This window comes from Streptomyces sp. BI87 (assembly GCF_025957665.1).
Taxonomy (GTDB): domain Bacteria; phylum Actinomycetota; class Actinomycetes; order Streptomycetales; family Streptomycetaceae; genus Streptomyces; species Streptomyces albidoflavus.
This window is the reverse complement of record NZ_CP110079.1, coordinates 114,609-170,125: the sequence shown is the minus strand read 5'-3', so window position 1 is coordinate 170,125 and position 55,517 is coordinate 114,609. Positions and strand designations below refer to the sequence as shown.

The following is a 55,517-nucleotide window of genomic DNA, read 5'->3' as shown; positions in this document are numbered from 1 at the left end:
ACGAGATCAGGCACAGCACACTCACGTACCAGGGGAACAGCCCCGGGTGGCCGAGATCCTTGAAGAGCGTCCCCATGTACGGGGCCGTGCCGCCGAACAGGGCGACGGTCAGCGAGTAGGGGAAGCCGATCCCGGCCGCCCGCACCCGCGCCGGGAACACCTCGGCGTTGACCGCGGCCGAGATCGAGGTGAACCCGGTCAGCAGCACCATGCCCGCCAGCTGCACCAGCAGCAGCGACAGCACCGAGCCGGTCAGCGCCCGCAGCAGCGCCACCGACAGCAGGGCGAACCCCAGCCCGAAGAAGAGCAGCAGCGGCTTGCGCCCGTACCGGTCGGAGAGCATCCCGCCCACCGGCTGGAGCAGCGCGAAGACCGCCAGCGAGACGGTGCCGACGAGCAGGGCGTCGGCCTTGTCCATGCCGACGTTCAGCTCGGCGTAGGTCGGCAGGTAGGAGGTCCAGGTGTAGTAGGCGAGCGTCCCGCCGGCCGTGATCCCGCAGATCAGCAGGGACTGGCGAGGGTGGTGGCGCAGGGCGTCGAACAGCCGGGGCTTGGGGGCGCGTTGCTGCTCCTCGCTACGGGTCTCGTGCGCGCCTTGCCTGATCCAGAAGCCCACCAGGCTCAGCACGGCACCGAGGACGAAGGGAACCCGCCACCCCCAGCCCTCCATCTGCCCCGCCGACAACGAGGAGACGAGCAGCGCGGCCACCCCGGAGGCCGCCAACTGGCCGATGGTGGTCGACACGTACTGGAAACTGGAGAAGAGGCCGCGCCTGCCGGGTCCGGCCGACTCCACCAGGAACGTGGTCGAGGCGGCGAACTCGCCTCCCACGGACAGCCCTTGCAGCAGCCGCGCGACCACCAGCACCACCGGCGCCAGCAACCCCGCCGAGGCGTAGCTGGGCGTGAGCCCCACCAGCAGACTGCTCCCGCCCATCGGCAGAATCGTCACCGTCAACGCCGCCCGCCGCCCGTGCCGGTCGGCGACGGCCCCCATCAACAGCCCACCCACCGGCCGCATGAAGAACCCCACCGCGAAGACGGCGAACGTGGAGAGCAACGGCACCAGCGAGTCGTCGGCGTCCGCGGGAAAGACCTGGGCGGCGATGTAGGTCGCCAGAAAGGTGTAGGCGTACCAGTCGTACCACTCGACAGCATTGCCGACGGAGGCGGCGAGGAGCTGGCGGACGGGTTGTGCGGGGCGGTCCGGAACCGTGACGGTGTCTGTCATGGTCCTGACCTTTCCCCCGCGTCCCCCCTGCTCACCCGCGCTTAGACGGAGTCGGCACACTCCCGTCACCCGAGCCCGCCTTCCGTCGCCGATCGGCTCTGCCCTTCGGTGCGGCCGGTGATCGACAGCGGACTCACGGGCGCTGAGGCAGCAAGAAGTCAGCAAGAGCCCGAGGACAGTACCTTGCTGCCGCCCCCTCGCACCGCTGGTACCGCCCGTGTGTCAGCAGGAGTGGGCCACGTGGATGTCGACGGGCCCGGACTCGCCGGGCCGCATCGACGCCTCCACGATCCTCGTGTCCGGCCTCATCCCCGACGCGGACGCCGGGGCGATCGGCCGCGCGCCGCGCAGGTCTACGGCGCTCCGCCGCCGTCGGTCCGGGGCGTCCCACCGCTTTCGGGCTCCGCCAGCGGCGCGGCGATGTCCTCCAGGCCGCGCCCGGCCGCCAGCAAGGGGGCGTGGACGTCGCGGTCCAGGTCGGGGAGGTAGCCGAGGAGCACGTCGGCCGGTCCGGTGATCTCGACCTCGCCGAGGACGGCGGGCAGCAGCAGGGTCTCGGCCCGGCCGAGCTCCCCGCTCCAGGCCCCGCTGCGCACCCGCACCGGGGCGCCGACGTTGGTGAGGATCTGCGCGGTGGTGAAGGCGTGCCGCAACGGCTCGGCCGTTCCGGCCGTCCAGCGTTCGAGGGCGAAGTAGCGGCTCGCGGTCAGGAAGACCCGCTCGACCCCGTCCCCGGCGGCGATCCGCAGACCGGGGGTGAACTCCGGCCGTGACGCCAGGTCAACCTGGCGCATCAGCATGTCGAGGTTGGCCGCGAACTCCTCGTCTCCGACCGGCGAGCCGTCCTCCATGTTCCAGCGCATGGCGTGCTGCTGGATGTCGGAGGTCTGCTCGATCTCGTAGACGAGGGTCGCGGGGCCGAAGCTGTGCAGGGTTCCGCCGGGCACGTACACGGTCTCTCCTGCCCGGACCGGCAGCCGGCGGAGCACCCGGTCGAACTCCTGGGCCTCCAGCGCGGCCCGCAACTGGCCCGCCGTCACCTCCTCCCGGACGCCGCACAGGGCGGTCGCCCCCGGGGCGGCGTCGAGGATGTGCCATGCCTCGGTCTTCCCGTTGGGCTGACCCTCCAGGCGTCGGGCGGCCTCGTCGTCCGCGTGCAGGTGGACCGGCAGGACACCGGAGGCGTCGATGAACTTGGTCAGCACCGGAAAGTACGTCCCCGACCAGCCGGGGCCCATCAGTTCCTCGGGCCGGTCGGCGACCATCTCGCGCAGCGACCGGCCGGCCAGCGGCCCCTCCCGGACGGTGGCGACGGCTCCCGTGACGTCGCTGCACTCCCACGTCTCGGCGATGCTCCACTCCGGCAGCCCGGCCTTTCCCAGGCGCCGGGCGATGGCCTGGCCGCCGAAGACGAGCGGTTTGGCGAGGGCCGTCAGCCGCAGCGGGTACAGGCCGGGGTGGCGTCCGCTCACAGGATCGGCTGTCCGCCGGTGACCGCGATTCGCGCCCCGGAGACGTAACTGGCCTCGTCCGAGGCGAGCATCACGTAGACGGCCGCCAGTTCGGCCGGCTGGCCCGGCCGTCCGAGCGGCACCTCGGCCCCGAAGCTCTCCACCTGGTCCGCCGGCATGGTCGCCGGGATGAGCGGGGTCCAGATGGGTCCCGGGGCGACGCTGTTGACCCGGATGCCCTTCGGCCCGAGCAGTTGCGACAGCGAGCCGACCATGTTGGCGATGCCCGCCTTGGTCACGTTGTACGGGAGCAGCTGCGGCGGCGGGGCGTCGGAGTTCACCGAGGTGGTGCCGATGATCGTCGCTCCGGGCCGCAGGTGCGGGACGGCGGCCTTGGTGAGGTGGAAGAAGGCACTGACGTTGGTCGCCAGGGTCCGGTCCCACTCCTCGTCGGGGATGTCCTCGACCGCGTTCCGCGTCATCTGGAAAGCGGCGTTGCTGACCAGGATGTCGAGCCGCTCGAATTCCCGGAGCGCGGTGTCGATGACGGCCCGGCAGTGGGCCGGGTCGGCGAGGTCCCCGGGGACCAGCACGCACCGGCGGCCGGCTTCCTCGACCCAGTGCCGGGTCTGTTCGGCGTCCTCGTGCTCGTCGAGGTAGGAAACGAGCACGTCGGCGCCCTCGCGGGCGAAGGCGATGGCCACGGCGCGGCCGATGCCGCTGTCACCGCCGGTGATCACCGCCGTCTTGCCGGCGAGCCGTCCGGAGCCGCGGTAGCTCTCCTCGCCGTGGTCGGGCTCGGGGCGCATCTCGGTGGTGGAACCGGGCGGGGTCTGCTGCTGGGATTCGGGCATGAAGGCTCCCAAAGAATGCCGACATGGAGAAGGGAAACGAGGAGGGTTCCCTGCGGACGGGCGCTGAGCGGGCCCACACCTCCGCATTGCTCCATGCTCCCTCGGTGTCCGGCGGGGCGCCATTCGCGGAGCAGCCCGGTCCCGCGCCCTCGGCCGCCAGGCCCGGTCAGGCCGCCCGGCTCCGTTCTCGCTCGTGCGGCCCACGAATCCGCCCCGATCCGGGTGAGGTGTCCTCATGCTCGCCCGGCTGAGCACGGGCCCCGGATTCCGGAGGTCCAAGGGAGGGCTGCATCTCGTCGACGCGCGCCAAGGTCCCGCCTTGGTGCGCTGCCCCCAGTGGTACAGGTCGGTGAACCGGCGGTCGGCCACAGGATGTACGCGAGCGCGTGCGCGGCTTCCTTGACCTGGTCCGGTGCCTCCACGGTGGGACCGGGCAGGAACAGCTCCCTCTTTCGGCTCTTCCGTTACCGCATCACGATTACGGGCGCGATGACGCGAAGGAGGCCGGTGCGCCGGGTCGCCGGCCCTCCGTCCGCGCAGGCTTCGCGGAACGCCTTTCACTCGCACGGCCCGTCATACGCACCCGCGCCACGGGGAAAGCGAGGTATGCCGTCGGTCGGCTCTTCTGCGCCCGTCGGCTCAGCTCCGAACCTCCCGGAACCCGCACGCCTTCGGGGACGGGGAAGTCCAGCCGTCGATCCGCCCAGGGGCAGAAAAGAGAACCGCCGTGACGAAGGACTCCGCCGACCTGCTGACGATCTACCTCAACGACCACCTCGCGGGGGCGGCCGGCGGTGTGGAGCTTCTACGGCGTGCCGCTCAGGCAGGCCGGGACCAGGCCGCCTCCCGGCAACTGCACGACCTGGCCGACGAGGTTGCGGAGGACCGGGCCTCGCTGATGGAGATCATGCGAGAGCTGGACATCCCGGTCCGCCGGAGCCGCATCGTGCTGGGCCGGCTCGGGGAGAAGGCCGGCCGCCTCAAGACCAACGGGCATCTTCTCTCCCGCTCCCCGTTGAGCGACCTCCTGGAACTGGAGGCCATGCGCCTGGGCGTCGAGGGCAAGGCGTGCTGCTGGCGAACTCTGCGCGAGCTGGCCGACACGGACCCCCGACTCGACCCGCAGCGCCTGGACCGCCTCCTTCGGCGGGCCGACACGCAGATCGCGCGTCTGGAGAGGCTGCGCGGACAGGCCGCCGTCGCCACGTTCCGCGCCGCCGAGCCGAAGGCCCGGTGAGACCGGAGGCAGAACGAGGTCGTTGGGGGTCGGCAGCGCGGTGGGCGTGGATGCTCCCTCTGCCGCGTGGCCGGACTGACCGGCGCCTGCCGACCCGTACGGCCGAACGGGCCGCGAGATCTGTACGTGCCACCCTCGCCGACGTCGTCGGGCGTGCGCGCTCGACCGACGGGACGCCAGAAGATGCAGGACCGCCGGAGGCCGACAGGATGGGGGGAGACGCGGCGGTTCCTGGCCTTCGGTGCGAGAGCTGACGGTCGGCCGGGCGGGCGCGTCGGCACCGCCCCCTCCGCGTTCTCGTGACCGGCACACCGGAGCCCATCGATGAAGACCACCGCCCCGCAGCGCTTCCCCGACGAGCCGGACCCCCCGCGCACCACGGAGTTGTTCCGGCGGCTGCGCGCGACGCCCGGCGGCGAGGAGAAACAGCGGCTGCGCGGCGCCCTTCTGGAAGAGTGGCTGCCGATGGCCCGTCGGCTGGCCGCCCGTTACCAGGACTGCGGCGAGCAGTACGAGGACCTCTGCCAGGTGGCCGCGCTGGGACTGCTGAAGGCTGTCGACCGCTACGATCCCGATCGTGGGGTGTCCTTCGCCGCATTCGCCGTCCCCACGGTGCTCGGGGAGCTCAGACGCCACTTCCGGGACAACACGTGGGGGCTGCACGTGCCGCGCCGTGTCCAGGAGCTGCGCAGCGCGGTCCGGGCCGCGCTCCAGGTCCTCGGCCCCCTCACCGCCCCTCGTGCTCCCACCGTCGAAGAACTGGCCGCCCACACCTCGCTCTCCGATGAGGAGGTCCGGCGGGGCCTGGAAGCCCTCCACAGCTACCGGCCCGCCTCCCTGGAGGAGCTGCTGAACGCCGAGACACGGCTCACGCTGGGGGACCGCCGAGGTGTCACCGAACCGGGGTACGTACTCGCGGAGAACCGGGAATCCGTGCGGCGGGCCCTCGCCGGACTCCCCGCACGGGAACGGCTCATCCTCTACCTGCGCTTCTTCCTCTCCAGGACGCAGCGGTCCATCGCGGCGGAACTGGGCCTTTCCCAGATGCATGTCTCCCGGCTGATCACACAGGCGTGCTCCCGGGTCCGCAGGGACGTGGAGGGCGGCCCCGTCGCCTCCGGGGCGCCGGACGCCCCCGGCGCCGAGGAGCGCGGCTCACCCGACGTAACGCCGTGACCCACCCGCTTCCTGGGCCTTCTCCAGGGTCCGCAGACGTGCCTCCAGCGGGGCGGAGACCGGGACGCGCGCCCGCAGCACCCAGGGCAGCCCGGCGAGCGCCCGGCCGAAGGCGGTGACGGAGGCGCGGTCCCGCGGCACGGTCCGGGCCAGATGGAGGGTGCGGCGCACGGCGGCCCACGCAGGCCGACGCAGCCAGGTGAACCACAGGGTGTTGCGCAGGCCGACGACCCGCCGGGCCGTGGGGTCCCGGAGCGCCGACGGGGCGTGGCGGATCGTCAGTTCGGGAGCGTAACTCAGCCACCACCCGGCCCGCTGGAGATCGGTTGCCAGCAGCTCCTCCTCGCCGCCGAGCCACAGCCCCGGGTGGAAGCCACCGGCCTGTCGGAAGGCGTCGGCGCGCAGGACGGTGGCGGCGGCCAGGAACGAACCGATCGCGGGGCCGGGCAGCCACGGGGGACCGGCCAGGGGCGAGTCGCGCAGCTCGGCCACGACCGGGTCCTCCTCGCCGCCGGGCTCCACCAGGATCCGCGCGGTGACGGCGGCCAAGCGCGGCCGGGCGTCCAGCAGGTCGGCGGCGTGGCGCAGGGACCCCGGCTCCCACCAGGAGTCGTCGTCGCAGAAGGCCACGTACGGCGTGCGGACGCGGGCCACGGCGAGGTTGCGGCCCACCGCGCCGAGATTGCTCTCCGCCCGCAGCACCGTCATCTCCGGGAAACGGGCGGCCGCCTCCTCGGCCGTGCCGTCCGAGGAGGCGTTGTCCACGACCAGGACGGGTGGCCGCTCCGGCAACTCCCGCAGGAGCCGCAGGGTGCGCAGCAGTTCCTCCCGGCGGTTCCGGGTGATCACGACGACACTGACCCGGTGGTCGGGGCGGGCCGTCTCGGCGTGCTCGTGTCGCTCGGTCATGGCGGTCCCAGGGGTTCGGAGGGCGGCGGGGTGGCACGTACGGTGCGGACGGCTTCCTCGACCACCCGGGGGAGGGGCCTGCGGTGCCGGACCGCCCGGGGGAGCCGCAGCAGGGCGCCGCCCAGCGCGTGGCGAGCGTCGGCGTCCCCCGCGAGCGCGTCGACGGCCAGCCGTCCGGTGCTCCCCAGCGCCACCGGTAGCGGCCTGCGCAGCCAGGCGGTGAGCAGTTCGTTGCGTCGTACCAGCGGGGCGCGGCCGGGCCGGGTCCCGGTGTCCGGGCGGTGCCGTGCGACGACGGACGGTTCGTGGACGACGCCCCAGCCCAGTGCGGTGAGGTCGTAGGCGAGCAGGGTCTCCTCGGCACCGAAGAACAGCACCGGGTGGTAGCCACCGGCGGCGAGGAAGGCGGGGCGGCGGGCCACGGCGGCACAGCCGAGGAAGCCCAGCACGGGGACGCCGGGAAGGTCCGGGGCGCGGGGCAGGGGAGAGGCGGCGAGCACGGCGTTGAGCGGGTCCTCGTGCCCTTCGTCGCCGACCAGGGTGCGCGCGGAGAGCAGCCCCAGCCTCGGGTGGCGGTCGAAGAGGTCGGCCGCCCGGCGCAGCGCCCCGGGCTCCCACCAGGAGTCGTCGTCGCTGAAGGCCACGTAGGGCGCCGACGTCGCTCGTACCGCCCAGTTGCGGCCGAGGGCTCCGGTGTTGCGCGCGGGGCGCAGCACGCGGGCGGCGACGGGGTGACTCCGCAGCAGCGTGGTGGTGGCCGGGTCCGAGCCGTTGTCGACGACGACCACCTGGGGTCGCTCGGGCAGCGCGGCCAGCCGGTCCAGCGTGTGGAGAGCGCTGTCGGGCCGGTTGCGGGTGATGACGGCGACGGCGATCCGGCCGTCGGGCCGGGCGCCGCGGGATTCAGCGGACACGGCGGCCTGGCGCACCGGGCGCGGCTGAGCCCGCGCTCGCGGCACCGGGTGGCGGAAGCCGGTTCGCAGCCGCGGTCAGTACCTCGTCCACGGTGATGCGCAGCAACTGCGGATCGGGGACGGTTCCGTGCGGGTCCCCCGGCGGCCCGGTGTGCCACAGCGCCGCGTGACGGGGCAGCGGGGGCGGCCCCCACGCGCTGGGCGGGACCGGACCGAAGAGAGTGACCGAGGGGACGGCGTGCGCGGCGGCCAGATGTGCCGGGCCGGTGTCACCGCTGATCAGCAGGCGGGCCGACGCGATCAGCGCCGACAGCCGGGGGAAGGGCAACCCGCCGGCGAACACGTCCCGGGGCGCGATGCCGGCGGCGTCCGCCACGGCGCCGACCAGGGCGTCCTCACCGGGGCCCCCGGTGACCACCATCCGGTGGCCGCGGCGGGCCAGCGTGGCGGCCACCTCGGCGTACCGTTCGGCGGGCCAGCGGCGGGCGGCCGCGTCGGCACCGGGGTGCACCACGACCGCGTCCGGCGCGAGGGAGGCCAGGCGCGGTGGGGCCAGGAGCAGATCCCCACTGTCCGCCGGCACCCCGTGGGCCCGCAGCAGCCGGCACCAGCGTTCCCGCTCGTGTTCGGGTCGGCGTGGCCGGAGGACCGCCGGCCGGCCCGGCGGCGGCGCGTAGGCCAGCAGCCGTTCCGGCGCCAGCACGGCCAGCGCTTCGCGGCTGAGAAAGCCCGTGCCGTGCAGGTCCACGGCGATCTGCGGGGGCGGGCCCGGCCAGTGGCGCAGGTCCGGCACACCGCGGCCGGGAGCGTACGCCGGGAACAGGGCGTCGACGGCGCCGGTCGCCTCCGCCGCCTCGCGCAGGTTCTCCGGAGCGGCCAGGACCAGGTGGTGGTCCGGGAAGGCCCGGCGCAGGGCGCGCAGCGCGGGGACCCCGGCGAGCAGATCGCCGAGGCCGAGGGCGCGCAGGACGAGGAGGGCCGGACGTCCGGCGCGACGGGCGCTCACGCCGAGCCCTCCGGGGCGGGCGCGGGCGGACGGGCCGCGCGTTCGGCGAGGCTGGTGGTGGAGCGCCCGTCCAGGTAGGGCAGGAGGAGCACCTGGCCGCCCCAGCTCTCCACCAGCCGGGTCTCGGGGAGCGAGGACCGGGCGTAGTCCCCGCCCTTGGCCCAGATGTGCGGCCGGAGCTCACCCAGCAGCCGTTCCGGGGTGTCCTCGTCGAAGACCGCGACAGCGTCCACGCACTCCAGGGCGTTGAGGACGCGCATGCGGTCGGCCGCCTCGACGAGCGGCCTGCCGGGCCCCTTGCGGCGGCGGACGGAGGCGTCCGAGTTGAGGCAGACGATGAGGCAGTCGCCGGTGCGGCGGGCTGCCTCCAGCAGGGCGACGTGCCCGGCGTGCAGCAGGTCGAAACAGCCCCCCGCAGCGGCCACCGTGCCCCCACGGGCACGCACCCGTTCGGCCAGTTCGCGCGCGCCGGGCGGAGCCGGCTCCGCGCCGGGCCTGCCGTGGGCGACGACCGCCGCGCCGCCCTCCGCCACGTACCGGGTGGCCGCCGCCACCGCGGCCCGGACCGCCTCCTCCGGCAGCGCCTCGTCGGCGAGGAGACCGGCGGCCGTCGCCGCGAACCGGTCGCCCGCTCCGCAGGCGTCGCCGTGCGCGGACACCGCCGCCGGGACGAAGAGGGGGGTCTCGCCGTGGGTCAGCAGCGCCCCCCGTTCGCCGAGGGTCACGGCGACCGACGCGACGCCCCAGGCCCTGAGCAGGACGGCGGCGTCCCGGGCGGCTTGCTCCAGCACCCCGGAGCCCGGCGAGGCGGCGCGGTGCGCCGGGCCCGGAGCGAGGCGGCGGGCGAACCCGGCTGCCTCGGCCGCCGAGGGGGTCACCAGCCGGGTGCCGGGAACGGGTGCCTCGCCCCGGGGGTGGGGGTCCCAGACGAGCGGGACCCGGGCCGCCGCCCGCTCCAGCTCGGCCCGCAGCACCTCGGTGGCGCCCCTGCCGTAGTCCGCGACGAGCAGCCCACGGGCGGCGCGTACCGTCGCGCGGGCCTCCTCGGTGGCCTCGCGGGCCCGGCCCTCGCCCTCGTCGAGGCGTAGCAGCGGACGATCCGCGCCCAGCACCCGGGTCTTGTGCGGAAGGGCACCGTGGAGCGGGAGTTCGACCAGCCGCACCGATCCGGCGAGCAGTTCCCGGACCGCCCGTGAGGACGCGTCGGCGCCCAGGGCCGTGACAAGGGTGACTTCCCGGCCGTCCCGCGCCGCGAGCCAGGCGGCGAGCGCCGCGCCGCCCGGCCGCCGTGCCGAGCGGGCGCCGCTCACCACCGGGACCGGAGCGTCGGGCGCCAGCCGGTCCACGTCCCCGCGCACGTCCTCGTCGAGCAGCGCGTCCCCGACCACCACCAGCGGCGCGCGGGCCGTCACTGCCCGGCCTCCGTTCCCGTCAGCCCGGTGCCCGCCGGAGGGGCCTTCACCACGGGGGCCGGCGCCGCCGCGAGCCCGACCGCCCGGTCGAAGGACTCGCAGAGCATGTGGACCGCGACCAGATGCAGTTCCTGCACGGTGGCCGAGACGGGCGCGTTCACGCAGAGCGCCTCGTCGCAGGCGGCCTCCAGCGGGTTGGGGGCCGGGCCGGTCAGCGCCCACACCGCCATCCCGGCGCCGCGCGCCTGCTCCGCGGCGGCCAGCAGGTTGGCGCTGGCCCCGCTGGTCGACAGGAGCATCAGCACGTCCCCGGCCCGGCCGTGCGCCCTGACCTGCCGGGCGAAGACCTCCTGCACGCCGTAGTCGTTGGCGATGGCCGTCGTCGAGGAGGTGTCGGCGTGCAGGGCCAGCGCCGAGTAGGCCGGCCGGTCGTCGCGGTAGCGGCCGACCAGTTCGGCCGTGAGGTGCTGGGCCTGCGCCGCGCTGCCGCCGTTCCCCGCCACGAGCAGGCGCGCCCCGCCGCCGAGGGCTTGGGCGAGCGTCCCTCCCCACCGGTGGATCTGCGGAGCCGAACGGCGGAACACCCTCAGAGCCGCGAGGAGTTCGTCGCAGTGCCGGTCGTCGGCCCCGGCGGGCCGCGGGGAGTGGGGATGTGCGTCGATACCCGGTTTCATCGAGCTGCCTCCGAGAGCGGGGGAGCCGTCACGGCTCCTTCGTACACCCGGGCGACACCGTCGGCCACCCGGTCCCAGGTGTAGTGGTCCAGGGCGCGGCGCCGGCCGGCCGCGCCGTACCGGGCCCTGCGGGCGGGGTCCTCCAGCAGGTCACGGACGACGCGGACGAGGACGGGATCGTCCTTTGGTCCGGAGCCTTCCGGCCGGGCCGGCACGTGGGCTCCGGTGACCTGGTCGAGGACCGTGTCGAGCTGGCCGCCGACGGCCGTCGCCACCACCGGCGCGCCGCAGGACATCGCCTCGATCGGCACGATGCCGAACGGCTCGTACCGCGGCAGCGACAGCACCAGGTCGGCCCGTGAGAGCAGCGCCGGCATGTCGGCGTGCGGTACTGCCCCGAGCAGCGTCACCCGGTCGGCCACCTCGCACTCCGCGGCGATCTTCCGGAGCCGCTCCGCCTCGGGGTCGGCGAAGAGCCGCGAGGCGTCCGGGCCGCCCGCGATGAGCAGCCGGGCGTCAGGGAGGTGACGCAAGGCGCGGACCGCCCGGTCGAAGCCCTTGCGCGGCACCAGCCGACCGACCGCCAGCAGGGTGTGCGGCGAGCCCGGGCCACGCTCGCGCGTGCCGGCGTCCGGCGAGAAGTGGTCGGTGTCCACTCCGCAGGGCACCACGGCCACCCGGTGGGGCGGTACGCCCATCGCCAGCAGTTCGCGGGCCTCGTCGGCGCAGGTGGCCAGGACCGTCCGGCACAGCCGCCCCAGCTCGGCCTCGACGGCGATCCGTTCGGGCGGGCTGGTGTCGGCCGGCCCCTGGTGGCGCCGCTTGACGGTGCCCAGCGCGTGGAACGTCTGGACGACGGGCACGCCCAGGCCCCGTGCTCCCGCCAGCGCCGCCGTGCCGGACATCCAGAAGTGGGCGTGCACGACGTCCGGCGGACAGGCCGTCCAGTCGCGGGCCAGGCGTTCCCCGAACGCCCCCATGAACGGCAGCAGCGCGTCCTTGGGGACCTGGGTGGGCGGGCCCGCCCGCACGTGCTCGACGGTGAAGCCGCCGGCACTCACCCGGGGCGGCAGACTCTCGTCGTCGCACCGGGTGTAGACGGTCACCTCGTGCCCCTGTCCGGCCAGTTCCCGGGCGAGCCGCGCCACGTAGACGTTCTGCCCGCCGGCGTCCGCCCCGCCGAGGGCCGCCAGCGGACTCGCGTGTTCGGAGACCATGGCGATACGCCGGGGAGTTCTTCGGGGAGACCTCATCGCGTGACCTCTTTCATGAGCCGGTCCCAGTCGTCGAGGAACCTCCGGAGCCCGTACCTGTCGAGTGCCGCCGCCCGTGCCGCTCGGCCCGCCGACCGCGCGAGGCCGGGGTCGGCGAGCAGGGCGCGGACCGCGTCGCGCAGGACCTCCGGGCGGTTGGAGACCGCACCGGCCTCCTGGGGCACCGCCTCCCGGACCTCGGTGGTGTCCAGGGCGACCACCGGCATGCCCAGGAACATGGCCTCCAGCAGCGAGAGCCCGAGGGAGGTCCAGCGGACGGGATGCAGGTACAGCCGTCGGCGGGCCATCGCGGCGTGCAGCGCGTCCTGCGGAAGATCCTCGGTACGGAGGCGGTCGGCGGCCAGCCCCAGGTGACCGGCCAGCCCGTCGGTGCCCATGCCGAAGACGTCCAGCGGAACCGTCTCCGCGAATGACGGCAGCAGGTCCGTGCCGGTGGTGCGACCGCGGCGCACGGGCTCGTTCACCACCACGGCGGCCCGTTCGATCTCGCCGCTCCACAGTGGTCCGGGATCGACGAGGCCGTGCTCCACCACCGTGGTCGGCGCTCGGCCGCAGTCCCACATCAGGCGGTTGAAGTGCGTGACGTGCACGACCGGGATGTCCGCCCGACCGGCCAGGTGGTGCCGGGTGCGCTCCGCGGAGCCGTCCGGAGCGTTGTGTTCCACGTAGACCGCGGGTACGTCACGGCCGGGCATCCGGCCGGTCCATCTCTCGGCCAGTTCCGTCTCGTGCGGGCGCTGGAGCACCATCAGGTCGATCTGCGCCTCGCGCAGCCCTTCCGGAGGGATCTCACGGACTGTGGTGGGCCACTCCCAGGTCCGCGCCCGGCCCCGGCCGTCGGGGCCCCGGCCGGGAAGGACCGGAACGAGGTAGTGGTGCGACCCCTGCACGAACGAGGTCGTCCAGGAGCCGTGCACGTGCCAGATCAAGATGTTCATTCCGTCTCCTTCAGCAGCTTCTGCACGGACCGCACGACGTCGGCCGCCGTGACCTGCTCCAGACAGGGATGGCCGGGAACCGGGCAGTCGCGTGCCCGGGTCCCGGCGCACGGGGCCCGCTGGTCGCCCAGCAGCACGGCGGGCACCCGGTAGGGCCCCCAGCGCTCCGCCGGGACGACGGGGGCGAACAGGGAGACGACCGGGGTGCCCACGGCCGCCGCCAGGTGGGCGGGGCCGGTGTTGCCGCAGACCACGGCCCCGGCGCCGCGCAGCACCCCGGCGAGCACGCGCGGAGCCGTACGTCCGCCCAGGTCGACGGCGACGTCCCCGCTGACGTACCGGGTCAGCCGCCGCTCGTCCTCGCCACCGGTCACGACCACCCGGTGCCCGGCGTCGGCCAGCAGCGTCACCGCCTCCGCGCACCGTGCCGGGCTCCAGGCCCGCGCGGGCACGCTGGCGCCCGGGTGCACCACGACGTACGGCCCGTTGCCGGTGAGCGGAACGGTGTCCGGCGGCGGGTTCACCCGCAGGGCGCCGTCGTCGCTCGGGGGCAGGGCGAAGCCCATCGCCCCGGCGGTGTCCAGCGCGGCCTCGGCCTCGTGCCGCCCGGGCAGCCTGCGGTGCCGGACGTCCAGCAGACTGCCGGGATGGTCGGTGCTCTCCGCGCCGATGCGGCCGACCCCGGCCAGCCGCAGCAGCAGCGCGGCCGGCAGCGGGCTCTGGTGGAAAGAGGTCAGGACCAACGCCGTGTCGAACTCGCCCGCGCGCAGACGCTCCGTCATCGCGTGCACGGCCGGCGGGTCGACCGCCGGCGGACGTACGCCTTCCCACGGCGCCTCCCACACCAGGACGTCGTCGATGCCCGGCAGGAGCCGGGCGGCCGGCTCGCCCCGGGGGCCGCACCAGAAGGTCACCTGGTCGGCCGCCGTCGCCACCGCCCGTACGGCGGGGCCCGCGAGCAGGACGTCACCGAAGCTGTCGAGCCGAGCCACCAGCGCCTTCACCGGCCCTCCCCTCCCGGCCGCCCAGGACGGGCCGGGACCCGCTCCCGTACCCCGGCCAGCAGGCCCCGGACGGCGGTCAGCAGGTCGGGTGCCGTGTGCGGGGCGGCTGCGACCTCCTCGGCCAGCGTTCGCGCGGTCGGCACCAGCACGCCGTACGCCCCCGCCGCCCGCGCGGCCGACACATCCGCCCCGATGTCCCCCACCACGGCGCACCGCTCCGGGGCCACGCCGAGGCGCCGGGCCGCGCGCAGCACGAGCCCCGGGGCGGGTTTGCGGCAGAGGCACCCTTCGGAGGGGGCGTGCGGGCAGAAGACCCAGACGTCGAGTCCTCCGAGGAGCGCGTCGGCGCGACGGTTGACCCGGAGCACGTCGGCCGGGGTGAGCAGACCACGCCCGACCCCGGACTGGTTGCTGACCACGCCGGTCGGCACGCCGTGCTCCCGCAGCAGCCGCACCGACTCCCGCGCACCGGGCATGAGCCGGACCTCGGCGGGGTCGGCGTTGTAGGGGACATCCACCACCAGGGTGCCGTCCCGGTCGAAGAGCACGGCGTCCGGCACCGGCGCCGGCCCGGCCGGCCCGGCCGGGGTCCCGGCGGGGCGCCTCACGCGGCACCCTGCCAGGGCCGGGCGCCGCGGTGGCGGACCAGACCGGCGAACCGGTGGCCGACGGCCAGCGGCGGGATCAGCACGCTGGTGGCCGCCATGGTCGCGACCTCCTCGGCCGTCCCCGGTCCGCCCCGCAGCCGGGCGGCGGCGAATTCGGCCGTCCCCAGCGCCCACAGCGCGGCGGCGAGCGCGGCGGCGCGCCGGTGTCCCGCGAGCAGGCAGAGGGGGACGGCGCCCGCGGCGGCGGTGACCAGGAGGTGCCCGGGGAACCTGCCCTTCGGGGCGCGGGCCCGCGTCCACCAGTCCCGGCCGTGCAGCCGTGTCATCAGTACGTCGTCGGCGTTGCCGCGCTGTGCCCTCACCGAGACCCACCGGTCGGCCGGCCGGACCGGATGGCGGGTGGTACGCCCGCCGCGGCGGAGGTCCCAGCCCGCGCCCAGCACCCGGAGCGCCAGGTCGGCGTCCTCCCGGAAGGCCCGGCGGAATCGCTCGTCGAACCCGCCCACGGCACGCAGCGCCTCGGTCCGGTAGGCCATGTCGGCGGTGGCCCATGAGGCGTCGGCGAGGCCGGCCGTCCCCCGCTCCCAGTCGGTGGGCCGCCGGTCGGCGGGCAGCGGCACGACCAGCCGCCCCTGAACCCCGCCGGTCTCCGGTGAGGCCGCCGCGAGGTCGGCCCCGAGCCGTCGCCGCCAGTCGGCATCCACCCGTACGTCGTCGTCGAGGAAGACCACCCAGGGCGCGCCGGCCTCACGCAGCCCGGCGTTGCGGGCCGCGGCGGGCCCCCTGCCGTAGGTCGCCAGTACGCGCAGCCGCTCGCGGAGCGTTCCGGCGGCGGTGAGCGGGAGTTCGCCCGGATCTGGCCGGTCGTCCACGACGAGGACCTCCACGGGCGGCGGGCCGTCGGCGGTCGCCAGCGCGGCCAGGCAGTCGGCCAGGCATTCCCGGCCGATGGTCGGCACGACGACGGCGTACGCCGGGGCGTCCGGCGCCCAGCCGTCGTCGCGCCGCACGTCCTGCGGATCGGTCACGCTCATCGGAAGAACCTCCCCCGGCGGACCGCGAAGGGGCCCAACGCCAGCAGGTCGACCGGCGCCGAACCGAAGCACTCCAGGGCGTCGCGGGGATCGTCGACCATGGGGCGGCCCGCGGTGTTGAGGCTGGTGTTCACCACCACCGGCAGCCCGGTGCGCTCCTCGAACGCGGTGAGCATCCGCGCCACCAGCGGCTCCTCGCGGGCGTCCACGGTCTGTACGCGCGCCGTGCCGTCGACGTGCACCACCGCCGGTACGCGCTCCCGCCACTCCTCGGCCACGTCGTGCACGAAGAGCATGTACGGGCTGGGCAGCGGGCCGCCGGAGAAGATCTCCCCCGCCCGTTCGGCCAGCACCATGGGGGCCACCGGCCGGAACTCCTCCCGCCCCTTCACCGCGTTGAGCCGCTCCAGATTGGCGGCGCGCCCGGGGTGGGCGAGGAGCGAACGGTGGCCGAGCGCCCGGGGGCCGAACTCCGAACGGCCCTGGAACCAGGCCACCACCCCGTCCCGGGCCAGTTCGTCGGCGACCGTCGCCGCGATGTCCTCGGGCTCCTCGTAGGGGACGGCCGCGGTCTCCAGCCACCGCCGCAGCTCCTCGTCGCTCCACCCGCGTCCGAGGGCCGGCGTCCGCATCGGTGCCACCGGCTCCTTCTCCCGGGCCACGTGCAGGGCCGCCCCCACGGCGGTCCCCGCGTCCCCGGCCGCCGGCTGCACCCACACGTCGCGGAACGGCGACTCGCGGTACAGCCGGGTGTTGGCCACGCAGTTGAGCGCCACGCCCCCGGCGAAGGTCAGCGCCTCCTCCCCGGTCTCCTCGTGCAGCCACCCGGCCAGCCCCAGCACCGTCTCCTCCAGGCACTGCTGGGCACTGGCGGCCAGATCGGCGTGGTCCTGGGTCCACGGCTCGCCCGGCTCCCGGCGCGGGGTGAACTCCCGCCAGGGCACGGGGCGGGCCCGGAACCGGCCGCCCCTCTCCGGGTGCGCGTACGCGCGGACGCGATCGGCGAAGCGCGGCGTGCCGTACGAGGCGAGGGCCATCACCTTGAACTCGTCGCTGCTGCGCAGGAAGCCGAGGTGCTCGGTGAGGTCCTCGTAGAAGAGGCCGACCGAGTCGGGCAGGTCCTGGGTCGCGAGGACGGTCAGCTCCCGGTCCCGGTAGTGCCCGGCGAGGTACGCCCCGCACTCGCCCCGCCCGTCGAGCACGAGCACCGCGCTGTCCCGGTGCGGGCCCGCCATCCCGGCCGACGCGGCGTGCGCCATGTGGTGCGGGACGAAGCGGACCTTGGCGGGGGCCAGCCCCGGCAGTGCCTCGGCGAGGAAACCGGGGGCCTGCCGGGCGTAGTCCTGCCTCAGCCAGTCCCAGGGGTCGTCCAGGCCCAGCTCGTCCGCCGGCGCGGAGAGCCCGGGGTCGTAGGAGTAGGCCACGGCGTCCAGGTCCGCCGGGGCCAGCCCGGCCTGCTGCAGGCACCAGCGGGCTGACAGTTCGGGCAGCTCCCAGGCGGAGAAGGGGAGCGGGCGCTTGCCGTGCTTGCGCCGGCTGAACCGTTCCTCCTCGGCCGCGGCCACCACCCGGCCGTCGATGACCAGGGCGCAGGCGGGATCATGGAACAGGGCGTTGACTCCGAGAACGCGCATGGCGGGCTCCAGCGTGACGAGGTGGACGGGGGCTGCGGGCGCGGTCAGTCGCCCCGCCGGCCGGCGAAGGGGGCGGGGGCGCCGCCCGGAGGTCCGGCGTAGTGCGCGATGGTGCGTTTGAGCCCTTCCTCCCAGCCGACCACCGGCTCCCAGCCGAGCAGCTCCCGTGCGAGGGTGGTGTCGGGCTTCCTGCGTTCCGGGTCGTCCACCGGGCGGTCGACGAAGACGAGCGTGGAACGGGACCCGGTCAGCTCGACGACCTTCTCCGCGATCTTCCGGACGGTCACCTCGTCGCTCCCGCCGATGTTGACCGGGCGCACCGAGCGGCTCGCGGCCACCAGCAGGACGCCGTCCACGGTGTCGTCCACGAAGCACAGCGACCGGGTCTGGCTGCCGTCCCCGGCGACGGTGACCGGCTGGCCCGTCAGGGCCTGCCGGACGAAGGTCGGTACGGCACGGCCGTCGTGCGTGCGCATCCGGGGACCGTAGGTGTTGAAGATGCGGACGATCCCCGCGTCGGTGCCGCGCACACTCGCGTGCGCCGTCACCAGGGCCTCGGCGAAACGCTTCGACTCGTCGTACACGCTGCGGGGGCCGACCGGATTGACGTTGCCCCAGTAGTCCTCGCGCTGCGGGTGCACCAAGGGGTCGCCGTACACCTCGGAGGTCGACGCGAGCAGGAAGCGGGCGCCGTCCCGCGCGGTGAGCGCCAGTGCCTGGCGGGTGCCGCTGCTGCCGGCGTCCAGCGTCTCCAGCGGGTGGCGCAGGTAGTCGACCGGGGAGGCCGGACAGGCGAAGTGCAGGACCAGGTCGTACGGGCCGCGCAGCTCCCCGGCGCAGTCCGGGGAGGCGATGTCGCACTCGGCGAAGCGGAACCCGGGGCGTTCCCTCAGGTGGGCGATGTTGCGGAGGTCGCCGGAGATCAGGTTGTCCGCGCAGTCGACCTCCGTACCCGCGTCCAGCAGCCGTTCGCACAGGTGGGAACCGAGGAATCCGGCGCCGCCGGTCACCAGGGCGCGACGCCAGTCGCTGCGCGTGAGCTTCGGTGACATGTGACCGTCCTTCTTTCGCGGGAGAGAGGGCGAGGGCGAGAGGGGTAGGCAGAGAGGGCGGGGCCCGGGGACCGGGCGGGCGACACCACTGGGTGCCCCCTCCGCGCCGGTCCACACGTGGCCCGGCCCGTTCCCGACTCCGCCGGGCGACGGTCCGTACCTCCAAGTGAGCACCGCTCACCCCTCCTGAGCTGGAGTGATGCAGTGAACGATCCGATGGACCAGGTGATCGCCACGCTCCGTGATCACCCGGACGGGCCTCAGCGGTTGCTGGTCACCGGGTGGTTCAGCTTCGAGGACGGGGAGGTGACCGCCGGCGACGTGCTGGCCCTGCGTGCGGCGGAGACGGCGCTCGACCGGGCGGGGCTCGCCCACGACACCGCGTGGAGCGCGGGTTTCCGCCCCGGCGCCCTGCACCTGGAGGGCGCCCGCCCGGAGGACTACGACTCCCTGCTCTTCGTCTGCGGCCCCCTGCACGGAGCCCAGATCAGGGCACTCCACCGCCGCTACGCACGCTGCCGCCGCCTGGCGGTGGACGTCAGCGTCGTCGACCCGGACGCCTGTGAGGTGACCGGTTTCGAGCTGGTCGTCGCCCGGGACGGTACGGGTTCTCCCCGGGCGGACCTCTCGGCCCGGGCCCGGGTGGGGCCGCTGCCACCCGTCGTCGGCGTCGTCCTGACGGCGGGGCAGGGGGAGTACGGGGCAGCCAGGCGCCACGAGACCGTGAGCGCCCTGCTGGAGAAGTGGGTGGCGGGGCGGGACTGCGCACGGGTGCCCGCCGAGACCAGGCTCGACAGCCGCGACTGGCGCCTGTGCGCCACCCCGGAACAGTTCCTCGCCCTCGCCGGAAGCTGGAGCCTGATCCTCACCACCCGCCTGCACGGACTGGTGCTCGGGCTGCGCGCCGGGGTGCCCGTGCTGGCGGTCGACCCGGTGGCAGGGGGAGCCAAGGTCAGTGCCCAGGCCCGTGCCCTGCGCTGGCCCGCCGCCTTGTCCGCGGACGCGGTCGACGAGCGGTCGCTCGACCGGTGGTGGGACTGGTGTCTCTCTCCGGCGGGCCGGAACGCGGCGCGTCGCAGGGCCCGGCAGGCCGGCCCCCGGGGCTGAGGGGCCGGCCTGCCGCCGCCGTCCCTCTCAGCCCGCCGGGTACGGGGTGGCGGAGAGGAGGCGCGCCAGGTGCGCGGCGTTGGCGGCCAGGGCACGGGTGGTGCCGGCGACCGCTTCCGGCGTCTCCTCCAGGTCCTGGTAGTCGGTGCCGTGCATGGCCTCGCCCACCCAGTAGGTGGCGGCACCGGCCGCCAGGGTGAACCCCACGTCGTTGAGGCCCTGGAAGGCGTCGGCACTCACCTTGTGGGCGCCGTCCTCGTTGCCGACCACGGCCACGACCGCGACCTTGCCGTACATCAGGGGAAGCCCGTCGTCGCCGGTCTCCGAGGTGTCGGCGTTCAGCCGTTCCAGGACCCGCTGGCAGACGCTGGAAGGGTGACCCAGCCAGATGGGTGTCGCCAGTACGAGGATGTCCGAGGCCAGCACCTTCTCCCGCAGCGCCGGCCAGTCGTCACCCTCCCCCATGTCCTGGGCGACCCCGGGCAGGACGGAGTGGTCGGCGACCCGCACCGCCTCCCCGGTGACGCCGTGGGAGGCCAGCTCGGCCATCACCTGCTCGGCCAGGCGGTGGCTGCTGGAGGGGGTGGGGGAGGCGTTGAGACTGCAGACCAGAGCCAGTGCGCGCATGGAATTCCGTTCTCTCGGTGGGTGTGCCGGGTCGTCCCCGCCCCCACCCGGCCGGGCGGGGACGGGGGGGCGAGGGTCAGAGCGTCGTCGGGAATCGCTCCCAGACACGGTGGGCGCCGAGCAGCCCGGTCACCTCGTCCAGTACCTGGGTGGCGCCGTCTCCGGTGACGACGCCCGGGGCGGTCAGCGGGCAGCCGGCCGCGGTGAGGACCTGCTCACCGCCGTTCCACGCGCCGATCGCCTTGCCGTGCCGGTATGCCTCCGAGACCAGCAGGAGCAGCCGCGGGTCGGTGGCGGCGGACGACTGGGCGTCACCGGCCTTGGCGTCCCGCGAGCCGAGTGCGTCCGCGCCCCGGGCGGGGGCACCCGCCAGCACCACGGCGTCGAACTCGACGGAGCGGGCGGTGGCGAAGGTCCGCTGCACCGTGACGGCGTCCGCCCCGGTGCCCAGCTTTCCGCCCGCGGGCGCGATGACCAGCGGCACCATGCCGCTCTCCAGCAGGGACTCACGCAGCGACCGCACCCCCGCGAGGTCGGCCTCCGCGTCGGCGACGATGCCGACGATCCGGCCGTCCGGCGGCCAGGTCTGCCCGACCTGCGACAGGGCGGGGCTGGGGGAGGGGTCGGCGAGCGGTTCCCCGGCGGCCGGGGCGGGCAGCCCGAGGCCCGTGGCCACCTGCTCGCACAGCTCGGTGTCGATCCGGGCCAGCACCTTCAGCGCGCGCTCCTTGATCGCCTGCTCGTAGCACTTGCCCAGCTCGAAGGTGTAGGCGGCGACGATGTGCTCACGCTCGACCGGCGTCATGCTGAGCCAGAACAGCCGGGGCTGCGTGAAGTGGTCGTCGAAGGAGGCGGGGGCCTCGCGGACCTTGCGCCCCGCCGCGACCTCGGCCGGCACCTCGACGTACGCCCCGTCGCCGGCGCCCGCCAGGAAGGGGCAGCCGCCGTCCAGCGAGTTGGGCCGGTAGGGGGCGACGCCGCGGTGCACGGCGGTCTGGTGCATGCCGTCGCGCAGCATGTCGTTGACCGGGGCGTGGGTGCGGTTGATGGGCAGCTGGGCGAAGTTCGGGCCGCCCAGCCGGGTCAGCTGGGTGTCGAGGTAGGAGAACATCCGGCCCTGGAGCAGCGGGTCGTTGGTGACGTCGATGCCGGGGACGAGATGGCCGGTGTGGAAGGCGACCTGCTCGGTCTCGGCGAAGTAGTTGGACGGGTTGGCGTTGAGCGTGAGCAGGCCGACCGGCTGGACGGGTGCCAGCTCCTCGGGGACGATCTTCGTCGGGTCGAGGAGGTCGATGCCCTCGAAGGTCTGCTCGGGGTTGTCGGGGAAGGTCTGGACCCCCAGCTCCCACTGCGGGAAGGCGCCGGCCTCGATGGCGTCGGCCAGGTCCCGGCGGTGGAAGTCGGGGTCCACCCCGCCGGTGATCTGCGCCTCCTCCCACACCTGGGAGTGCACGCCGAGCTTGGGCTTCCAGTGGAACTTCACCAGCGTGGTGCCGCCCTCGGCGTCGACCAGCCGGAAGGTGTGGACGCCGAAGCCCTCCATCATCCGGTAGGAGCGGGGGATGCCACGGTCCGACATGTTCCACAGGGTGTGGTGGGTGGCCTCGGTGTGCAGGGTGACGAAGTCCCAGAAGGTGTCGTGGGCGCTCTGGGCCTGCGGGATCTCGCGGTCCGGGTGCGGTTTGCCGGCGTGGATGACGTCGGGGAACTTGATGGCGTCCTGGATGAAGAAGACCGGGATGTTGTTGCCGACCAGGTCGAAGACGCCCTCGGAGGTGTAGAACTTCGTCGCGAAGCCCCGGGTGTCGCGCACCGTGTCGGCCGAGCCCCGCGAGCCCAGCACGGTCGAGAAGCGGACGAAGACGGGCGTCTCGACGTCCTTGCCGAGGAAGGCCGCCTTGCAGATCTGCGCGGCGGACCCGTAGCCGCGGAAGACGCCGTGCGCCGCCGCGCCCCGGGCGTGGACGACCCGCTCGGGGATGCGCTCGTGGTCGAAGTGGGTGATCTTCTCCCGCAGGTGGTGGTCCTGGAGGAGGACCGGGCCGCGCGGGCCCGCTTTCAGCGAGTGGTCGGTGTCGTGGAGCCGGGTGCCCTGCGCGTCGGTCAGGTAGGCCCCGCCCTGCGCGATGTCGCTCTGGCTCGCTCCTGTGGGCTGGCCGGTCGGGCTGACCGTCGCGGGGCCCGTCTGGTCGGGCTTGGGCGGCAGCGGGTCGCGCGGCGTGGTGGGTTCCGCCACCGGGGGAGTGGCGCTCGCGGGCTTGCCGGGGACGCCCTCCTCGGGCCCCTCAGGGCCGAGAACCGCCTCGGCGGCCTTCTCTGCCACGGCCTTCAGCGGGTTCTTGCTGTCACTCATGCGCTTCTCCCGATGTGTTTCAGGGGTGGTCGTCATATCCGTGCCCGCTCCTTGCGGCTCCGCGGTGGGCCACCCGGGGGACGTGCGGCCGTCCCGCCGTCCCTGTGTGCCCGCCGCCTGCCCGGCGATCGTGCGACTACGCGGACGCGGGTCCTCGTCAGTCGCCGTCCTGGCCGGCCCCGTTCGCCCGATCGGCCCGGCGTCGCCGCACCGCGGGCACCACGGCCAGCGCGGCCGCCACCCCCAGCACGACGGCCGTACGCAGCCACACCTCCGCCTCGACCTGCGTGGCGAGCAGGACGCAGGAGGCCACTCCCAGGACCGGCAGCACGGCGGGTACGCGGAAGTGCCCGGGGGTTCCGTCCTCCCGACGCAGCACGAGGACGGCGGTGTTGACGATGAGGAAGACGACGAGGAGCAGCAGCACCAGGGTGGACGCCAGGGTGGCGACGCTGCCGGTGAGGGCCAGCAACAGGGCGGGCGCCGTGGTGGCGGCGATCGCCGCCCAGGGGGTGCGGCGGCGGGGCAGGAGCCGGGTCAGCGCGGCGGGCAGGAGCCCGTCCCGGGCCATGCCGTAGGCGAGGCGGGAGGCCATGATGCCGGTGAGCAGGGCCCCGTTGGCCACCGCGACCAGCGCGATGGCGCTGAACAGGCGTGGCGGGACGCCGCCGGCCGCGTGCACCACCTCCAGCAGCGGCCCGCTGGAACGCGCCAGCACCTCGGTCGGCACTGCCGCCGAGGCGGCGAGGCCGACCAGGACGTAGACGGCGCCGGCGGTGGCGAGGGCGCCGAAGAGGGCACGCGGGTATGCGCGCCTGGGATCACGGGTCTCCTCGGCGACGTTGACCGAGGTCTCGAAGCCGACGAAGGAGTAGTAGGCCAGGACGGAACCGCCGAGTACGGCGGCGGCCGCGCCCTTCTCGGGCGTGCCGAGCTGCGTGAGCCGTCCCAGGTCGCCGTCGCCGCGCAGCAGCAGCCACGCCCCCAGCACCACGATGACCGCGAGGCCGCCGACCTCGATCAGCGTCGCGACGACGTTGGCGCGGGTCGACTCCTTGACGCCGCGGGCGTTGACCAGCGCGAGCACGACGAGGAAGACCACCGCCACCAGGGCGACCGGCAGCGTGACGAAGGCCGACAGGTAGTCCCCCGCGAAGCCCCGGGCCAGTGCGGCCACCGAGACGATCCCGGCGGCGAGCATGCAGAAGCCGGCGACGAATCCGGCGGCCGGGCCGAACGCCAGGGTCGCGTAGTGGGAAGCGCCGCCCGCCCGCGGATACTTGGTCGCCAGTTCCGCGTAGGACGCCGCCGTCAGCAGGGCGAGCAGCAGGGCGGTGAGCAGCGGGACCCAGACGGCTCCGCCGGAGGCGGCCGCGACCTGGCCCACCAGGACGTAGACCCCCGCTCCGAGGACGTCGCCGAGGATGAAGAAGTAGAGCAGTCGGGTGGACAGGACGCGTCGCAGCCTCGGCTGCGACGCGTCGTTCGAGGTGTTCGTTTCGGCATGCGGCACCTTGCCACGAGTTCCCCTGGCCGCGGTTCCCACGCGCGGCGATCGGGCGTGTTCCCGCGAACAGCCCCCTGCTGGAGCTGGACGAACGAGAACCGAGCCGGGCCGCAGTCGGCGCGACGGCGACGCCGACAACATCTTCCGCACCTGAACGACCACGGACTCAGAGGCGAGAAGCCGCCCCGCAGCAGGCACCCGTAGCCGGCAGGCCCCGGTCGATGAACCGCCGCACCAGGGCTCCGTCACGATCGCCCCGGCGGCCAGTGTGCTGCGACAGCGATCTGAGCGCGCGCCATCGAACACGGGGTGACTCGCGGGGCGGTGTGAGCGTCATTCGTCGTGGAGTTCTGCTCGCACGCGGCGGGAGGGGCTGAAGGTGTAGAGGTCGAGGATGCCGGGTGGATCGGTGAGGCCGGGCCCGCCCTCCTTGACCCACGCGGTGATGCAGGTGGTGGCCTCGGGGTCGTTGACGAGGCCGAGCCAGACAGGGCGTCCCCCGTGCCTGCGACCTTCGGCGGAGGGCTGGACGACGATGGTGTTGGCGCGTTCACAGACATCGAGGCAGTCGGTGACGCGTACGGTCGCGGTGCCGTCGAGGGCTTGACGGAGTTCGCGGAGTTGGGCGGTGTGGTCGAGGCCGGGGACCTTGGGGGTGCCGCAGGAGCAGCCACGGCAGACGGTGACGGTAGGTCGAGTCGCCCCCGGTCCGGGGGCGGCACGACGGCTACGTCTACTCACGCGGCCTCCTTGATCAGGCGGGGCCAGGCCGCCTCTCGTAGCAGGCGCAGGCCGTTGAGGCCGACGATGACGGTGGAGCCCTCGTGCCCCGCGACGCCGAGGGGCAGGGGCAAGTCGCCGAGCAGGTCCCAGGCGACGAGGACGGTGATGAACGTCCCGGCGATGGCCAGGTTCTGGATGACGAGGCGGCGTGCGGTGCGGGAGAGCTGGACGATGGAGGGGATGGTGGCGAGTTCGTCGCGCACCACGACAGCGTCGGCGGTCTCCAGGGCGAGATCGGAGCCCGCCTTGCCCATCGCGATTCCGGAGTGCGCGGCGGCCAGCGCGGGGGCGTCGTTGACGCCGTCGCCGACCACCAGCACGCGGCGTCCCTCTGTCTCCCACGCCCTCACCGCCGCGACCTTGTCCTCGGGGAGCAGCCCGGCGCGGACGTCGGTGATGCCGACTTCGGCGGCCAGGCGCCGGGCTGCGCGTTCGTTGTCACCGGTGAGCAGGACGGGGGTGCGGCCGGTCAGCTCGGTGAGCGCGGTCACGGTAGCCGCGGCGTCGGGCCGCAGCCGGTCGGCGATGCCGAGAACACCTACCGGGGTGCCGTCCCGTAGCACGGCCACCGCGGTGCGCCCGGTGATCTCCAGCTCGGTCACGGCCTTGTCGGGCGGAGCGGTGCCGGTCAGCAGCCGGGAAGGGGAGCCGACCTGGACGGTGTGGCCGGCGACGGTGGCGGTGACACCCTCGCCGGGGAGGGAGGAGAAGTCGGTGGCGTGGGGCAGGGGGAGGCGGCGTTCGCGGGCGGCCTCGACCACGGCGCGGGCGAGGGGGTGTTCGCTGGGGTGCTCGGCCGCTGCCGCCAGGGTGAGCAGGTCGTCCTCGTCCAGGCCGGTGCCGGGGAGTGGATGGATGCTGGTGACGCGTGGGGTGCCTTCGGTGAGGGTGCCGGTCTTGTCCAGGGCCACGAGGTCGATCTGGCCCAGGCGTTCCATGACGACGGCGGACTTGGCCAGCACACCGCGCCGTCCGGCGTTGGCGATGGCGGAGAGCAGTGGAGGCATGGTGGAGAGCACCACCGCGCAGGGGGAAGCGACGATCATGAACGTCATCGCGCGCAGCAGCGCCGACTGGAGGGTGTCGCCCCACGCGAGCGGTACACCGAAGACGGCCAGGGTGGCGACGACCATGCCGATCGAGTACCGCTGCTCGATCTTCTCGATGAACAACTGGGTGGGGGCCTTGGTCCCGGACGCCTCCTCGACCATCTTCACGATCCGGGCGATCACCGAGTCCGACGGGTCCCGCTCCACTCGCACGCGCAGGGCACCGGTGCCGTTGACCGTGCCGGCGAACACCTCGTCCCCGGCCCGCTTGGCCACCGGCAGCGGCTCGCCGGTGATGGTGGCCTGATCCACGTCGCTCGTCCCGTCGATGACCAGGCCGTCGGCGCCGACCCGCTCACCGGGGCGCACCAGGACGGTGTCACCGACGGCGAGTGACTGAGCGTCGACGTTCTCCTCGCTCCCGTCGGGCAGCAGACGGGTCGCGGTGGCGGGCGCGAGATCCAGCAGACCGCGTACGGAGTCCGCGGTCCTGGCCGTGGCGACGGCCTCCAGGGCGCCGGACGTGGCGAAGATGACGATCAGGAGCGCGCCGTCGAGGACCTGCCCGATCGCTGCCGCCCCGAGGGCGGCGACGACCATCAGCAGGTCCACGTCCAGCGTCTTGTCCTTCAGCGCCTTCAAGCCCTCCCAGCCCGGTCCCCATCCTCCGGTGGCGTAGGTCGCGGCGAACAACGTGCCCCACAGCCACACGGGGCCGCCCAGCAGTTGGAGGGGCAGGGCGAGGAGAAACAGCACCAGCGCTGCCAGCGCCCAGCGCGCCTCGGGCAGCGCGAGCAGCCGGGTGCGGCGCGGCGGCGGAGCGGGGCGCGCGGCTGCGGCGGGCGGCGCGGACTGCTGATCCAGGACAGAAGACATGCCGAAGCAACCCTTCACCGGCGGGGCGAGGACAACGGTCCCACCGTACAGGAATATCTGAACAGGTCTTCAAGTGTCATCGGTATGATGGGGTCATGGGCCACGGACGCGACACCACCAGCAGCGCCAGCACCCGAGAGCGCCTCGACACGGTCGGCACCGCCGACGTCGCCGCCACCCTCCAGGCCCTGGCGACCCCCTCCCGGCTCTACATCCTCGCCCGCCTCCAGGAGGGCCCCTGTGCGGTCGGTGACCTCGCCGAGGCCGTCGGCATGGAGAACTCGGCCTGCTCCCACCAGCTCCGACTGCTGCGCAACCTCGGCCTGGTGACCGGCGAACGCCAAGGCCGCAGCATTGTCTACTCCCTCTACGACGACCACGTCGCCGAACTCCTCGACCAGGCCCTCTACCACGTAGAGCACCTGCGCCTCGGGCTGCGCGACACCTCCGCCCGCGAACCTGCCGCCACCAGGACCGGCGGCTGACGCGAGCCCCCGCTCCATCGACGCCCGATCCACCCGCGCGCCGAACCTCCGCTGTACGCCGGTATGGGCGCCACCGGGGCCGGGAGGCCGTCGCCCTCGCGCCGGCGGCGGCGCCCGCGCGCCGCCCTCCGGGAGTGCCGCCGGTGGCCCCGCGCCGCCGTGCGGGCGGCGAATCCCGGGGCAATGATGAGTGTGCGGCGCCGGCAGGGGCCGAGGCCGGGGCCGGCATCGCAGCTCTGTGAGGTATGCCCCAGGATGCAATGTGAACATCGCTAACATTCGGGTGTACGGTTGTTGTGCGGGTGCCCGTTCGAGCGCTTTCGGGCGGCAAGCAGACACGAGAGAGTGATACGTCCCATGCACACGGTTCTGGGCGCCAACGGGCCGATCGGTGAAGAACTCGCCCGCGAGCTGTTCCGCGGCTTCACGCACGACATCCGGCTCGTCAGCCGCAGTCCCCGGAAGATCCACGACACGGACCAGCTCGTCACCGCCGACCTGACGGACCCCGAAGCCACCGACCGGGCCGTCGAAGGCAGTGAGGTCGCCTACCTCACCGTGGGCCTGCCCATGGACTCCGGGTTGTGGGAGCGGCAGTTCCCCGCCATGATGCGCAACGTCATCGACGCCTGTGCGAAGTACGGCACCAAGCTCGTGTTCTTCGACAACACCTACATGTACCCGGGCACGACCACGCCGCAGACCGAGTCGACGGGCTTCGCGCCGAACGGCCGCAAGGGCAGGGTGCGCGCCGATATCGCGACGATGCTGCTGGACGCGATGAGCGCCGGGAGGGTCGAGGCCGTCGTCTGCCGGGCGCCGGAGTTCTACGGCCCGGGAAAGACCAAGAGCCTGACCAACTCGCTGGTCTTCGACCGGATCAAGGCGGGCAGGCGGCCGCTCGTCCCCGTCAGCGCGCAGACCCTCCGGTCCCTGATCTGGACGCCGGACGCCAGCCGCGCCATGGCCCTGATCGGCAACACGCCGGACGCCTACGGCCAGACCTGGCACCTCCCCATCGACCAGCACCGCCTCACCTACGCCGGGCTGGTCCAGGTGGCCGAGGAGGTCACCGGACGCCGCATCCGGTACACCGTGCTGCCCCTCGCCTTCTTCCCTCTCGGCGGACGCTTCGTCGGGACGCTCGGAGAGGTTCAGGAGCTGTTGCCGCGCTACCGCGGGGACAACATCTTCGACACCGCGAAGTTCGCGACGCGTTTCCCCGACTTCACCGTCACCTCCTACCGCGAGGGCATCACCGAGATCCTCCGGTGAGTCGCTCAGCCGGGGGTGCCGGGTTCAGCAACTCCTCCGCGAGCCGCTGGAGCTGGACCCCGCGGCTCGCCTTCACCAGGACCACGTCCCCGGGCCGGAGCGCCGAGTGGAGCAGGCCGAGAGCGGCTTCCTGGTCCGGCACCCAGGTGGCCCTGCCGCCGGCGTCCCGCACACCGTCGCGCATCCAGCCGGCCTCGTCGCCGCCCACCAGGATGATCATGTCGATTCCTCGCGCGGCGGCGTGCCGCCCGATCGCCTCGTGCGCGGTACGGGCGTCGTCACCCAGCTCGTTCATCTGTCCGAGCACCGCTACGGACCGCTGCTCGGCCCCGCCGGCCATCGAGGCCAGCGCCTCCAGGGCGTGCCGCACGGAGGTGGGGTTGGCGTTGTAGGCGTCGTTGACGACGGTGACGCCGTCGGCGCGGGTGACGGTCTCCATCCGCCAGCGCGAGCGCGGCATCGCCCGGGAGAGTCGGGCGGCGATCTCCTCGGGGGAGAGGCCGACGCCGCGGCCGACGGCCGCCGCGGCCAGGCTGTTGTGCACCTGGACGCCGCCGACGAACCGGAGCCGTACCGGGGCGCTGCCCTCCGGCGTGACGAGGGTGAAGGAGGCGCGGCCGTGCGCGTCCGCGGTGAGGTCCGTGGCGCGGACGTCGGCGTCCTCGCCCAGCCCGAAGGTCACCACGGACCCTCCGGCGCGCTCACGCATCGGCTGCGCGTAGTCGTCGTCGGCGTTCAGGACGGCCAGGCCGCCCGGCGCGAGGGCTTCGACGATCTCACCCTTGGCCTCGGCGATGTTGTCGCGGCCGCCGAACTCGCCGATGTGGGCCGTGCCGACGTTGGTGACGATGCTGATGTCGGGCGGGGCCACGAGGGTGAGGGCGCGGATGTCCCCGATGTGGCGGGCGCCCATCTCCAGGACGAGGTGGTCGGTGGTGGTGTCGGCCATGGTGACGGTCAGGGGCAGGCCGATCTCGTTGTTGAAGGACTGCGGGGTGGCGACCACGGACCCGGGCAGCACCTGCGAGACGAAGTCCTTGGTGCTGGTCTTGCCCGCCGAGCCGGTGATGGCGACGACGCGAGTGGCGGCCAGCGGACCGGTCAGCAGGGTGTGCGCCAGCGCGCCGAACGCCTGGAGTACGTCGTCCACGACGATCGCCGGTACGCCGACGGGCCGGTTGACCAGTGCGACGACGGCGCCCTTGTTGTGGGCGGACTCCGCGAAGGCGTGACCGTCCGCGCGCTCGCCCGCCAGCGCGACGAAGAGAGAGCCGGGCACGGCCTCGCGGGAGTCGAAGACGGCGGGCTCGGTGACCTGGACGCCGGGGTCGAGGACGTCTGCGAGACGGCCGCCGACGGCTTTGGCGACGGCGGTCAGGGACATGGGGTGCAAGTGTGTTCTCCCTGGTCAGGCCGGTCGGCCGAGCGGCAGAGCGAGGTCCAGTGCCACGCCGCGACCGGCGAAGAAGGCCCCGAACCGGTCCACGGGCAGAGCTGCCTCCCGCGCCCCGGGGGTGTGTCCTGACGGGTTGCGGAAGTGGATGCGGCCCGCGCGGTGGCCGACGGCCAGGACGAGGTGGCCCCCGCGGCTCGGGGGGTCGGCTTCGGGTCGGCGGATCTCCTTGGACACGGAGACCATGACCATCCGCCCCGCGTCCAGCAGTTCCACGAGCCGCCGCGTCGACAGCTCGGGCGCGACCTCGGCGCCGAGTCCGTGCGCGGCTGCGGCGTACCGGGCGAAGGGCGCGTAGATCAGCCCCTTGACCGAGCCGTCGTCCTGGCGGACGTAGGCGCCGTGGCGACGGGCGCCGTCGAGGAGCCGGAACAGCGACGGAGCCGTCCCGTCCCGGTGGAGCAGCGCCATGCGCAGGCAGGCGATCCCGCACATGTGGCCGCACCAGCGCCCGTACGCCGCACGGTTCGGCGCCCCGCTGGCCGCCCAGGCGGGGTCCGCCGCCGGATCGTGCCCCTCGTACACGATGGGGCCGATCAGCGCCGCGCTGGCGTACTGCGTGATCACCGGCACCGGGCTGTGGAGCGGGCGCGGGGCACCGCCGCCGGTCTCCCCGGCGCAGCACGGCGGCGGCTGGAGCGACATGCTGGTTCCGCCCTTCCCGCTCGCCGACGACATCCAGCAGATTGCGGTACGAGGGCCGGTCCGCGGCGTCTCTCGGCGTGGCCACGCCGAGGGGGCCATCCGGAAGGCGGTGTCCGGGTGCTCAGTTCTCGTCGAGGGTGCGGACCCACTGGAGGATCTCGGGGGTGACCGGGTCGGCGAGGTCCGCGTACTCCTCGTGCTTGGTGAGGAACTTCTTGACGTAGGGGCAGACCGGCACGATGCGGCCGCCGTTGTCGCGGACCTCGGCCAGGGCGTGGGTCACGAGTTGTCCCGCCAGGCCCTGACCGGCGTAGGCGTCCTCGACGACCGTGTGGTAGAAGACGCGGCGGCCGTCGTGGTCGCGGTAGGCGGTGAAGCCGGCGACCTCGCCGGCGACCAGGATCTCGTAGCGGTGACGGGCGTCGTCGCGCCGGACGACGGGGGCGGCGGACTCGGTCATGGCGGGCCTCTCGCTGGTGGGTACCGGATCGGGCTGGGAGGTGCGGGGGTTGCGGCGCGGGGCGAGGCGGGCGTTCGGCAGGCCGGGGGCGGGGAGGCGGAAACCGCCGTGGCCGTCGACGGCGCCGAACCTCTCGGAGGCGTCCTCCCACTCCTGCCGGGCGAGGACGATCTCCTCGTGACTTCCGGCGAGGAAATTCCACCACATCACGATCTCCTCCTCGAAGGGCTCGCCGCCCAGGAGGATCAACCGGGCAGGATCGGGGCCGGGGTTGTGGAGCTCCAGCGTGGCGGCGCCCGGCGGGAGGTAGCCCAGTTCGGCCAGGCCCAGCGGTACGCCGTCGAGGCGGGCCTCGCCCTGGTCGACGAGGACGCCGTGTTCGAAGGCGGTGTCGGCCGGAAGGCTCAGGCGTGCGCCGGGGGAGAGGGTCAGTTCGGCGCCGAGCAGGGGAGTGAAGGTGGGGACGGGGGACGTCTCGCCGGCGAGCGAGCCGAGGAAGACGCGGAGTTCGCCGCCGTCGAGGGGGACGGGGGCGGGGACGTGGTGGTGGAAGTCGCGGGGCGCGTGGCGGTGGGCGGCGGGCAGGGCCACCCAGAGCTGGACACCGTGCAGGATCTGCGTGCCGGGGGTGGACACCTCCGAGTGGCTGATGCCGTGACCGCCCGTCATCAGGTTCAGCTCGCCGGGGCGGACCATCGCGTGGACGCCGAGGCTGTCCCGGTGCTCGATCTCCCCGGTGAAGAGCCAGCTGACGGTCTGGAGGCCGGTGTGCGGGTGCGGGGGCACGTCCATGCCGCCGGTCCGCGCCACGTCGTCGGGGCCGTAGTGGTCGGCGAAGCACCAGGCGCCGATGAGGGTCCGCGCCCGCTGGGGCAGGGTGCGGCGCACGGTCATCGCGCGCGGTCCGCCGAGGGGCACTTCCCGGGGCGTGAGGACCTCGACGCGGCCGCCGGCCGGCTGGGGTCCGGGGGCCCGGACCTGGTCGCTGTTCACCTGGTGACAACCTCCGTAGGTCCCACGAAATAGTTTCGATTTCAATTACCTAGGCTACAGTAAGGCACCCCGGCGCCACGCGACAGCGGGCGCCGCAGCGACACCGACCGAGGCAGGGAGTCATGGAGGAGAGCACGGCAGTGACCGGCGGGAGTGCCGCGCGGGCCGGCGGCGGTACAGGGCGGGTCTTCGTCGACAAGCGGAGCCCCCAGGCGTACCGCGCCCTGGTGAAGACCTCCGGCGCGGTGGGGGTCGAGGCGGCGGAGGCCGGTCTCGACCGGACCCTGATCGAGCTGGTCAACCTGCGCGTCTCGCAGATCAACGGCTGCGCCTACTGCCTCAAGGTCCACACCGAGGCGGCCCTGCGCGGCGGCGAGAGCACCCTGCGGCTGGGCGTCCTCGCGGCCTGGCGCGACACCGAGGTGTTCACCGCCCGGGAACGGGCCGCCCTGGCACTCGCCGAGGCCACCACCTTCCCGGCCGACACCCGCGCCCGCGAGGAGGCACACGCCGCGGCGGCCGGCGTCTTCACGGAGGCCGAGACCTCGGCGGTGATCTGGGTCGCGATCACCATCAACGCGTTCAACCGGGTCTCGGTCATGAGCGGGCACCCGGTCAAGAACGCCTGACCGGGCGCCCCTTTCACCGGTTCACCCGCACTGCGGAGCGCGGGGGCGGGCGGTCCTGGCCGGCCGATCGCCCCCGTTCGCCTCAGCCCTTGCGGCCCGACACCGGCTCCGGGGCCTCCGAGCCCGGGCGGAGGCTGTCCATGAAGGAGCTGACCGAGAAGACCGCGCGGCCCGCGCCGGCCGGGCCGTAGCCGGGAGGGGAGGAGAGGCCGAACTCCTCCATCGTCGCGCGGTAGGAGTCGAGCAGCCGGATGTGGTACTCCAGCGGCGCGCCCAAGGGCTGCGCCTTGCCCAGCGGGGTGGTGGGCTCGGGGCACCAGGTGGTGAAGCGCGGGGTGATGCCGCGCGACATGAAGTACCGCAGCCCCTCGGTGGTCGAGTCGATCGCCTCGGAGACGTCGGTGAAGCCGAACGGCTCGGCCATCTCCACGCCCGCCACGAAGTTGGGGATGACGTTGCGCGCGCCGAAGACCTCCGCCGACTCCAGGATGCGCCGGTGCCACTCGTCCCGGCCGACGTAGCGCTCCTTGCCCGGGCAGTACAGCTCGAAGAGCCTGCGGTCCCACACCTCGTAGTTGGGGTGGTAGATCCGCACGCCGTAGTCGTAGAAGCGCTGCACGTCCTCGCGGGGCAGCGCCTGGGCGACGACCTTGCCGATCCAGCGGCCGGGGAAACGGTCCTCGATCGCCTTGGCGTACTGGCCGTAGAAGTCCGCCTCGTCCTTCCCCTGGACCTGCGAGGTGATCGAACCGCCGGTCAGTGTGTAGGCGGTCGAGGCGCGCGCCGTGTCGTACTTGTCGATGATCTCCAGCGCCTCCAGCACCTCCTCGACCGGCTTGACCCCGGTGTAGGGGCGGCCGGCCGCCTTGTGCTGGCGCCAGTTGTGGTTGATGTCGCAGTACTGGCACTCCTCCTTGGCGCCGAAGTACTGGCAGACGCGGAAGACCGTCAGGTAGACCAGGTAGCCCCACTGGATGGTGGGCGCCACCTCCATCACCGACTTGCCGTTGGCCAGCGTGTGCCGGTAGTAGTCCGGCATCGGCGGCAGGCCCACGTCGGCGATCCGCCGCCCGTCCAGGTACAGGCCCAGCACGCCGTCCGCGTCGGCCGCCACCCGGTAGGGGGACGACGGGTTGACGCGGACCGAGACGACGGTGCGCCGCAGGTCGTACGGGCCGCCGGTCAGGACGATCTCCTCCGGCGGGCGGCGCAGCGCGGCCTCGCCCAGCTCCGGGAGGGTGCCGTGGTCGAAGGAGAAGATGAAGTACGACTTCGGCTTGACCTCGCCGCCCTCGTTGTCGCTGAGGGCGGACGGGTCGAAGGCCATGCCGCCGCGCAGCAGGTCCTCCTTGATGACCGCTTCCCGTGGTACGTGGGGGTACCGCTCCATGAGCTGCTCGACCAGCTCGGTGCGTCGGGTCTCGGTCGGGCTCGTCATACGGGTACTCCTCGGGTCGGACGGTCCGGGCGGCGGCAGGACGCTGCCCGGACCCACGGTAATGCGGACGTATCGCCTCTCGGCCGGCCGGGGTCAGGGTTCGATGAGGCCGGCTCTGATCGCGTACCGGGTCAGCTCCAGCCGGTCGCGCAGGCCGAGCTTGTGCAGCAGGTTGGCCCGGTGGCGTTCGACCGTCTTCACGCTGATCACCAGCATGTCGGCGATCTCCTTCGACGAGTGGCCCTCGGCGACGAGTTTCAGGATCTCCTCCTCGCGGTCGGTGATGGCCTTCGGCGGCAGTTCCCCGCCGTCCTTGGCCCGCTCCAGGTAGTTGCGGATCAGCGCGGTGATCGCCCCGGGGTAGAGGAAGGGCTCGTCGCGCATGGCCGCGCGGCAGGCCTCCACCAGGTCCCGGTCGGCCACCGACTTCAGCACGTACCCCGCCGCGCCCGCCTTCAGCGCCTCGAAGAAGTACTGCTCGTTGTCGTACATGGTGAGGATGAGGATGCGGAGCTGCGGCTGGAGGCGGGTCAGTTCGCGGGCCGCCTGGAGACCGGTCAGCCGGGGCATGGCGATGTCCAGGATGGCGAGGTCCGGTTGTTCGGCGCGGGCCAGCTCGATGGCCTCGGCGCCGTCGCCCGCCTCGCCCACCACGGTCAGGTCGGGCTCGCTGTCGAGGATCAGCCGCACGCCGCGGCGGACCAGCGCGTGGTCGTCGGCGAGCAGGATGCGGGTCTTGGGTGACTCGGACATGATCAGGGGCTTCCGTCGCTGGTGTCGGGGAGTGCGGGGCTGGTCGGGCCGGCGGGCGTGGGAGCGGTCGCGAGGGCCGGCTCGGCGGGCGCCGGAAGGCAGGTGGGGACGGTCAGCCGGATCTCGGTCCCGCCGCCCGGCGGACGTCCGACCGCCAGCCCGGCGCCGATCAGCAGGGCGCGCTCCCGCATCCCGCGGAGCCCGGCGCCCTCGGGGCTGTCACCCACGCCCCGGCCGTCGTCCCGGATACGCAGCTCCACCCCGCGCCGCGACCGGGCGAGCCGCAGTTCCAGCCGGGCGGCTCCGGCGTGCCGGACGGTGTTGGTGAACGCCTCCTGGGCGACCCGGTAGACCACCAGCTCGGCCTCCCTCCCGAGCTCGGGCAGGTCGGGCTCCAAGTGGTGCCGGATGACCAGCCCGTCCGGCGTGGGCGTCTCGGTCGTCAGCGACTTCAGGGCGCTGACCAGCCCCAGCTCCTCCAGGACACCGGGCCGCAGCCGGCGGGCGATGCGCCGGATCTCGTCCAGGCTGCCCCGGGTGATCTCCTGCACGGTGCGCAGCTCGTCGCGGACCGGCTCCGGCGCCTGGTCGGCGACGCGCTTCAGCTCCAGCAGGACGGCGGTCAGCGTCTGGCCCACCTCGTCGTGCAGCTCCTGGGCGATCCGGCGCCGCTCGTCCTCCTGGGCGGAGAGGGCGCGGGCGCTGGAGGCGGCGCGTTCCGCCTCCAGCCGGTCGAGCATGGTGTTGAAGGTGCGGATCAGGTCGGCGATCTCGCCGTGCCCCACCACCTCGGTGCGGGGGACGGGCCGCAGCAGGTCGATCGTGGTCATCGCCCGGGTCACCCGCTGGAGCGGCGCCAGGCCGATCCGCAGCATCGCCGCGTTGGCGGTGAGCATGAAGGCGATCCCGCCGGTGAGGATCAGTGCCTCGGTCAGCAGCACCGGGGTGGAGATGGTGATCGGGCCCAGCAGCAGCAGCGCGGCCGCCGCCACCAGTACCGCCGCGTTCAGCAGGAAGATCCGCCAGAACAACGACACGGCCGGCCGGCGCCCCTCGTTCCTGTCATGCGTCACGTCGCTCGCACCTTTCCGGTTCGTGCCCCCCACTATCGCCCGTCCGCGCCCCGGCCGGGCCACGGGCCCCCGCGCGCGCCCGGAAGAGCGCCCCGTCCCGCCGGTGATGGGTGGCGCCCCCCACGTGCCGCAGGTACCGCCCGCACCACCTGCACGTTGGGGACCTGCGGATATGGGTGCCAGGCCCGATGGCCCACAGGATCAGCCCGGACGATCATGGAATCCGGACCAGCTCCCGGTCGACCGGGAGCGGTCCGGCCAGCATCCGGCCGCCGGCAGGGCGGTGCGGGGTTCGGCCGGCGGCGGCCCGGAGGTGCGAGTGACGGCGCACGGGCCGGGGGGACGGCGGCCGGGCGGAGCCGGGCGGCGCGGGCAGGCGCCCCCGGCGGCGGGACCGGCCCGGGACGAGGCGGGGAGGAGTACCGATGGCACACGACATGGCCCACGACGCACAACTGCGCGCACTGGAGGCCGGCCTGCGCGCCCAGGACCCCCGCTTCAGCGAGGCGATGGACGCCGGGCAGCCGTGCACGCCCCGTGAGTACCGCCGGGGCCCGGCGTGGCTGCTGCTCCTGGCGGGTCTGACCGCCCTGGGTGTCGGCGTCGGGATCGGGCACGGCCTGCTGCTCGCCACCGGGCTCGTCGTCGCCGGGCTCGCGGTGCACCTCTTCGACCCCGACCGGCCGCGGCCCCGGGGTCTGTTCAGCCCCCGCTGACCCGGGCGGAATGCCCTCTTCCGGCGGACGTACGCGGGCCGGGCGAGGCCCGAAGCCGGCGGCCGGGCGGCGAGGTGACGGGGCGTCCGGCCGCGGCCGGACGGCTGCCCCGCTCGCGGCATTTCCCCGCTGCTTTTCTCCCGCTTCCTCCCTGTTTATCTCCTTTGTGCATTTTTCCCTGCGCTACAATCCTTTACCGAGTCGTTGCGCCCGGTTGAGTGGGTGATTGCTCGTTTCGCAAGGGCCTGATTCCCCGGGAATTCACGGTCCTGTTCCACGGCACGGTGAGGGGGGACCATGGGGGGCGCCAGTCACCGCCTTTCTCCGCCCCCCGCCGCAGGCGCCCCCCGCTCCACGTGTCCTCCCAGGTCGCACCGGGTGGACAACGCGCCGCGCGACAGCGTCCCGGAATCCTGCGGCGTCCCGGCGCCCCGTTCCGGTTATTGACGCAGCGTCGCCTCTGACCGCGTGCACCGTCCGGTGCGCCAGGCCCCCCGAATGCGGACACCGTCCGAGGAATTCGGGGCTGACGTGTTCTGACCGCCGCGGGTGATACACAATCCCCTTCGGAAACGCCGTCGTGCCCTCCTGCCCGGACACGCCGGCGGCTTCCGCGATCCGTCACCCGCGCCTCATCTGGAGCCCGCCATGGAGCCCACCGCCCACACCCGCCGCACCGCCCTGCCCGGCGTCGGTACCCGCTACGACCTGGAGACGGAGGCGGGCCGTCACCTCTCCGTCGTCGTCCACCACGACGGCCGCCGCATCCTCGCCTTCCACGACCCCGAGGACGACGACAACTGCCGCGACGCCGCCCCGCTCGAACCCCACGAGGCGGCCGCGCTGGTCCCGCTGCTCACCCCCGACCCGGTCGCGCATCTCCAGCACCGGGAGATCGACCTGGTCACCGAGCACATCCCCGTCACCAAGCGCTCTCCGTACGCCGGCCGCACCCTCGGCGACACCCAGGCCCGCACCCGGACCGGGGCCTCCATCGTCGCCGTGCTGCGCCGGACCGCCGCCGTGCCCTCGCCGACCCCCGACTTCCGCTTCGCGATCGGCGACAGCCTCGTCGTCGTCGGGACCCGCGAAGGCGTGGACGCCGTCGCCGAACTGATCACCGGAGGATAGAAGCCCGTGCACAACACCACAGCCATGCTCATCGAACTCGGGGCGATCATCCTCGCCCTCGGGATTCTCGGACGCCTCGCGGGGCGGGTGGGCTTCTCTCCGATCCCCCTCTACCTCCTGGCCGGACTCGCCTTCGGTCACGGGGGAATCCTGCCCCTCCAGGCCAGTGAGGAGTTCGTCGCCACCGGGGCGGAGATCGGGGTGATCCTGCTCCTGCTCCTGCTGGGCCTGGAGTACAGCGCCTCGGAGCTGGTCACCAACCTCAAGACGCAGTACCCCTCCGGCGCGGTCGACTTCGCCCTCAACGCGCTGCCCGGCGCGGCCGCCGCGCTGCTGCTCGGCTGGGGGCCGGTCGCCGCCGTCGCCCTGGCCGGCGTCACCTGGATCTCCTCCTCCGGTGTCATCGCCAAGGTCCTCGGCGACCTCGGCAGGCTCGGCAACCGGGAGACCCCGGTCATCCTCGGCGTCCTGGTCATCGAGGACCTGGCGATGGCGGTCTACCTGCCGATCCTCACCGCCCTGCTGGCCGGCGTCAGCTTCGCGGGCGGCAGCGTCACCCTGCTCATCTCGCTCGGCACGGTCGGCGCCGTCCTCTACGTCGCCCTGCGGCACGGCCGCCTGATCAGCCGCGCGGTCTCCTCGGACAACGCCGAGATGCTGCTCCTCGTCGTGCTCGGCCTGACCCTGCTGGTCGCCGGCATCGCCCAGGAACTCCAGGTCTCCGCCGCCGTCGGCGCCTTCCTCGTCGGCATCGCCCTCTCCGGTGAGGTCGCCGAGGGCGCGAGCAGCCTTCTCACCCCGCTGCGCGACCTGTTCGCCGCCGTCTTCTTCGTCTTCTTCGGCCTGAGCACCGACCCGGCCGCGATCCCGCCGGTCATCGTGCCCGCGCTGATTCTCGCCGTCGTCACCACCCTCACCAAGATCGGCACCGGCTACTACGCCGCCCGCCGGGCCGGGATCAAGCCCGCCGGCCGCTGGCGCGCCGGGGGCACGCTGGTCGCCCGCGGCGAGTTCTCCATCGTCATCGCCGGCCTCGCCGTCGGCGTCGAGCCGCGCATCGGCCCGCTCGCCACCGCGTACGTGCTGATCCTGGTCATCGTCGGCCCGCTGGCCGCCCGCTGGACCGAGCCGGTCGCGCGCCGCTTCTCGCCCGCCCGCAAGCCCGCCGCCCCGCTCGCGGCCCCGGCGGCGCCCGCCGGGACGGCCGCGCAGGACGTGCCCGGCGAGCCGGCGGCCGGCCCGGCTACCGCGGTCTCCAATGCCGCGGACCAGGCCCCGGCCGCCCAGGACACCGCCCGCACCGGCGGCTGACCCTCCGGCGCACCGCCGCCGCATCCCGGGCCCGGCCTGCAGCGCGCAGGCCGGGCCCGCGGCGTCCGCTGGGTGGGCCCGCGATGGGTCCACCGGTGGGCCCGGAGCGCGTTGACGGATCGCCCGGGCGCCGTCACGCTCGTGCCAACTGTCGCCCCAGCCACGGGAGGAACCTGGTGTCGCGCATCCTCAAGACCTTGCTCAGATGTGTCATGGTCATGGCATTCATGGCCGGTACGGCCGTCGTCACCGCCGGTCCGGCGCAGGCCGACGGCTGCTACACCTGGCCCCGGACGCTCCGTGAGGGGACGAGCGGGGCGGACGTCACCCAGCTCCAGATCCGGCTCTCCGGCTACCCGGGCCAGGGCGCCGTCCTCGCCGTCGACGGCTCCTTCGGCCCGGCCACCAAGGCCGCCCTCAAGCGGTTCCAGTCCGCCTACGGCCTCGCCTCGGACGGCGTCGCCGGACCCGCGACGTACAGCAAGATCTACGCGCTCCAGGACAACGACTGCACCCCGGTCCACTTCAGCTACGCCGAGCTGAACAAGTGCAACAGCACCTGGTCGGGCGGGGCGGTCAGCGCGGCCACCGCCAAGTCCAACGCGCTGCGCACCATGTGGAAGCTGGAGGCGCTGCGCCACGCCCTCGGTGACAAGCCGATCCGGGTCACCAGCGGCTTCCGCTCCAAGTCGTGCAACGCCGCCGTCGGCGGGGCGAGCAACAGCCGCCACCTCTACGGCGACTCCGCCGACCTCGGCGCCGGCTCGCACTCGCTGTGCACCCTCGCCAAGCAGGCCCGCAACCACGGCTTCCGGGGCATCCTCGGCCCGGGCTACCCCGGCCACAACGACCACACGCACGTCGACCACCGCGCCTCGCGCCTCTGGTCCGCCCCCACCTGCGGCATCTGACGCACGGCCCCGCCGGGCCCGCTCCCTCGCCCGCCCTTCCCGGGCGGCGGGGGAGCGGGCCCTTCGCGTTCGGGCACGCACGGGGCGGCCGGGCCGGGGAGAGCCGTGGATTCCGCATCGCTCTTGACGCGTACGTGACGGCCTGTATGGTCTAGTCCAAGTAAGAATTCCCGTACAGCGCGGGCCAGTTGACGCCTGCGCGTGAAATGCGGAATTCGAGCCGGCCTTGCACTTCCAGGTCCCCACACCCGTCGCCGGAGAAGCGCGCCAGGGATTCCCCCACGAATCAGGTGCGCGGAACCGGACGAAGTGAAGGAGTTTCTCCATGCGTGGTCTCAAGAAGCGCGCCGCATTCGTCGGTGCGATCGTCGCCCCCGCCCTCGCGCTCAGCCTCCCGGCCGGTACGGCCAGCGCCCACGGCTACATCTCCGACCCGCCGAGCCGCCAGGCCCAGTGCGCCGCCGGAACGGTCAGCTGCGGCGACATCTCGTACGAGCCGCAGTCGGTGGAAGGCCCCAAGGGGCTCAGCTCGTGCAGCGGCGGCAACTCCCGCTTCTCGGAGCTGGACGACGACTCCAAGGGCTGGGCGGTGACCCCGGTCTCCTCCAGCACCTCCTTCCAGTGGAAGCTGACGGCGCAGCACGCCACCAGCACCTGGGAGTACTACGCGGGCGGCCAGAAGATCGCCGAGTTCGACGACGGTGGCGCCAAGCCCGGCGCCACCGTCACCCACCAGGTGGACTTCGGCGGGCTGAAGGGCCAGCAGAAGGTCCTCGCGGTGTGGAACGTCGCCGACACCAGCAACGCCTTCTACGCCTGCATCGACGTCAACGTCAGCTGACGCGCCGGACCCCGGGCCCGTGCCGTACGGCATGAACCCGGGCCTCCCCAGGGCGGGGACCCCATGGGCGTACGCGGCGGCCGGAGACGAGCCGGCCGCCGCGGTGGGGGACCCGCACCGCCCGCACCGGCCCCTGTGCGCCGCCGCGGGCTCTCCTTCCCCCCACGTGATCCCCCGGGCCGCCGCCGATGGCGCGGTGGCGGCCGGACCAAGGAGTGACCCATGCGTACCCGTCTGATCGGGCTGCTGACCGCGGCCGCGTCCGCGCTGACGCTCTCCGTGCTGGCCCTCGGGCCGACCGCGCAGGCCGACCCCCGCGCCGCCGACGACTTCATCGTCAGCGAGGGCCAGTTCGAGTCGATGTTCCCGAACCGGAACTCCTTCTACACCTACTCGGGCCTCACCGACGCGCTCAGCGCCTACCCGGGCTTCACCGGCACCGGCAGCGACACCACGCGCAAGCAGGAGGCCGCGGCCTTCCTCGCCAACGTCAGCCACGAGACGGGCGGCCTCGTCCACATCGTCGAGCAGAACGAGGCGAACTACCCGCACTACTGCGACAGCACCCAGCCCTTCGGCTGCCCCGCCGGAAACGACAAGTACTACGGGCGCGGGCCGGTCCAGCTCAGCTGGAACTACAACTACAAGGCCGCGGGCGACGCCCTCGGAATCGATCTGCTGAACAATCCCGATCTCGTGCAGAACGACGCCTCGGTCGCCTGGAAAACCGGCCTCTGGTTCTGGAACACCCAGTCCGGGGCGGGCAGCATGACCCCGCACGACGCGATCGTGAACGGCGCCGGATTCGGCGAGACCATTCGCGCGATCAACGGCAGCATCGAATGCGACGGCGGAAATCCCGGCCAGGTCCAGAGCCGTATCGACCTCTACGAGAGGTTCACCGGCGTCCTCGGTGTCGAGCCGGGCGACAACCTCAGCTGCTGAGCTGGGTGACGACGCTCCGTGACGGCCCGCCCGGTGCCCCCACGCACCGGGCGGGCCGCCGCGCGTCGGGCCCGGTGAACCGCTGACGGGCGGCGTACGGTGCAGGGTCCTCGACCGTTCGCCGGCCGACGCGCCCGAGGCCGGGCCCGGACGGCGCCCGCCGGACGAGAGGCACACGGTGAGCACCGATCCCGCTCCCGCCCAGGACCCGCCGCCCACCCCCGACGCATACCGGATGAGGGCCGGCGGGGGGCCCGCACGCCGACAACGCCGCGCTCCTCGCCCGGGGGCCGGTCGTGCGGGTGGTGCTGCCGGGGGAGATCGCGGGCATGGCCGTCCTCGGCCACGAGGAGCTGCGAGAGTTCCTCGCCCACCCCGATGTCGCCAAGGACCCCCGCCACTTCACCGCGCTGCGCGAGGGCCGGGCCCCGACGGCTGGCCGCTGCGCACCTTCGCCACCGTGCCCGGCACGACCACCGCGGACGGCGCCGACCACCGCGGACGGCGCCGACCACCGCCGGCTGCGCGGCCCGGTCGCCGCCGCCTTCACCCCGCCCCGCGTCGAGGTGCTGCGCCCCCGGATCACCACGCTGGTGGACAGCCTGCTCGACGAGGTCGAGGAGGCGGCGCGGGCCGACGGCACCGCCGACCTGCGCCGCCTCCTCCTCGTCGCCAACCGTGCCCTGATCGCCGCCCGCGACGAGGGCGGGGGCCGGCCCGACGACGCCGAAGTGATCGGCACCCTGCTGCTCATGGTGGTCGCCGGCCACGAGACCACCCTCAACCTCGTCACCACGCCGTCCGCGCCCTGTGCGCCCACCGCGACCAGCTCGGCCTCGTCCTCGACGGCCTGGGCCCAGGCCGTCGAGGAGACCCTGCGCTGGGACAGCCCGGTCAGCGCCTTCCCCTTTCGCTACGCCACCCGCGACCTCACCCTCCGGTCGACGGTCATCCCCGCCGGTCTCCCGGTGCTCGCCGCCTACTCGGCGGCGGGCCGCGACCGGGCCGCGCACGGACCCGACGCCGACCGCTTCGACGTCACCCGTGCCGGACCCCGCCCTCTCTCGCTGGGCCACGGCCCGTACTACTGCCTCGGCGCGCCCCTGGCCCGGCTGGAGGCGACCGTCGCGCCGGAGCGCCTCTTCGGCCGGTTCCCGGAGCTGACCCTGGCCGAGCCGGAGGAGACCCTGCCGCCGGCCGCCGGGTTCGTCGGCAACAGCGTCGGGCGCCTGCCCGTCCGCCTGCGCTGAGTGGACGGCCCCTCAGGACCCGGCGCGCGCGGTGTGGTCCTCGATCGCGCGGGCCAGCGGGAGCCAGACGGCCGGGGGCAGCGCGTGGCCCATGCCGGGGATCTCCTCCAGCCGGGCGGCTCCCACCACCTGGCTCAGGTGCGTGGCGTGGTCCGGCGGGTAGACCGGGTCGGCCGGGGCGGACAGGACGAGGAACGGGACCTCGTTGCGGGCCAGTTCCGCCGTACGCACCAGACCGGACTGGTCGGCCAGGGCGTGGGCCTGACTGGCGGCGTGGTGGCCCGTGTGGCGGATGATCCGCTGCTCCTGGTCGCGGAAGAAGGCCTCGTCGAAGGGGATCTGGTCGCCGCCCAGCAGCTTCCAGTGGCGCAGCCGGTGTTCGATCTCGGCCGCCTCGTCCCGCTCCTGGACGGGCCGGGACCACTCCTCGATCAGCCGCGGGTCGACGGGCGGCAGGTCGGCCGGGGTGGCCTCGGTCCCGTCGGCCCTGGTCCACCCCGCCTCGCTGGCCGCGCAGGTGCCGAAGACGGTGGCGCTCAGCAGGCGTCCGGGGTGGTCCGCGGCCAGCAGCTGGACCAGGATGCCGCCCAGCGACATCCCGGCCACGTGGGCGCGCTCCACGCCGAGGGCGTCGAGGACCGCCACCGCGTCCCGCGCCAGATCGGCGATGGCGTACGGCTGCCCGGCGTAGGACCAGGTCGACCGGCCGGTGTCGCGGTGGTCGTAGCGGATCACCCGGTGGCGCTGGGCCAGGCCGTGGACGAGTGGGTCGGGCCAGGCGAGACCGGAACTGGCGGCGCCCATGATCAGCAGGAGGGCGGGGGCCTGGGGGTCGCCGTGCTCCTCGGCCCAGAGGCGGACGCCGGGGGCGGACTCGACCCAGTGGGTGCGGGGGACGGTCGGTGCCGGGGTCATGCGTACTCCCTGGATCGGTCGGACGGAGGATGCGCCCGCACTCCCGAGCGCAACGAGACGTATCGTCTCGTTCGGTGTCCGGGGTGTCAAGCCTCCTCGGCGGAAGGGGTCTTCAGGCGGGCAGCCCGGCACCTTCCTTGCGGGCCAGGAAGCTGGCGAATCTCCAGGTTGGCTCCGCGTCGGGCTCCTGGCGAGCTGGGCGGTGACGGTGAAACCGGCCTCGCGCAGCAGGACCGCCGGGTGGTCCGGGGGTAGCCGGTGGGAGGTGTACGACACGGGGTGGCCACCGTAGGCGTGCGTCGGGCGGCGGTGGGTGCCGGCGCCCACGTGACCGGCGAGGAGCAGATGGCCTCCGGGCGCCGAGGTGCGGTGGAACTCGGCGGAGACCGTGGGGAGGAGTTCCGGCGGCGTGTGGTGGGTCGCGTGGTGGGCCAGGACGCCGCCGAGGGTGCCGTCGCCGATTCCCGGCGCCGTCATGGTGCCCACGGAGAAGAGGAGATCGGGATGGGTCGCGCGAGCGAGTTCCGTCATGGCCGGCGACACGCCGACGCCGAACACGGACACCCCGAGCGAGGCCGGCCGCGCCGTGAGGCGGCCCGGCCCGCACCCGAGGTCCGCGACGGGTCCGAGGCCGGAGTCCCGGACTACCCCGGCGAAGGCGTCCAGCGTCGCGCGCGACAAGGGGTCCAGAGCCGCGGGGTCCGAGACGAGGTCGGCGTAGGCGGAGGCGACGGTGTCGTACGACGCACGGACGGCCGCGAGGTGGGAAGGCTCGGTCATGCGGTGAATCCAGACCGTTGCCGCCGACCGGTGGCCGGGGGCGCCGGGAAGGGCGGGAGCCCGCCCCCTGGGGGGGGGCGGGCTCTCACCTGTGCGGCGGGGGAGTGGCGGTCAGTCGCGCAGGGCCGCCCGGGCCGTGTCCAGCACCGCGGGTGTCGGGCGGTTGAAGGGCAGCTTGCCCAGCAGGGCCGCCATGCCGCAGGTGTTGCTCAGGCCGGAGTAGACCAGGCCGGCCGCCACGCCGGCGGAGAGCAGCCGGGCGCGCGGGGCGCGGCGGCCGAGAGCCAGTCCGGCCAGGACCAGCGAGCCGGCGGCGAAGCGGACCTGCCGGTCCATCGCCCATGTCGCGCGGGCCGGGGCGGGGCCCTGCTCGACCGGCAGCCCGGCGGCGGTCCAGCCGTCGGTGCCGCCCTCGACGCCGGTGGCCGCGATGCCGGCGGCGGCCAGCCGCTCGCGGGCATCGGCGGAGCGGCGGCCCGTGGCGCACACCACGAACAGCTCACGCCGCCCGGCGGCGTCCGCCAGTTCGGGCAGGAGCGCCGCGAGGCTGTCGAGCGGCAGGTTCACGGCGCCGGGCAGATGCCCGGCGGCGAACTCGCCCGGCGCCCGGACGTCGAGCACGAGCGTCTTCGACGCCTCGCGGGCGTGGAGGTCGGCGGGGGAGATGGTCACGGAAGCGTCCTCCTGGAGCGGGTGGGGAAGGTGGGCTGCGCGGTGGGACCCGCGCCCTCCTGGCCGGGGGTGCCCTGTGGGGCGCGGGTGGTGCCCGCCCCGCGCGGGGCGGGGCGCCCACGGGTGGAGGCGGCCGGTCGAACGGCCTCCTCCTATACCCCCCACCGTATCAAGGGTGCGCGGATTCCCTTGCGGCCCCGCCTGTCCCCGGCGGGGTGGCCACGCCCCCTTCCGGGTGTCGGGCGGCCGCCGCTCTCCGTGCCGCGCCGGTCCCGGGGAGTTGGGCCACTAGCCTCGCGCCATGAGCGAGATGAGCGAGAACCCCCGCTGGTACACCGTCGTCCTCAAGCCGCAGCTCGCCGACGCCGAGGGGCACCCGGAGCACGGCTCCCCGCTCCGCGAGACCCGCGTCGAGGCCACCGGCGACCTCGGCGCCAGCGGCTACCCGCGCTACGCCGGCTCGGGCGTCCAGGCCGACATCGACCCGGCCACCGGCGCCGTCGAGGCCGTCACCGTCGACGGCGACGAACTCCCGATCGGCTACGTGGCCCAGGCCCGCGAGGGCGACACGGCGGGCGGCGACTCCATGGTGCCCGGGGAGTACGAGTTCGAGGCCCCGCGCGCCCCCGAGGACGGTAAGGGTGAGGGTGCTCACCCCGCGTAGGCCGTGACCGCTGCCACTTCCTTCTGCAACTAGTTGCAGAACCGGGCGGCCCTCCTTTAGAACTGTCCGTACGACATCGCCGTACGGAGGGCCGCCATGAGCAGCGCCAGTGACTATCCGCACCTGCTGAACCCGCTCGACCTCGGGTTCACCACCCTGCGCAACCGCGTGCTCATGGGCTCCATGCACACCGGCCTGGAGGAGGCCCCCGGCGGCATCGACCGGATGGCCGCGTTCTACGCCGCGCGCGCCCGGGGCGGCGTCGGCCTCATGGTCACCGGCGGGATCGCCCCCAACGACCGGGGCCGCTCCGCCGAGGGTGGCGCCCGGCTCACCACCGAGGCCGAGGCGGCCGAGCACCGGGTGATCACCGACGCCGTCCACCGCGAGGGCGGGAAGATAGCCCTCCAGATCCTCCACTTCGGCCGCTACGCCTACCACCAGGACCTCGTCGCCCCCAGCGCGATCCAGGCCCCCATCAACCCCTTCGTGCCGCACGCCCTCACCGGCGACGAGGTCGAGGAGACCATCGAGGACTTCGTCCGGGCCGCCGCCCTCGCCCGCTCCGCCGGGTACGACGGCGTCGAGATCATGGGCTCCGAGGGCTACCTCATCAACGAGTTCATCGCCGCCCGCACCAACCACCGCGAGGACCGCTGGGGCGGCTCCTACGAGAACCGCGTCCGCTTCCCCCTGGAGATCGTCCGCCGGGTCCGCGAGCGCGTCGGCGAGGACTTCATCCTCATCTACCGCCTCTCCATGCTCGACCTGGTCCCCGGCGGCTCCTCGCTGGAGGAGGTCGTCACCCTCGCCAAGCTGGTCGAGGAGGCCGGCGCCACCCTCATCAACACCGGCATCGGCTGGCACGAGGCCCGCGTCCCCACCATCGCCACCCAGGTCCCGCGCGCCGCCTTCACCTGGGTCACCCGCGAACTGATGGGCGCGGTGAGCATCCCGCTCGTCACCGGAAACCGCGTCAACACCCCCGAGACCGCCGAGCAGATCCTCGCCGAGGGCCGCGCCGACATGGTCTCCATGGCCCGGCCCTTCCTCGCCGACCCCGACTTCGTCGCCAAGGCCGCCCGCGGCCGCGCCGACACCATCAACACCTGCATCGGCTGCAACCAGGCCTGCCTGGACCACACCTTCAGCGGCCGCATCAGCAGCTGCCTGGTCAACCCGCGCGCCTGCCATGAGACCGAACTGGTCCTCGCCCCGACCCGGCTGCGCAAACGGATCGCCGTCGTCGGCGCCGGGCCCGCGGGTCTCGCCTGCGCCGTCTCCGCCGCCGAGCGCGGCCACGCGGTCACCCTCTTCGACGCCGCCGAGGAGACCGGCGGCCAGCTCAACGTCGCCCGCCGCGTCCCCGGCAAGGAGGAGTTCGACGAGACCGTCCGCTACTTCCGCGTCCAGCTCGCCGAACACGGCGTCGACGTCCGCCTCGGCAAGCCCGTCACCGCCGCCGACCTCCCCGAGGACGCCTACGACGAGGTGGTCCTCGCCACCGGCGTCACCCCGCGCGTCCCCGCCATCCCCGGCGTGGACCACCCCAGCGTCGTCGGCTACCTCGACGTGCTGCGCGACCAGGCCCCGGTCGGCCGCCGCGTCGCCGTCATCGGGGCCGGCGGCATCGGCTTCGACGTCGCCGCCCACCTCACCGACAGCGGGGACGGCGCCTCCCTGGACGCCGACACCTACTTCCGCCACTGGGGCGTCGACACCACGTACGCCACCCCCGGCGGCCTGCGCGAGGCGGAACTCCCCGCCACTCCGCGCACCGTCCACCTGATCCAGCGCAAGACCGGCAAGGTCGGCGCCGGCCTCGGCAAGACCACCGGCTGGATCCACCGCACCGAGCTGCGCCACCGGGGCGTCACCACCGTCGCCGGCGCCACCTACGACCGCATCGACGACGAGGGGCTGCACCTCACCGTCGACGGCGAGCAGCGCGTCCTCGCCGTCGACACCGTGGTCCTGTGCGCGGGCCAGGAACCCCGCCGCGACCTGTACGAGGAGCTGCTGGCGGCGGGCCGCACCCCGCACCTGATCGGCGGCGCCGACGTCGCCGCCGAACTGGACGCCAAGCGCGCCATCAAGCAGGGCACCGAACTCGCGGCCACGCTCTGACCCGTGAACCGGTGCCGGCTCGCGGGACGCGGGCGGGCACCGGTCCACGCACTCCCTAGGATTGGCCCATGTCCCTGCCGCACGCGATCCTCACGGCCCTGCTGGAGAAGCCCTCCTCGGGGCTGGAGCTGACCCGCCGTTTCGACAGGTCGATCGGCTACTTCTGGTCTGCCACCCACCAGCAGATCTACCGGGAGCTGGGCCGCCTGGAGGGCGAGGGACTCATCCGCACCCTCCCCTCCGAGAAGCCGGCCCGCGGCCGCCGCAAGGAGTACGAGGTCCTTCCCGCCGGCCGCGAGGAGCTGGCCCGCTGGGCCGCCGAGCCCCAGGACCCCCGGACCGTCCGCGACCCGCTGCTGCTGCGGCTGCGCGCCGCCGCCGTGGTCGGCGGGGTGGAGCTGGAGGACGAACTCCGGCGTCATCTGGAGCTGCACCGCGCGCAGCTCGCCGAGTACGAGGCCATCGAGCGCCGCGACTTCCCGCCCGCGCCGGACCGGCCGCGCGAGGACCGGCTGCGCCACATCGTCCTGCGGGCCGGGATCGAGCTGGAGACCTTCTGGACGACCTGGCTCACCGACGCGCTGGACGAACTGGCGGGCGCCCCCGAGGAGGCGGGCACCCCCTCCTGACGGGCGTTCACTCCCGCGCGCCCGTGCTGCGGCGCAGCATCCACCACGCGCCGCCCAGCGCCGCCGCCGACCCCGCCCTGGACCCCGTGTGAGGGCAGCGGGGAGGCGGACGCCTCGGGGGAGGCGGCGCCGGAGCTGTCCGGTGCCGACGGCGAGGCGGAGGGCGCCGGGCGCATCGTCGAGGAGGTCGTGGGCTCCCCAGCCTGCTCCGTCCCGCACTCGGCGCCGCCGCCGTGACAGACTCATCGCGGACGACCTCCGGGGAGCGGCACCGGGCGGGGGCGCCCGGTGCGCCGCCGGTCACGGACCCGTGCCTGCCGCTACGAGCCGACGGCCCGCCCGCCCCGGGCGCACCCGGCCCCGCCGCCGGTGCCGCCGGGCGGGTGGCCCCCTCATCCGTACGGCGTCGCCCTCACTCCTCGCCGGTGACCACGGTCCGCTCGGGCGAGAAGCCGCCCCAGGTGCCGTCGGGCAGCTTGGCCCGCAGCTTCACCCGGTGCTCCACCCCGTCCTCCTTGCCGACGAAGAAGGTGTACTTCGCCTTCTCCTCGGGCACCTTGCCACCCCAGACGAGGCTGGTGTCCTGCTTCCCGTCCAGCCGGATCTGGTACTCGGTCACCTCGCCGCCGGTCTTCGGCGCCACCCAGGCCAGGTCGATGTAGTGGCCCTCGTCCGTGCGCCGCGCGGTGGCGGTCAGCTCCGTCGGCGCCGCCCCGGCCTCCGGCGAGCCCTTCCCCGTGGTGGTGAGCCGTGCCTCGGGGGAGGCGGGCGAGGTGTTCCCGGCAGCGTCCCGCGCCTTGACGGTGAACCGGTAGGCGGTGCCCGGCCGCAGCCCGGTCAGCACCGCCGAGGTGCTCTCCCCGCCGACACTGTGGATCTTCGAACCGCCCTGGTAGACGTCGTACGAGGCGACCGCGTCGTCGTCCTCGGCGGCCTTCCACGTCAGGGTGGCGGCACGGCTGCCCCCGGCCTCGGCGGTCAGCCCGGCCGGGGCGGTCGGCGGCCGGGTGTCCTCCTTGCCCTGCTCGGGCGTGGTCACCGAGACGCGCTTGCTGGCCGGGCCCTTCTTGCCCTCGGTGTCCAGGGCGCGCACGGTGAAGACCTGTTCGGTGCCGGGGGCCAGGTCGGTGATGTCGACCATGTGCCGCTCGCCCGGCACCTCCTTGACCTTCTTGCCGCCGAGCAGCACCTCGTACCGGCGCACGCCCTTGTCGTCGGTGGACTGGTTCCACATCACGTGGACCGAGGTGGCGCTGCTGGCCACGGCGGTCACCCCGGTCGGTGCGGTCGGCGGGCGGTCCGGTTCCACGGTCTTCCCGCCCAGCGAACACCCGGCGAGCGCCCCCGCCACCGCCGCGACCAGCAGCGGCCCCCGGAGGACGCGCCGGGCCGTGACAGCTGGGGGTTCTGGAGTTCCACGCACGAGGCCAGCCTTCCACCGGAGTTATTGGTCTGGACCTGTATGGCACAGCGGACCCTCCCTCATCAAGAGGGGACGGCGGACCGGTGGCGGCGAGACGTCCGCTGCCCGCACGTTTCGGCGGAATGATCCTCCGGGCGCGAAGGGCGTGAGAGGTGAGTAGGCGTCAGGAGGCGCGGCCTGCCCCGCGCCGGACCGACTCCGCCCACAGCACCAGCGGCACCTGGAGGGGGAGGCGGCCGTAGGCCACCGCGCGCCGCACGGGGGACCGGTTCCGCCAGTCGGCCGCCATCTGGAGATTGGCGGGGAAGACGGCGACGAAGAACGCCCCGGTCAGCCCGGCCGCCAGCCGCCGCGTACGCGGGTGCGCGACACCCGCCGCCAGCGCCACCTCCGCGACCCCGCTCAGTCGCGTCCACCGGCGGGGATCGCCCGGTAGCGCCTCCGGCACGATCGCGTCGAACCCCCTGGGCGCCACGAAGTGCGCAGCCCCGGCCGCGGCGAGCAGTCCGGAGAGGAACAGGGCGGAGCGGGAAGGTGCGGCCATGGTTCCTCCTGGGGGAACGGCGTCGGGACACGCCGAGGCTACGGGGCGGGGCTGCCCGCCGTCGGTGGCTGGCGCCCGCCATTCTCCGTACCGTGTGGCGTTTTGTGCCGAGATGTGTAGATCCGGCTGGCATGCTGGCTGCGGCCGGACGGCCGATGGCAGCGGCGAGGAGGAGGGCGCGTGGCAGGTGCGGAAGGACGGCCCTTGCTCCTGCTGCTCGCCGTCTGCGTGCTCGGCGTCCTGCTCCTGTACGGCGCCGGCCGGCTCTGCGCGGTACGTCGCGAACCCGCCCGGGCCCTGCCGCCGTTCAGCGGCGGACTCGCCCCCGCCGAGCATCCGGCGAGCCGCTTCCACGTCCGCTGGTACCCGGTCTCCCTGGTCTTCCTCGCCTTCGACATGGAGATGCTCTTCATGTACCCGTGGGTGCGCGTGGTGGGGGAGATGGGCACCCCGGCCGTGGTCGAGATGTTCCTCTTCCTCGGCATCCTGCTGGCGGCCGTCGCCTACGCCTGGCGGGAGGGTGCCTTCCGGTGGAGCTGAGGAGCGCGCTGCTGCGGGCCGCGCTGGCCCGCCCCGCCGTACTGACCGCCGTACTCCCCGGAGCGACCCGCGCCCGGCTCGCCGTCGAACGTCAACTGCGGGCCCGCCGCTGGCCCCGCGCCCTCTCCCCGGCCGCCGCAGACCTGCTGGTCGTCGTGGGCAGCCCGGGCGAGGACGAGCCGGCCTGGCTGGAAGGAACCTGGCAGGCGCTGGCCGAGCCGCGCGCAATGGTCCGGGTCGAGGAGGCGGCCGACGCGGGGGCGGCCCTGGACGCGGGGCACGCCGCGCTGCTGCGGGGCGGCCGGCGTGCGGGGACGGCCGCAGGAGGACCCCGCCCGCACCAGGTGAGCCCCGCGACCGACCACGGCCACCCTGACCTCGGCCACGCCGACCCATCGGCGGCGCACTCCCACGACACCCCCATGCTCGTCTCCGGCCTCCCGCTGGCCGACCGTGCCGACGACCGCGACGGGCTGCGGCTGGACCGCCTGCACGTGCCCTTCGGGCCGGCGCTGCCCGACTGGCCGGCCGGGCTGGTGGTGCGGCTCGCGCTCCAGGGCGACGTGGTGCAAGAGGTGACCGGCGTCGAGCTGGTTCCGGCCGCGCCCGCCCCCCGGCCCGCGTTCTGGGACACGCCGTGGCGGGAGGCGGCGGCCGGGGCCCCGGTGACCCGGGGCGAGGCCGCCCGCCGCCGGTGCGCCGCCCACCTCGACAGCCTCGGCCGCCTGCTCGCCGTGGCCGACTGGCCGGACGCCGCCACCCGCGCCCGCCGCCTGCGCGACGCCGCCCTCGCCGGCGCGCCCGCCGCCGAACTGGCGTACACGACACGGCGCCTGACCCGGCGGGTGGGCCGCTCCCGGACCCTGCGGTGGCTCACCTCGGGCATCGGCTTCCTGCCCCGTGAGCTGGCCCTGGCCGCAGGCGTCGGCGGTCCCGCCCTGGCGGCCGACGGCGACGTCTGGCGCCGTACCGTGCGGTGGCTGGCCGAGGCCGCGCGGGCCGCCGACGCCTGCGAGGACCCCCGGCCGCTCCCGCCCGACGACCCCTACGGCCCGCGCGGGGACCTGACGGGGGAGCAGCCGCCCTCCCGCGCCCTGCTCGACGTCCTGCCCGCCCTGCTGCACGGCGCGGAACTCGCCGCCGCCCGGCTCACCCTCGCCAGCCTCGACCCCGACCCGGACGAACTCGTCCCCGTGGCCGCCGGGGAGGTGACCCGTGGCTGACTCCGCACCCCTGTGGGCCGCCGCCGCGCTCCCGCTGCTCCTCGCCCCGGCCGCCCTCGCCGTCGCCTGCGCCGACAGCCGCTCCGCCGCCCCCGTCCGCGCAGTGCTGCGGCTCCTCGTCCAGCAGCCGCGCCGCACCCGCGCCGCCGACACCCTCGCCACCCGCACCGGCACCGTGCTGCTGCCCCTCGCCGCCCTCCTGGCCGCCGCCGTCGTGCCGCTCGGCGCCACCCCGGTCAGCGACCTCGGCGACGGCGTGGTCTGGTTCAACGCCATGGAGGCGCTGGCCTGGGCGGCGGTCTGGCTCACCGGCTGGGGGCCCAACTCCACCCTCTCCCTCGTCGGCGGCTACCGCTTCCTCGCCCAGGGCCTCGCCTACGAGATCCCGCACATGCTGGCCCTCACCACCGCCGCGCTCGGCGCGGGCTCGCTCCGCGTCACCGAGATCGCCGACGCCCAGCGGGGCCTGTGGTTCGCCGTGTGGATGCCGGCCGCCTTCGCGCTCTACCTGCTGAGCGCGGCCGCCATGTCCTTCTGGGGCCCCTTCGGCCAGCCCGCCGGACGCGACCTCGCCGGTGGCGTGGCCGCCGAGCTGACCGGGACCGGACGCCTCCTGCTCCTCGGCGGGCGCCGCCTGCTGCTGCTCACCTCCGCCGCGATGGCCGTCCCGCTCTTCCTCGGCGGCGGCCACGGCCCGCTGCTGCCCGGCTGGGCGTGGACCCTGGTGAAGACCGGCGCGGTCCTCGCCCTGCTGCTGTGGCTGCGCCGCCGGCTGCCCGGGGTGCGGATGGACCGGTACACGGAGCTGTCCTGGGTGGTGCTGACGCCGCTCGCCGTCCTCCAGGCGCTGGTCGTCGCCGTGGTGGTGCTGCCGTGAGGCGGGGGAGCGGGGGAGTGCCGTGCTGAGCGACGTCCTGGCCTGGGTGCTGGCCGTGTGCGCGGTGGTGGCCGGCGTCCTGGTCTTCCGGTTCGACTCGATGGCCCGCGCCACCTTCGCCCTGCTCGCCGCCCTGCTCTGCGTCGCGGGCGAGGTGCTGCTGCTCGGCCTTCAGTACCTCGGGGTCGTCATCGTCCTGATGATGACGATCGAGATGGCGGTGATGGCCGTGTTCATGATCATGTTCATGATGAATCCGGCCGGGCTGATGCCCATGGCCATGCTCCACAACACCCGCGCCGCCGCCGCGCTCTGCGCCGCCCTCTTCGCCCTCCTCGCCACCGGCATCCTCACCGCCGACTGGCCCCGGGCCACCGGCCGCCCGCCCGCCGACCCCACCTTCGAGCTCGGCATGTCCCTGATGGGGCCCCAGATGCTCACCATGATGACGCTCGGCACCGCCCTCTTCGCCACCATCGTCGCGACCGTCGTCCTCGCCACCCGGCGCGGCCGCTACGACCGGTGGGGCGACGACCTGCGCGCCGCCAGGCCCGACGACCCCGCCCGCGGAGGTGTCGGCCGGTGACCCTCTCCCTCCTCATGCTGCTCGCCGCCGCCCTGTTCTGCACCGGCCTCTTCGGGGTGCTGACCCAGCAGTCCGTGGTGATGCTGATGATGGGGCTGGAGCTGATGATCGGCGCCGTGATCCTCGCCGCCGCGACCGCCTGGCGCCACCTCGCCCCCGCCAACGCCGACGGGCAGGTCGTCGTCATCCTCGCGGTCACCGCCATGGCCCTGGAGATGGCGGTCGGCTTCGCCGTGGTCACCGCCCTGTTCCGCACCGGCGAGAAGGACCTCACCGACCAGGCGGCGGAGCTGCGCGGGTGAGCGCCCTGCTCTGGCTGCTCCCGGCGGTGCCGCTCACCGGCGGCGCGGCCCTGCTCCTCGCCGGACACCGCGCCGACCGGACCGCCCCCACCACGGGAGCCGCCCTCGCCCTCGCCACCTGCGCCCTCGCCACCGTCGCGGCCCGGACCGGACCCGAGGCGGCCGCACCCTTCCTGACCGGACTGCCGGTACGCCTCGCCGTCGACGGCCTCTCCGCACCGCTCGCCGTCACGGTCGCCGCCGTCGCCGCCCTCGTCCTGCTCGCCGCCCGCGCCGGACTCGGCCCGCCCGGCTCGGCCGCCCGCTTCACCGGCCTCATGCTGCTGTTCACCGGCGCCATGCTGACCACCGTCACCGCCGCCACCCTGCCCCTCCTGCTCATGGGCTGGGAGGTCATGGGCGCCACCTCCTGGGCGCTCATCGGCCACACCTGGCGCGACCGCGCGGCCACCCGCGCCGCCACCACCGCCTTCCTCACCACCCGCACGGGCGACCTCGGCCTCTACCTCGCGGCCGGCGCCGCCCTCGCCGGAGGAGCCGCCCCCCTCGCCCTCGACGACCTCGCCAGCACCGGCGAACCCTGGCGCTCCCTCACCGCCGCCGGCATCGTCCTCGCCGCGCTCGGCAAGTCCGCCCAGCTCCCCTTCAGCTTCTGGCTCTCCGGCGCCATGCGCGGCCCCGCCCCCGTCTCCGCCCTCCTCCACTCGGCCACCATGGTCGCCGCCGGGGCCTACCTGCTGCTGCGCACCGGCCCCCTGCTGGCCGCCACCGGCTGGGGCGCCGAGCTGACCGCCTGGACCGGGGCCGCCACCGCCCTCGTCCTCGGCCTGGTCGCCGTCGCCCAACGCGACCTCAAACAGCTCCTCGCCGCCTCCACCTGCGCCCAGCTCGGCTTCATGGTGCTGGCCGCCGGAGCCGGCGCCACCACCGGCGGCACCCTTCAGCTCCTCGCCCACGCCGCCGCCAAGAGCCTCCTCTTCCTCCTCGCCGGCGCCTGGCTCACCACTCACGACACCCGCCTGCTCCCCGGTCTCACCGGCGCCGCCCGCAGCCCCCGCCCCCTCGGCCTCCTCTTCACCACCGGCGCCCTCTGCCTCGCCGGCTTCCCCCCGCTCGCCCTCTGGGCCGCCAAGGACCTCCTCCTCGCCGCCGCCCTCACCCACGACCCCTGGCTCTACGCCACCGGCCTCGCCGCCGCCACCCTCGCCGCCGTCTA

Annotated in this window: 52 protein-coding genes and 1 pseudogene (2 of these 53 cut by a window edge); 22 read left to right on the top strand and 31 right to left on the bottom strand. The window is 74.2% G+C overall.

Translation table 11 applies throughout. The annotated features are described in order from the left end of the window. The 3 genes from OIM89_RS00730 to OIM89_RS00720 all read right to left on the bottom strand — a co-directional run. A protein-coding gene (locus OIM89_RS00730; RefSeq protein ID WP_264490865.1) for an MFS transporter crosses the window boundary here: on the bottom strand, positions 1-1,231 show its 5' portion. Its footprint begins 53 nt before the window's first position; only the first 1,231 of its 1,284 coding nucleotides appear in the window; it begins with the start codon at positions 1,229-1,231; the stop codon falls past the left edge of the window. A 353-nt stretch (positions 1,232-1,584) separates the two neighbouring features. Continuing rightward, positions 1,585-2,703: a class I mannose-6-phosphate isomerase gene (locus OIM89_RS00725; RefSeq protein ID WP_107049066.1), complete on the bottom strand. Its 1,119-nt coding sequence runs from the start codon at positions 2,701-2,703 to the stop codon at positions 1,585-1,587. Further along, positions 2,700-3,536 (bottom strand): SDR family oxidoreductase, encoded by an 837-nt coding sequence (locus OIM89_RS00720; RefSeq protein ID WP_030696015.1) that lies wholly within the window; start codon positions 3,534-3,536, stop codon positions 2,700-2,702. The genes OIM89_RS00725 and OIM89_RS00720 overlap by 4 nt, the downstream gene beginning before the upstream one ends. Positions 3,537-4,263: 727 nt before the next feature. Between OIM89_RS00720 and OIM89_RS00715 the strand changes: the two genes are divergently transcribed. Next, positions 4,264-4,773: a hypothetical protein gene (locus OIM89_RS00715; protein WP_037665099.1), complete on the top strand. Its 510-nt coding sequence runs from the start codon at positions 4,264-4,266 to the stop codon at positions 4,771-4,773. Between the two features lie 324 nt (positions 4,774-5,097). Beyond that, positions 5,098-5,949 (top strand): SigB/SigF/SigG family RNA polymerase sigma factor, encoded by an 852-nt coding sequence (locus OIM89_RS00710; RefSeq protein ID WP_051727086.1) that lies wholly within the window; start codon positions 5,098-5,100, stop codon positions 5,947-5,949. Here OIM89_RS00710 and OIM89_RS00705 read toward each other — a convergent pair. From OIM89_RS00705 to OIM89_RS00650, 12 genes are read right to left on the bottom strand one after another with little or no spacing between them, the layout of a single operon-like run. Beyond that, on the bottom strand, positions 5,929-6,858 hold the full coding sequence (locus OIM89_RS00705; RefSeq protein WP_030696012.1) for a glycosyltransferase family 2 protein: 930 nt from the start codon (positions 6,856-6,858) through the stop codon (positions 5,929-5,931). The genes OIM89_RS00710 and OIM89_RS00705 overlap by 21 nt on opposite strands. After that, positions 6,855-7,772 (bottom strand): glycosyltransferase family 2 protein, encoded by a 918-nt coding sequence (locus OIM89_RS00700; protein ID WP_195729979.1) that lies wholly within the window; start codon positions 7,770-7,772, stop codon positions 6,855-6,857. Before OIM89_RS00700 ends, OIM89_RS00705 begins: the two co-directional genes overlap by 4 nt. After that, positions 7,762-8,778 carry a glycosyltransferase family 9 protein gene (locus tag OIM89_RS00695; protein WP_051727085.1) on the bottom strand — a complete coding sequence of 339 codons (1,017 nt, stop codon included), beginning with the start codon at positions 8,776-8,778 and terminating at the stop codon, positions 7,762-7,764. Before OIM89_RS00695 ends, OIM89_RS00700 begins: the two co-directional genes overlap by 11 nt. Then, complete coding sequence (gene rfaE2 / locus OIM89_RS00690; RefSeq protein ID WP_238470192.1) at positions 8,775-10,190, bottom strand: D-glycero-beta-D-manno-heptose 1-phosphate adenylyltransferase; 1,416 nt, start codon at positions 10,188-10,190, stop codon at positions 8,775-8,777. The genes OIM89_RS00695 and rfaE2 overlap by 4 nt, the downstream gene beginning before the upstream one ends. Continuing rightward, positions 10,187-10,864, bottom strand: coding sequence for an SIS domain-containing protein (locus OIM89_RS00685; RefSeq protein ID WP_257381057.1), 678 nt, complete (start codon positions 10,862-10,864; stop codon positions 10,187-10,189). The genes rfaE2 and OIM89_RS00685 overlap by 4 nt, the downstream gene beginning before the upstream one ends. Beyond that, positions 10,861-12,117, bottom strand: a complete 1,257-nt coding sequence (locus OIM89_RS00680) for a glycosyltransferase (protein ID WP_030696007.1) — start codon at positions 12,115-12,117, stop codon at positions 10,861-10,863. The genes OIM89_RS00685 and OIM89_RS00680 overlap by 4 nt, the downstream gene beginning before the upstream one ends. Further along, a complete protein-coding gene (locus OIM89_RS00675) occupies positions 12,114-13,076 on the bottom strand; it encodes a glycosyltransferase (RefSeq protein ID WP_030696006.1) in 963 nt (320 codons plus the stop codon). The genes OIM89_RS00680 and OIM89_RS00675 overlap by 4 nt, the downstream gene beginning before the upstream one ends. Continuing rightward, complete coding sequence (locus tag OIM89_RS00670) at positions 13,073-14,080, bottom strand: glycosyltransferase family 9 protein (RefSeq protein ID WP_195729975.1); 1,008 nt, start codon at positions 14,078-14,080, stop codon at positions 13,073-13,075. Before OIM89_RS00670 ends, OIM89_RS00675 begins: the two co-directional genes overlap by 4 nt. Then, entirely contained in the window at positions 14,077-14,688 is a 612-nt protein-coding gene (locus OIM89_RS00665; protein WP_037665098.1) for a D-glycero-alpha-D-manno-heptose-1,7-bisphosphate 7-phosphatase, read from the bottom strand. Before OIM89_RS00665 ends, OIM89_RS00670 begins: the two co-directional genes overlap by 4 nt. After that, complete coding sequence (locus OIM89_RS00660; protein WP_226964817.1) at positions 14,685-15,722, bottom strand: glycosyltransferase family 2 protein; 1,038 nt, start codon at positions 15,720-15,722, stop codon at positions 14,685-14,687. The genes OIM89_RS00665 and OIM89_RS00660 overlap by 4 nt, the downstream gene beginning before the upstream one ends. Continuing rightward, on the bottom strand, positions 15,719-17,356 hold the full coding sequence (locus tag OIM89_RS00655; RefSeq protein ID WP_264490864.1) for a carbamoyltransferase: 1,638 nt from the start codon (positions 17,354-17,356) through the stop codon (positions 15,719-15,721). Before OIM89_RS00655 ends, OIM89_RS00660 begins: the two co-directional genes overlap by 4 nt. Positions 17,357-17,400: 44 nt before the next feature. Further along, positions 17,401-18,408: an NAD-dependent epimerase/dehydratase family protein gene (locus OIM89_RS00650; protein ID WP_051727083.1), complete on the bottom strand. Its 1,008-nt coding sequence runs from the start codon at positions 18,406-18,408 to the stop codon at positions 17,401-17,403. Positions 18,409-18,612: 204 nt separating this feature from the next. Between OIM89_RS00650 and OIM89_RS00645 the strand changes: the two genes are divergently transcribed. Further along, the gene (locus tag OIM89_RS00645; RefSeq protein WP_372588006.1) at positions 18,613-19,515 is read left to right on the top strand and encodes a polysaccharide pyruvyl transferase family protein; all 903 of its coding nucleotides are present in this window, start codon (positions 18,613-18,615) and stop codon (positions 19,513-19,515) included. A 27-nt stretch (positions 19,516-19,542) separates the two neighbouring features. On the opposite strand, the gene OIM89_RS00640 is transcribed toward OIM89_RS00645, so the two are convergent. The 5 genes from OIM89_RS00640 to OIM89_RS00620 all read right to left on the bottom strand — a co-directional run bounded on the left by OIM89_RS00640 (position 19,543) and on the right by OIM89_RS00620 (position 26,710). After that, positions 19,543-20,142 carry a flavodoxin family protein gene (locus OIM89_RS00640; protein ID WP_030695999.1) on the bottom strand — a complete coding sequence of 200 codons (600 nt, stop codon included), beginning with the start codon at positions 20,140-20,142 and terminating at the stop codon, positions 19,543-19,545. A 76-nt stretch (positions 20,143-20,218) separates the two neighbouring features. Beyond that, positions 20,219-22,495: a catalase gene (locus OIM89_RS00635; protein WP_030695998.1), complete on the bottom strand. Its 2,277-nt coding sequence runs from the start codon at positions 22,493-22,495 to the stop codon at positions 20,219-20,221. Positions 22,496-22,652: 157 nt separating this feature from the next. After that, entirely contained in the window at positions 22,653-24,008 is a 1,356-nt protein-coding gene (locus OIM89_RS00630) for an APC family permease (RefSeq protein ID WP_052231019.1), read from the bottom strand. 327 nt (positions 24,009-24,335) lie between these two features. Beyond that, positions 24,336-24,743: a (2Fe-2S) ferredoxin domain-containing protein gene (locus tag OIM89_RS00625; RefSeq protein ID WP_226964818.1), complete on the bottom strand. Its 408-nt coding sequence runs from the start codon at positions 24,741-24,743 to the stop codon at positions 24,336-24,338. Next, positions 24,740-26,710 (bottom strand): heavy metal translocating P-type ATPase, encoded by a 1,971-nt coding sequence (locus OIM89_RS00620; protein WP_226964819.1) that lies wholly within the window; start codon positions 26,708-26,710, stop codon positions 24,740-24,742. Before OIM89_RS00620 ends, OIM89_RS00625 begins: the two co-directional genes overlap by 4 nt. A gap of 95 nt (positions 26,711-26,805) precedes the next feature. Here OIM89_RS00620 and OIM89_RS00615 point away from each other — a divergent pair, with 95 nt between their 5' ends. Beyond that, on the top strand, positions 26,806-27,195 hold the full coding sequence (locus tag OIM89_RS00615; protein ID WP_226964820.1) for an ArsR/SmtB family transcription factor: 390 nt from the start codon (positions 26,806-26,808) through the stop codon (positions 27,193-27,195). A 357-nt stretch (positions 27,196-27,552) separates the two neighbouring features. Then, entirely contained in the window at positions 27,553-28,470 is a 918-nt protein-coding gene (locus OIM89_RS00610) for an NAD-dependent epimerase/dehydratase family protein (protein WP_226964821.1), read from the top strand. On the opposite strand, the gene OIM89_RS00605 is transcribed toward OIM89_RS00610, so the two are convergent. The 3 genes from OIM89_RS00605 to OIM89_RS00595 all read right to left on the bottom strand — a co-directional run bounded on the left by OIM89_RS00605 (position 28,451) and on the right by OIM89_RS00595 (position 32,021). Continuing rightward, positions 28,451-29,854: a UDP-N-acetylmuramoyl-tripeptide--D-alanyl-D-alanine ligase gene (locus OIM89_RS00605; RefSeq protein ID WP_175459026.1), complete on the bottom strand. Its 1,404-nt coding sequence runs from the start codon at positions 29,852-29,854 to the stop codon at positions 28,451-28,453. The two genes, OIM89_RS00610 and OIM89_RS00605, sit on opposite strands and share 20 nt — an antisense overlap. A gap of 24 nt (positions 29,855-29,878) precedes the next feature. Further along, the gene (locus tag OIM89_RS00600; protein WP_257381053.1) at positions 29,879-30,601 is read right to left on the bottom strand and encodes a C39 family peptidase; all 723 of its coding nucleotides are present in this window, start codon (positions 30,599-30,601) and stop codon (positions 29,879-29,881) included. A gap of 88 nt (positions 30,602-30,689) precedes the next feature. Next, complete coding sequence (locus OIM89_RS00595; protein ID WP_226964823.1) at positions 30,690-32,021, bottom strand: bifunctional pirin family protein/GNAT family N-acetyltransferase; 1,332 nt, start codon at positions 32,019-32,021, stop codon at positions 30,690-30,692. Between the two features lie 122 nt (positions 32,022-32,143). Here OIM89_RS00595 and OIM89_RS00590 point away from each other — a divergent pair, with 122 nt between their 5' ends. Beyond that, positions 32,144-32,650 carry a carboxymuconolactone decarboxylase family protein gene (locus OIM89_RS00590; RefSeq protein WP_030695991.1) on the top strand — a complete coding sequence of 169 codons (507 nt, stop codon included), beginning with the start codon at positions 32,144-32,146 and terminating at the stop codon, positions 32,648-32,650. Between the two features lie 82 nt (positions 32,651-32,732). On the opposite strand, the gene OIM89_RS00585 is transcribed toward OIM89_RS00590, so the two are convergent. The 3 genes from OIM89_RS00585 to OIM89_RS00575 all read right to left on the bottom strand — a co-directional run bounded on the left by OIM89_RS00585 (position 32,733) and on the right by OIM89_RS00575 (position 35,878). Further along, a complete protein-coding gene (locus OIM89_RS00585; protein ID WP_030695990.1) occupies positions 32,733-34,088 on the bottom strand; it encodes a radical SAM protein in 1,356 nt (451 codons plus the stop codon). A gap of 93 nt (positions 34,089-34,181) precedes the next feature. Further along, positions 34,182-34,841 (bottom strand): response regulator, encoded by a 660-nt coding sequence (locus OIM89_RS00580; RefSeq protein WP_008409348.1) that lies wholly within the window; start codon positions 34,839-34,841, stop codon positions 34,182-34,184. 2 nt (positions 34,842-34,843) lie between these two features. Further along, entirely contained in the window at positions 34,844-35,878 is a 1,035-nt protein-coding gene (locus OIM89_RS00575) for a HAMP domain-containing sensor histidine kinase (RefSeq protein ID WP_264491763.1), read from the bottom strand. Positions 35,879-36,339: 461 nt separating this feature from the next. Between OIM89_RS00575 and OIM89_RS00570 the strand changes: the two genes are divergently transcribed. The 7 genes from OIM89_RS00570 to OIM89_RS00540 all read left to right on the top strand — a co-directional run bounded on the left by OIM89_RS00570 (position 36,340) and on the right by OIM89_RS00540 (position 43,019). Next, a complete protein-coding gene (locus OIM89_RS00570) occupies positions 36,340-36,630 on the top strand; it encodes a DUF3040 domain-containing protein (RefSeq protein WP_030695988.1) in 291 nt (96 codons plus the stop codon). A 648-nt stretch (positions 36,631-37,278) separates the two neighbouring features. Next, on the top strand, positions 37,279-37,761 hold the full coding sequence (locus OIM89_RS00565; RefSeq protein ID WP_008409345.1) for a cation:proton antiporter regulatory subunit: 483 nt from the start codon (positions 37,279-37,281) through the stop codon (positions 37,759-37,761). A gap of 6 nt (positions 37,762-37,767) precedes the next feature. Further along, entirely contained in the window at positions 37,768-39,072 is a 1,305-nt protein-coding gene (locus tag OIM89_RS00560; RefSeq protein WP_226964824.1) for a cation:proton antiporter, read from the top strand. A gap of 218 nt (positions 39,073-39,290) precedes the next feature. Continuing rightward, entirely contained in the window at positions 39,291-39,983 is a 693-nt protein-coding gene (locus OIM89_RS00555) for a D-Ala-D-Ala carboxypeptidase family metallohydrolase (RefSeq protein ID WP_372588005.1), read from the top strand. Positions 39,984-40,308: 325 nt separating this feature from the next. Then, on the top strand, positions 40,309-40,824 hold the full coding sequence (locus tag OIM89_RS00550) for a lytic polysaccharide monooxygenase auxiliary activity family 9 protein (RefSeq protein ID WP_008409343.1): 516 nt from the start codon (positions 40,309-40,311) through the stop codon (positions 40,822-40,824). A 222-nt stretch (positions 40,825-41,046) separates the two neighbouring features. Further along, a complete protein-coding gene (locus tag OIM89_RS00545; protein ID WP_175456952.1) occupies positions 41,047-41,769 on the top strand; it encodes a chitinase in 723 nt (240 codons plus the stop codon). Positions 41,770-42,065: 296 nt separating this feature from the next. Then, positions 42,066-43,019: a cytochrome P450 gene (locus tag OIM89_RS00540; RefSeq protein ID WP_413747415.1), complete on the top strand. Its 954-nt coding sequence runs from the start codon at positions 42,066-42,068 to the stop codon at positions 43,017-43,019. A gap of 12 nt (positions 43,020-43,031) precedes the next feature. Here OIM89_RS00540 and OIM89_RS00535 read toward each other — a convergent pair whose 3' ends face one another. The 3 genes and pseudogenes from OIM89_RS00535 to OIM89_RS00525 form a co-directional block, all read right to left on the bottom strand. Next, positions 43,032-43,934 (bottom strand): alpha/beta fold hydrolase, encoded by a 903-nt coding sequence (locus tag OIM89_RS00535; RefSeq protein ID WP_175456951.1) that lies wholly within the window; start codon positions 43,932-43,934, stop codon positions 43,032-43,034. Between the two features lie 112 nt (positions 43,935-44,046). After that, positions 44,047-44,714: pseudogene (locus OIM89_RS00530) on the bottom strand (class I SAM-dependent methyltransferase). Positions 44,715-44,825: 111 nt separating this feature from the next. Beyond that, entirely contained in the window at positions 44,826-45,386 is a 561-nt protein-coding gene (locus OIM89_RS00525) for a rhodanese-like domain-containing protein (protein ID WP_030695983.1), read from the bottom strand. Between the two features lie 301 nt (positions 45,387-45,687). Here OIM89_RS00525 and OIM89_RS00520 point away from each other — a divergent pair, with 301 nt between their 5' ends. The 3 genes from OIM89_RS00520 to OIM89_RS00510 all read left to right on the top strand — a co-directional run bounded on the left by OIM89_RS00520 (position 45,688) and on the right by OIM89_RS00510 (position 48,806). Next, on the top strand, positions 45,688-46,050 hold the full coding sequence (locus OIM89_RS00520) for a hypothetical protein (RefSeq protein ID WP_239655717.1): 363 nt from the start codon (positions 45,688-45,690) through the stop codon (positions 46,048-46,050). Between the two features lie 96 nt (positions 46,051-46,146). Further along, positions 46,147-48,177: an NADPH-dependent 2,4-dienoyl-CoA reductase gene (locus tag OIM89_RS00515; protein ID WP_264490863.1), complete on the top strand. Its 2,031-nt coding sequence runs from the start codon at positions 46,147-46,149 to the stop codon at positions 48,175-48,177. Between the two features lie 68 nt (positions 48,178-48,245). Beyond that, positions 48,246-48,806: a PadR family transcriptional regulator gene (locus OIM89_RS00510; protein WP_030695980.1), complete on the top strand. Its 561-nt coding sequence runs from the start codon at positions 48,246-48,248 to the stop codon at positions 48,804-48,806. A gap of 412 nt (positions 48,807-49,218) precedes the next feature. On the opposite strand, the gene OIM89_RS00505 is transcribed toward OIM89_RS00510, so the two are convergent. Then, positions 49,219-50,115 carry a fibronectin type III domain-containing protein gene (locus tag OIM89_RS00505; RefSeq protein WP_151170332.1) on the bottom strand — a complete coding sequence of 299 codons (897 nt, stop codon included), beginning with the start codon at positions 50,113-50,115 and terminating at the stop codon, positions 49,219-49,221. Positions 50,116-50,392: 277 nt separating this feature from the next. Then, positions 50,393-50,773 carry a hypothetical protein gene (locus OIM89_RS00500; protein WP_151167321.1) on the bottom strand — a complete coding sequence of 127 codons (381 nt, stop codon included), beginning with the start codon at positions 50,771-50,773 and terminating at the stop codon, positions 50,393-50,395. Positions 50,774-50,977: 204 nt separating this feature from the next. On the opposite strand from OIM89_RS00500, the gene OIM89_RS00495 reads away from it, so the two are divergent. The 6 genes in view from OIM89_RS00495 to OIM89_RS00470 are tightly spaced (at most 22 nt apart) and all read left to right on the top strand, a layout consistent with a single transcriptional unit that may run on beyond the window. After that, positions 50,978-51,313, top strand: coding sequence for an NADH-quinone oxidoreductase subunit A (locus OIM89_RS00495; RefSeq protein ID WP_010640187.1), 336 nt, complete (start codon positions 50,978-50,980; stop codon positions 51,311-51,313). Continuing rightward, positions 51,304-52,536 carry a hypothetical protein gene (locus OIM89_RS00490; protein ID WP_226964828.1) on the top strand — a complete coding sequence of 411 codons (1,233 nt, stop codon included), beginning with the start codon at positions 51,304-51,306 and terminating at the stop codon, positions 52,534-52,536. The genes OIM89_RS00495 and OIM89_RS00490 overlap by 10 nt, the downstream gene beginning before the upstream one ends. Further along, positions 52,529-53,413, top strand: a complete 885-nt coding sequence (locus tag OIM89_RS00485) for an NADH-quinone oxidoreductase subunit H (RefSeq protein WP_264490862.1) — start codon at positions 52,529-52,531, stop codon at positions 53,411-53,413. Before OIM89_RS00490 ends, OIM89_RS00485 begins: the two co-directional genes overlap by 8 nt. 22 nt (positions 53,414-53,435) lie before the next feature. Further along, positions 53,436-53,999: an NADH-quinone oxidoreductase subunit J gene (locus OIM89_RS00480; protein ID WP_030695975.1), complete on the top strand. Its 564-nt coding sequence runs from the start codon at positions 53,436-53,438 to the stop codon at positions 53,997-53,999. Beyond that, positions 53,996-54,301 (top strand): NADH-quinone oxidoreductase subunit NuoK, encoded by a 306-nt coding sequence (nuoK, locus tag OIM89_RS00475; RefSeq protein ID WP_030695974.1) that lies wholly within the window; start codon positions 53,996-53,998, stop codon positions 54,299-54,301. Before OIM89_RS00480 ends, nuoK begins: the two co-directional genes overlap by 4 nt. Further along, positions 54,298-55,517: the 5' portion of a proton-conducting transporter membrane subunit gene (locus OIM89_RS00470; RefSeq protein WP_264490861.1), read on the top strand. 613 nt of this gene lie beyond the right edge of the window; the window shows 1,220 of its 1,833 coding nt (coding positions 1-1,220); the start codon lies at positions 54,298-54,300; its stop codon lies beyond the right edge, outside the window. The genes nuoK and OIM89_RS00470 overlap by 4 nt, the downstream gene beginning before the upstream one ends.

Bases quoted from the DNA above. Each gene is read 5' to 3' on its own strand.
- OIM89_RS00720 (WP_030696015.1), bottom strand. From the start codon at position 3,536: ATGCCCGAATCCCAGCAGCAGACCCCGCCCGGTTCCACCACCGAGATG.
- OIM89_RS00710 (WP_051727086.1), top strand. From the start codon at position 5,098: ATGAAGACCACCGCCCCGCAGCGCTTCCCCGACGAGCCGGACCCCCCG.
- OIM89_RS00705 (WP_030696012.1), bottom strand. From the start codon at position 6,858: ATGACCGAGCGACACGAGCACGCCGAGACGGCCCGCCCCGACCACCGG.
- OIM89_RS00685 (WP_257381057.1), bottom strand. From the start codon at position 10,864: ATGAAACCGGGTATCGACGCACATCCCCACTCCCCGCGGCCCGCCGGG.
- OIM89_RS00680 (WP_030696007.1), bottom strand. From the start codon at position 12,117: ATGAGGTCTCCCCGAAGAACTCCCCGGCGTATCGCCATGGTCTCCGAA.
- OIM89_RS00675 (WP_030696006.1), bottom strand. From the start codon at position 13,076: ATGAACATCTTGATCTGGCACGTGCACGGCTCCTGGACGACCTCGTTC.
- OIM89_RS00660 (WP_226964817.1), bottom strand. From the start codon at position 15,722: ATGAGCGTGACCGATCCGCAGGACGTGCGGCGCGACGACGGCTGGGCG.
- OIM89_RS00655 (WP_264490864.1), bottom strand. From the start codon at position 17,356: ATGCGCGTTCTCGGAGTCAACGCCCTGTTCCATGATCCCGCCTGCGCC.
- OIM89_RS00650 (WP_051727083.1), bottom strand. From the start codon at position 18,408: ATGTCACCGAAGCTCACGCGCAGCGACTGGCGTCGCGCCCTGGTGACC.
- OIM89_RS00640 (WP_030695999.1), bottom strand. From the start codon at position 20,142: ATGCGCGCACTGGCTCTGGTCTGCAGTCTCAACGCCTCCCCCACCCCC.
- OIM89_RS00635 (WP_030695998.1), bottom strand. From the start codon at position 22,495: ATGAGTGACAGCAAGAACCCGCTGAAGGCCGTGGCAGAGAAGGCCGCC.
- OIM89_RS00620 (WP_226964819.1), bottom strand. From the start codon at position 26,710: ATGTCTTCTGTCCTGGATCAGCAGTCCGCGCCGCCCGCCGCAGCCGCG.
- OIM89_RS00615 (WP_226964820.1), top strand. From the start codon at position 26,806: ATGGGCCACGGACGCGACACCACCAGCAGCGCCAGCACCCGAGAGCGC.
- OIM89_RS00610 (WP_226964821.1), top strand. From the start codon at position 27,553: ATGCACACGGTTCTGGGCGCCAACGGGCCGATCGGTGAAGAACTCGCC.
- OIM89_RS00605 (WP_175459026.1), bottom strand. From the start codon at position 29,854: ATGTCCCTGACCGCCGTCGCCAAAGCCGTCGGCGGCCGTCTCGCAGAC.
- OIM89_RS00600 (WP_257381053.1), bottom strand. From the start codon at position 30,601: ATGTCGTCGGCGAGCGGGAAGGGCGGAACCAGCATGTCGCTCCAGCCG.
- OIM89_RS00590 (WP_030695991.1), top strand. From the start codon at position 32,144: ATGGAGGAGAGCACGGCAGTGACCGGCGGGAGTGCCGCGCGGGCCGGC.
- OIM89_RS00585 (WP_030695990.1), bottom strand. From the start codon at position 34,088: ATGACGAGCCCGACCGAGACCCGACGCACCGAGCTGGTCGAGCAGCTC.
- OIM89_RS00580 (WP_008409348.1), bottom strand. From the start codon at position 34,841: ATGTCCGAGTCACCCAAGACCCGCATCCTGCTCGCCGACGACCACGCG.
- OIM89_RS00570 (WP_030695988.1), top strand. From the start codon at position 36,340: ATGGCACACGACATGGCCCACGACGCACAACTGCGCGCACTGGAGGCC.
- OIM89_RS00565 (WP_008409345.1), top strand. From the start codon at position 37,279: ATGGAGCCCACCGCCCACACCCGCCGCACCGCCCTGCCCGGCGTCGGT.
- OIM89_RS00555 (WP_372588005.1), top strand. From the start codon at position 39,291: ATGGCATTCATGGCCGGTACGGCCGTCGTCACCGCCGGTCCGGCGCAG.
- OIM89_RS00550 (WP_008409343.1), top strand. From the start codon at position 40,309: ATGCGTGGTCTCAAGAAGCGCGCCGCATTCGTCGGTGCGATCGTCGCC.
- OIM89_RS00545 (WP_175456952.1), top strand. From the start codon at position 41,047: ATGCGTACCCGTCTGATCGGGCTGCTGACCGCGGCCGCGTCCGCGCTG.
- OIM89_RS00535 (WP_175456951.1), bottom strand. From the start codon at position 43,934: ATGACCCCGGCACCGACCGTCCCCCGCACCCACTGGGTCGAGTCCGCC.
- OIM89_RS00520 (WP_239655717.1), top strand. From the start codon at position 45,688: ATGAGCGAGATGAGCGAGAACCCCCGCTGGTACACCGTCGTCCTCAAG.
- OIM89_RS00515 (WP_264490863.1), top strand. From the start codon at position 46,147: ATGAGCAGCGCCAGTGACTATCCGCACCTGCTGAACCCGCTCGACCTC.
- OIM89_RS00510 (WP_030695980.1), top strand. From the start codon at position 48,246: ATGTCCCTGCCGCACGCGATCCTCACGGCCCTGCTGGAGAAGCCCTCC.
- OIM89_RS00500 (WP_151167321.1), bottom strand. From the start codon at position 50,773: ATGGCCGCACCTTCCCGCTCCGCCCTGTTCCTCTCCGGACTGCTCGCC.